The organism is Psychrobacter sp. 1U1, from assembly GCF_051847535.1.
Classification (GTDB): Bacteria; Pseudomonadota; Gammaproteobacteria; order Pseudomonadales; family Moraxellaceae; genus Psychrobacter; species Psychrobacter saeujeotis.
Genome location: NZ_JBPYDD010000002.1, coordinates 230,686 through 288,356, shown reverse-complemented (window position 1 = coordinate 288,356; position 57,671 = coordinate 230,686). Strand labels below are relative to the sequence as shown.

42 protein-coding genes (2 of these 42 only partly in view) are annotated in these 57,671 nt (G+C 43.0%); 20 read left to right on the top strand and 22 right to left on the bottom strand.

Annotated features, from left to right (window positions below; genetic code table 11):
* Both ACS8FB_RS03500 and ACS8FB_RS03495 read left to right on the top strand, forming a co-directional pair.
* On the top strand, window positions 1-1,156 hold the 3' portion of the coding sequence (locus ACS8FB_RS03500; RefSeq protein WP_439261025.1) for an acyl-CoA dehydrogenase. The gene continues 47 nt to the left of window position 1, outside the view; 1,156 of the gene's 1,203 nt are visible here — the last part of the coding sequence; its start codon lies beyond the left edge, outside the window; its stop codon occupies window positions 1,154-1,156.
* A 209-nt stretch (window positions 1,157-1,365) separates the two neighbouring features.
* A complete protein-coding gene (locus ACS8FB_RS03495; protein WP_439261024.1) occupies window positions 1,366-2,601 on the top strand; it encodes a CaiB/BaiF CoA transferase family protein in 1,236 nt (411 codons plus the stop codon).
* A gap of 18 nt (window positions 2,602-2,619) precedes the next feature.
* Here the strand turns inward: ACS8FB_RS03495 and ACS8FB_RS03490 are convergent, their stop codons facing one another.
* A complete protein-coding gene (locus tag ACS8FB_RS03490) occupies window positions 2,620-3,390 on the bottom strand; it encodes an IclR family transcriptional regulator (protein WP_439261023.1) in 771 nt (256 codons plus the stop codon).
* 273 nt (window positions 3,391-3,663) lie between these two features.
* Between ACS8FB_RS03490 and ACS8FB_RS03485 the strand changes: the two genes are divergently transcribed.
* The 3 genes from ACS8FB_RS03485 (at window position 3,664) to ACS8FB_RS03475 (ending at window position 8,415) form a co-directional block, all read left to right on the top strand.
* Complete coding sequence (locus ACS8FB_RS03485) at window positions 3,664-5,139, top strand: NAD-dependent succinate-semialdehyde dehydrogenase (protein WP_439261022.1); 1,476 nt, start codon at window positions 3,664-3,666, stop codon at window positions 5,137-5,139.
* Between the two features lie 222 nt (window positions 5,140-5,361).
* Window positions 5,362-6,624 (top strand): 4-aminobutyrate--2-oxoglutarate transaminase, encoded by a 1,263-nt coding sequence (gene gabT / locus ACS8FB_RS03480; protein WP_439261021.1) that lies wholly within the window; start codon window positions 5,362-5,364, stop codon window positions 6,622-6,624.
* Window positions 6,625-6,972: 348 nt separating this feature from the next.
* Window positions 6,973-8,415 carry an APC family permease gene (locus ACS8FB_RS03475; RefSeq protein WP_439261020.1) on the top strand — a complete coding sequence of 481 codons (1,443 nt, stop codon included), beginning with the start codon at window positions 6,973-6,975 and terminating at the stop codon, window positions 8,413-8,415.
* 79 nt (window positions 8,416-8,494) lie between these two features.
* Here the strand turns inward: ACS8FB_RS03475 and ACS8FB_RS03470 are convergent, their stop codons facing one another.
* The 6 genes from ACS8FB_RS03470 to ACS8FB_RS03445 form a co-directional block, all read right to left on the bottom strand.
* Window positions 8,495-9,868 (bottom strand): NAD-dependent succinate-semialdehyde dehydrogenase, encoded by a 1,374-nt coding sequence (locus tag ACS8FB_RS03470; RefSeq protein WP_439261019.1) that lies wholly within the window; start codon window positions 9,866-9,868, stop codon window positions 8,495-8,497.
* Between the two features lie 171 nt (window positions 9,869-10,039).
* Window positions 10,040-11,143 carry an agmatine deiminase gene (gene aguA / locus ACS8FB_RS03465; RefSeq protein WP_439261018.1) on the bottom strand — a complete coding sequence of 368 codons (1,104 nt, stop codon included), beginning with the start codon at window positions 11,141-11,143 and terminating at the stop codon, window positions 10,040-10,042.
* An 82-nt stretch (window positions 11,144-11,225) separates the two neighbouring features.
* Window positions 11,226-12,095 carry an N-carbamoylputrescine amidase gene (gene aguB, locus ACS8FB_RS03460; protein ID WP_439261017.1) on the bottom strand — a complete coding sequence of 290 codons (870 nt, stop codon included), beginning with the start codon at window positions 12,093-12,095 and terminating at the stop codon, window positions 11,226-11,228.
* Window positions 12,096-12,228: 133 nt separating this feature from the next.
* Window positions 12,229-13,722 (bottom strand): Na+/H+ antiporter NhaC family protein, encoded by a 1,494-nt coding sequence (locus tag ACS8FB_RS03455; RefSeq protein WP_439261016.1) that lies wholly within the window; start codon window positions 13,720-13,722, stop codon window positions 12,229-12,231.
* 189 nt (window positions 13,723-13,911) lie between these two features.
* Window positions 13,912-15,282 carry an NAD(P)/FAD-dependent oxidoreductase gene (locus ACS8FB_RS03450; protein ID WP_439261015.1) on the bottom strand — a complete coding sequence of 457 codons (1,371 nt, stop codon included), beginning with the start codon at window positions 15,280-15,282 and terminating at the stop codon, window positions 13,912-13,914.
* Between the two features lies 1 nt (window position 15,283).
* Window positions 15,284-16,627, bottom strand: a complete 1,344-nt coding sequence (locus tag ACS8FB_RS03445; protein WP_439261014.1) for a glutamine synthetase family protein — start codon at window positions 16,625-16,627, stop codon at window positions 15,284-15,286.
* Window positions 16,628-17,110: 483 nt separating this feature from the next.
* On the opposite strand from ACS8FB_RS03445, the gene ACS8FB_RS03440 reads away from it, so the two are divergent.
* The gene (locus tag ACS8FB_RS03440) at window positions 17,111-17,851 is read left to right on the top strand and encodes a gamma-glutamyl-gamma-aminobutyrate hydrolase family protein (protein WP_439261013.1); all 741 of its coding nucleotides are present in this window, start codon (window positions 17,111-17,113) and stop codon (window positions 17,849-17,851) included.
* Window positions 17,826-18,482, top strand: a complete 657-nt coding sequence (locus tag ACS8FB_RS03435; RefSeq protein WP_439261012.1) for a cupin domain-containing protein — start codon at window positions 17,826-17,828, stop codon at window positions 18,480-18,482. Before ACS8FB_RS03440 ends, ACS8FB_RS03435 begins: the two co-directional genes overlap by 26 nt.
* A 60-nt stretch (window positions 18,483-18,542) precedes the next feature.
* Here ACS8FB_RS03435 and ACS8FB_RS03430 read toward each other — a convergent pair whose 3' ends face one another.
* From ACS8FB_RS03430 to carA, 7 genes are all read right to left on the bottom strand, one after another.
* Window positions 18,543-19,919, bottom strand: a complete 1,377-nt coding sequence (locus ACS8FB_RS03430) for a glycosyltransferase (protein WP_439261011.1) — start codon at window positions 19,917-19,919, stop codon at window positions 18,543-18,545.
* Between the two features lie 139 nt (window positions 19,920-20,058).
* Complete coding sequence (locus tag ACS8FB_RS03425) at window positions 20,059-20,931, bottom strand: TIGR03915 family putative DNA repair protein (RefSeq protein WP_439261010.1); 873 nt, start codon at window positions 20,929-20,931, stop codon at window positions 20,059-20,061.
* A 12-nt stretch (window positions 20,932-20,943) separates the two neighbouring features.
* Entirely contained in the window at window positions 20,944-22,212 is a 1,269-nt protein-coding gene (locus ACS8FB_RS03420; RefSeq protein ID WP_439261009.1) for a putative DNA modification/repair radical SAM protein, read from the bottom strand.
* A gap of 192 nt (window positions 22,213-22,404) precedes the next feature.
* Window positions 22,405-23,358, bottom strand: coding sequence for a hypothetical protein (locus tag ACS8FB_RS03415; protein ID WP_439261008.1), 954 nt, complete (start codon window positions 23,356-23,358; stop codon window positions 22,405-22,407).
* A gap of 293 nt (window positions 23,359-23,651) precedes the next feature.
* Window positions 23,652-24,128: a transcription elongation factor GreA gene (greA, locus tag ACS8FB_RS03410; RefSeq protein ID WP_299219453.1), complete on the bottom strand. Its 477-nt coding sequence runs from the start codon at window positions 24,126-24,128 to the stop codon at window positions 23,652-23,654.
* Between the two features lie 252 nt (window positions 24,129-24,380).
* The gene (carB, locus tag ACS8FB_RS03405) at window positions 24,381-27,644 is read right to left on the bottom strand and encodes a carbamoyl-phosphate synthase large subunit (RefSeq protein WP_439261007.1); all 3,264 of its coding nucleotides are present in this window, start codon (window positions 27,642-27,644) and stop codon (window positions 24,381-24,383) included.
* 166 nt (window positions 27,645-27,810) lie between these two features.
* Window positions 27,811-29,052: a glutamine-hydrolyzing carbamoyl-phosphate synthase small subunit gene (gene carA / locus ACS8FB_RS03400; protein WP_439261006.1), complete on the bottom strand. Its 1,242-nt coding sequence runs from the start codon at window positions 29,050-29,052 to the stop codon at window positions 27,811-27,813.
* 497 nt (window positions 29,053-29,549) lie between these two features.
* Here carA and ACS8FB_RS03395 point away from each other — a divergent pair, with 497 nt between their 5' ends.
* The 13 genes from ACS8FB_RS03395 (at window position 29,550) to ACS8FB_RS03335 (ending at window position 49,458) form a co-directional block, all read left to right on the top strand.
* Complete coding sequence (locus ACS8FB_RS03395; protein WP_439261005.1) at window positions 29,550-30,086, top strand: gamma carbonic anhydrase family protein; 537 nt, start codon at window positions 29,550-29,552, stop codon at window positions 30,084-30,086.
* Between the two features lie 246 nt (window positions 30,087-30,332).
* Window positions 30,333-31,040 carry an HAD family hydrolase gene (locus ACS8FB_RS03390; protein WP_439261004.1) on the top strand — a complete coding sequence of 236 codons (708 nt, stop codon included), beginning with the start codon at window positions 30,333-30,335 and terminating at the stop codon, window positions 31,038-31,040.
* A 277-nt stretch (window positions 31,041-31,317) separates the two neighbouring features.
* A protein-coding gene (prfB, locus tag ACS8FB_RS03385; protein ID WP_299219459.1) for a peptide chain release factor 2 occupies window positions 31,318-32,413 on the top strand; the annotation gives its coding sequence in 2 pieces (ribosomal slippage) (window positions 31,318-31,389 and window positions 31,391-32,413; 1,095 coding nt in all).
* A 122-nt stretch (window positions 32,414-32,535) separates the two neighbouring features.
* Window positions 32,536-32,820 carry a pyrimidine/purine nucleoside phosphorylase gene (gene ppnP / locus ACS8FB_RS03380; protein ID WP_439261003.1) on the top strand — a complete coding sequence of 95 codons (285 nt, stop codon included), beginning with the start codon at window positions 32,536-32,538 and terminating at the stop codon, window positions 32,818-32,820.
* Window positions 32,821-32,999: 179 nt separating this feature from the next.
* A complete protein-coding gene (locus tag ACS8FB_RS03375; RefSeq protein WP_439261002.1) occupies window positions 33,000-34,118 on the top strand; it encodes a DNA topoisomerase IB in 1,119 nt (372 codons plus the stop codon).
* Between the two features lie 205 nt (window positions 34,119-34,323).
* Window positions 34,324-36,027, top strand: coding sequence for an AMP-binding protein (locus ACS8FB_RS03370; RefSeq protein WP_439261001.1), 1,704 nt, complete (start codon window positions 34,324-34,326; stop codon window positions 36,025-36,027).
* 106 nt (window positions 36,028-36,133) lie between these two features.
* Entirely contained in the window at window positions 36,134-36,925 is a 792-nt protein-coding gene (locus ACS8FB_RS03365) for an SDR family NAD(P)-dependent oxidoreductase (RefSeq protein ID WP_439261000.1), read from the top strand.
* Between the two features lie 629 nt (window positions 36,926-37,554).
* Window positions 37,555-39,528 carry an acyltransferase family protein gene (locus ACS8FB_RS03360; RefSeq protein WP_439260999.1) on the top strand — a complete coding sequence of 658 codons (1,974 nt, stop codon included), beginning with the start codon at window positions 37,555-37,557 and terminating at the stop codon, window positions 39,526-39,528.
* Window positions 39,529-39,913: 385 nt separating this feature from the next.
* Window positions 39,914-42,511 carry an ATP-dependent chaperone ClpB gene (clpB, locus tag ACS8FB_RS03355; RefSeq protein WP_439260998.1) on the top strand — a complete coding sequence of 866 codons (2,598 nt, stop codon included), beginning with the start codon at window positions 39,914-39,916 and terminating at the stop codon, window positions 42,509-42,511.
* Window positions 42,512-42,648: 137 nt separating this feature from the next.
* Window positions 42,649-43,890 (top strand): PQQ-dependent sugar dehydrogenase, encoded by a 1,242-nt coding sequence (locus ACS8FB_RS03350; RefSeq protein WP_439260997.1) that lies wholly within the window; start codon window positions 42,649-42,651, stop codon window positions 43,888-43,890.
* A gap of 282 nt (window positions 43,891-44,172) precedes the next feature.
* Complete coding sequence (locus ACS8FB_RS03345) at window positions 44,173-45,825, top strand: BCCT family transporter (RefSeq protein WP_439260996.1); 1,653 nt, start codon at window positions 44,173-44,175, stop codon at window positions 45,823-45,825.
* Between the two features lie 152 nt (window positions 45,826-45,977).
* Window positions 45,978-47,606 carry a BCCT family transporter gene (locus ACS8FB_RS03340; RefSeq protein WP_439260995.1) on the top strand — a complete coding sequence of 543 codons (1,629 nt, stop codon included), beginning with the start codon at window positions 45,978-45,980 and terminating at the stop codon, window positions 47,604-47,606.
* 199 nt (window positions 47,607-47,805) lie between these two features.
* Complete coding sequence (locus ACS8FB_RS03335) at window positions 47,806-49,458, top strand: BCCT family transporter (protein ID WP_439260994.1); 1,653 nt, start codon at window positions 47,806-47,808, stop codon at window positions 49,456-49,458.
* Between the two features lie 102 nt (window positions 49,459-49,560).
* Here ACS8FB_RS03335 and ACS8FB_RS03330 read toward each other — a convergent pair whose 3' ends face one another.
* From ACS8FB_RS03330 to dnaQ, 8 genes are all read right to left on the bottom strand, one after another.
* Entirely contained in the window at window positions 49,561-49,902 is a 342-nt protein-coding gene (locus ACS8FB_RS03330) for a hypothetical protein (protein ID WP_439260993.1), read from the bottom strand.
* Window positions 49,903-50,178: 276 nt separating this feature from the next.
* Window positions 50,179-50,547, bottom strand: coding sequence for a DUF3144 domain-containing protein (locus ACS8FB_RS03325; protein WP_439260992.1), 369 nt, complete (start codon window positions 50,545-50,547; stop codon window positions 50,179-50,181).
* A gap of 34 nt (window positions 50,548-50,581) precedes the next feature.
* Window positions 50,582-51,748: a methionine adenosyltransferase gene (gene metK / locus ACS8FB_RS03320; protein WP_439260991.1), complete on the bottom strand. Its 1,167-nt coding sequence runs from the start codon at window positions 51,746-51,748 to the stop codon at window positions 50,582-50,584.
* A 252-nt stretch (window positions 51,749-52,000) separates the two neighbouring features.
* Window positions 52,001-52,696: an endonuclease III gene (nth, locus tag ACS8FB_RS03315; protein ID WP_439260990.1), complete on the bottom strand. Its 696-nt coding sequence runs from the start codon at window positions 52,694-52,696 to the stop codon at window positions 52,001-52,003.
* 111 nt (window positions 52,697-52,807) lie between these two features.
* On the bottom strand, window positions 52,808-53,686 hold the full coding sequence (locus ACS8FB_RS03310) for an RnfABCDGE type electron transport complex subunit B (protein ID WP_439260989.1): 879 nt from the start codon (window positions 53,684-53,686) through the stop codon (window positions 52,808-52,810).
* 137 nt (window positions 53,687-53,823) lie between these two features.
* On the bottom strand, window positions 53,824-54,819 hold the full coding sequence (gene nudC, locus ACS8FB_RS03305) for an NAD(+) diphosphatase (RefSeq protein WP_439260988.1): 996 nt from the start codon (window positions 54,817-54,819) through the stop codon (window positions 53,824-53,826).
* Window positions 54,820-54,880: 61 nt separating this feature from the next.
* Window positions 54,881-56,560, bottom strand: coding sequence for a hypothetical protein (locus ACS8FB_RS03300; protein WP_439260987.1), 1,680 nt, complete (start codon window positions 56,558-56,560; stop codon window positions 54,881-54,883).
* A gap of 129 nt (window positions 56,561-56,689) precedes the next feature.
* Window positions 56,690-57,671: the 3' portion of a DNA polymerase III subunit epsilon gene (gene dnaQ / locus ACS8FB_RS03295; RefSeq protein ID WP_439260986.1), read on the bottom strand. The gene runs 623 nt beyond the window's last position; the window shows 982 of its 1,605 coding nt (coding positions 624-1,605); the start codon falls outside the window, past its right edge; its stop codon occupies window positions 56,690-56,692.

The following is a 57,671-nucleotide window of genomic DNA, read 5'->3' as shown; positions in this document are numbered from 1 at the left end:
TTGGGAAGACCCTTTTTTATTGCGTGATCAGCTTACTGATGAAGAACGCATGGTCAATGAAAGCTCGCATCAGTTTTTTCAAAAAGAATTAATGCCTGGTATTTTGGAGGCCAATCGCAACGAAAATTTTGATCGCAATATTATGCGTCAAATGGGCGAGATGGGTCTGCTTGGGGTGACTATCGAAGGTTATGGCTGTGCTGGTTTGTCAAGTGTAGCTTATGGTCTTATTGCCAAAGAAGTTGAAGCAGTAGACTCGGGTTACCGCTCTGCAATGAGTGTTCAATCAAGTTTGGTGATGCATCCTATCCACGAATATGGTACTGAAGAGCAAAGAGAGAAGTATCTACCTAAGCTTGCAACTGGTGAGTATATCGGCTGCTTTGGTTTGACTGAGCCTGATTCAGGATCAGACCCTGCGTCTATGTCAACTCGTGCACGCGCTGTTGATGGTGGTTATGAGCTAACTGGTAATAAGATGTGGATTACCAATAGTCCTATCGCTGATGTGTTTGTCGTTTGGGCAAAGGATGATGAAGACAAGATTCGTGGTTTTATCTTAGATAAAGGTATGAAAGGTCTATCTGCACCGAAAATTGAAGGTAAGTTCTCACTACGCGCTTCAGTGACTGGTGAGATTGTCATGGACAAAGTATTTGTTCCTGAAGCCAATGCTTTTCCAGATATTCGTGGCCTTAAAGGTCCGTTTGGTTGCTTGAATAAAGCCCGTTACGGTATCGCATGGGGTTCAATGGGTGCGGCTGAATTTTGCTGGAAAGCCTCGCGTCAGTATACGCTAGACCGCAAACAGTTTGGACGTCCATTAGCTGCAACGCAATTGGTGCAATTGAAACTTGCTAATATGCAAACTGAGATTGCCCTTGGCTTGCAAGCAGCGCTACGTGTTGGTCGTTTGATGGATGAGCATAATGCAGCGCCTGAGATAATATCGCTCATTAAGCGCAACAACTGCGGCAAGGCGTTAGATATCGCTCGTGTTGCTCGTGATATGCATGGCGGTAACGGTATCTCTGATGAGTTCCATATCATTCGCCATGTCATGAACCTAGAAGCAGTGAATACTTATGAAGGTACGCATGACATTCATGCGCTTATCCTAGGTCGTTCGCAGACTGGTATTCAAGCGTTTTATTAATTTAAAGCGCTAGCAAGGTAATAAGTAGCTTTTGATTAAGTCATAGCTAAGTATCAATTTTCAACGACTAACGTACGTTACTGTTTAGCCTTTAACACAGCGCTTAACATTAGCGTGCGTTTTTTTATAAGCTGAAATAACAAAGTAGCAAGATATAAGCACTTAGAATAATAAACGTCTCAATACTTCTAAAAAGGTAAGGGAATATCATGAATACAACATCGCAACCTTCTATATCACAAACTGATGACCATGCAGCGAAAGGCGCACTGCATGGTATCAAGGTGCTCGACTTATCAAGAGTATTAGCCGGACCATCTTCTACACAAGTGCTCGCTGATCTTGGAGCAGAAGTCATCAAAGTTGAGCGACCCGGTATCGGTGATGAAACGCGTCATTGGGCACCGCCCAAGTTTAGCGATGATACTTCTGCTTATTACGCAACTATTAACCGTAATAAAAAATCGCTTACGGTCGACATCACCACGCCAGCCGGACAGACTATCATTAAGCAGCTTATCGCTGATAGTGACGTTGTGGTAGAGAACTTCAAGGTTGGTGGTCTCAAAAAATATGGCCTGGACTATGAGAGTCTCAAACAAGACAATCCGCGTTTAATTTATGCGTCATTGACAGGGTTTGGTCAAACAGGGCCAGATGCCAAGCGCCCGGGTTATGATTATATTATTCAAGGCTTATCGGGGCTAATGAGTATTACCGGTCCTAGCGATGGTGAACCCCATAAGGTCGGCGTCGCAGTCGTCGATTTGTTTGCAGGCTTGCAGCTGACCATTGGTATTCAGGCGGCACTGTTAGCGCGTCAACGTACAGGTCTTGGACAACACGTCGATGTGGCATTGCTAGACAGTGCGCTGGCTATGCTGGCGAACGTCGGTATGAATCACTTGGCATCAGATAAAGTGCCACCAAGACTGGGTAATCAGCATCCAAACATTGTGCCTTATCAGGTATTTGCAGCTCAAGGTGAAGAGCATTTCATATTAGCCTGTGGTAATGATAGCCAGTTTGCCAGACTTTGTGACGTGCTAGGCGTAGATTGGCATACGGACAGTCGCTTTATGACCAATCCTGCCCGAGTTGCAGAGCGTGAGCTGTTATGCGATGCGCTGGTCAAGAAGTTTGCCGAGCAGCCGCGTGCGTATTGGTTAGAGGCATTAGAGCAGGCAGGTATTCCTTGCGGTGCCATTCATAACATTGCTGAAGCTCTAGCGATGCCGCAAGCGCAAGCACGTGAGATGATTGTTGATTTTGCCGCACAAGGCAGTCCGGTAAGAGCGCTTGGTAGCCCTATTAAGTTATCAGCTTCTCCAGTAACTTATCGTACACCGCCGCCGCGACTAAGCGAGCATACCGATAGCACGCTTGCAGATCTTGGCTATGATAGCGAGATGATAGCCAAACTCAAAGCAGACGGTATTGTTTAGTTAAAATGGACAACAAAGCTAGGCTGAGCGTGAAGGTATAAAGCCTAAGCGCTGCTCTATTTGTTTGGCCAACTCAATCAGAACAGCACTCACCTCAGCGCGTTTGGCTTCATATTCAACTTGCAAAAAGCTGACTGCCATGCCAGCGACTGCGTGACCAGAGGCATTACGAATATAAGTACCTAAGCAATACATACCCTCGCGTAGCTGTCCATCATCTAATGAAATACGGCTGTCATGAATAGCTGCCATCTCATCGGCAAAGCTGACAAAGTTGTCGACGCCATTTGGGGTTAGCGGTTTAGGAAATTGCCCCTCATATATCGTCTCTATAGTATCTATAGGTAAGGTTGAGAGCATGGCTTTGCCCGTCGCCGAAAATACGGCGGGCACACGTACCCCAGCACGGAAGGTAAAGCCGAGCGGCGCAGGGGCTTCATGACAGGCCAAAAATACCACTTCTCCTAAGTCCAGTTTAGATAGCGTGACGGTATGCTGTAGTAGGGCAGGATACTGTACGATTAAGTCTTTAAATAGCTGGATCACACCTTGCTGCTGCTCATATTTGCCCGCCCAGTACATTAAATAAGAACCTAAATGAAAACGATTTTCAGCGTCTTTATAGATTACATGTTTGGTGAGCAGACTTTGTAAAATATTATGGGTTGAGCTGCGAGGAAGATCTAATTCTTTGGCAATATGAGCGGCTGTCAAGGGCTGGGTACTTGCCGTAATCAAATCTAAAATCTGAAAAGTTTTGTCTAATGCAGGAACAGCGGTTGAGCTCATAAGTGACCTATAAAGGTGAGTAAAATTAAAAACAATAAAAATAAAGCATTAAATAGTCATGAAAATGAGAATAAAGGTTGCAAAATGGATCCCATCATTCTTATAATGATGTCTCATATATAGAATCTATGTTCAGTATATTGAACAATATAACAGTTATCAATAATTATTTATGTAGAGTCGTATCAAAACGATTTCATTATTAAAGCTACTAATAACCGTTTTATCTACCTTTATAATATGCCATTAGTCCAATCGACAAGGAGCGTCAAAATGTCACAACGGTCACAATCTACTCTACAGTTGTCAAACCCAGACCTGCTTAAGCAACACTGCTTGATTAAGGATGGATGGCATGCTGCTAGTGATGAAGCCACTCTTGAAGTAAGTAACCCTTTTGGTGGGGACGTTATTGGCACTATTCCAAGTCTTACCACCGAAGACGTCAATGACGCTGTCGCTTATGCGCACGACGTACAAACAGCATGGGCTGCAAAAACACCAAAAGAACGTGCAGAATTATTGCAAAAATGGGCAGATCTCATTGATGCAAATAAAGAAGATCTTGCAATCATTATGACCGCGGAACAAGGCAAGCCTTTGACCGAGTCGCGCGGTGAGATTGGTTATGCCAATAGCTTTATTCGCTGGTTTGCAGAGGAAGGCAAGCGCGTTTACGGTGATGTGATTCCTGCCAATCAATCTCAACTGCGCCACGTCGTTCTTAAGCAGCCAGTTGGTGTTTGCGCGGCTATTACGCCTTGGAACTTTCCAGCTGCGATGATTACCCGAAAAGCTGCACCTGCATTAGCGGCAGGCTGTACGATGATTATCAAACCGGCCACTGAAACTCCATTTTCTGCGCTAGCCTTAGGTGCGTTAGCAGAGCAGGCTGGTATTCCAGCTGGTGTCATTCAAGTCGTTACTGGTAAATCATCAACGATCGGTGACATCCTCACAGGCGATACTCGTATTCATAAGTTATCATTCACAGGTTCTACGGAAGTAGGCCGTACTTTGATGGCTCAGTGTGCCCCAACTATCAAAAAGCTGTCATTAGAGCTGGGTGGCAATGCTCCATTTATCGTTTTTGATGACGCAGATCTTGAAAAAGCAGCCGAAGGCTTGATTGCTTCTAAATATCGTAACGCTGGTCAAACCTGTGTGTGCGCCAACCGTGTGTATGTCCAAGACAGCATCAAAGATGAATTTTTGGATGTGTTTGTCAAAAAAGTAGCTGAACTGAACGTTGGTAACGGCTTAGAGGAAGGCGTGGATATCGGTCCTTTGATCAACAAAAAAGCACTAGATAAGGTACAAGCACTACTCAAAGATGCATTGGATAAAGGCGCAACACTAATCGCTGGTGGTAGTATCAATAGCGCATCAGAGTTGACCTATAACCCGACTGTCATTACTGATCTTAGTAGTGATATGGATATTGCTCATGAAGAGATTTTTGGTCCTATCGCTACCATATTTACCTTTAACGACGAAGAAGAAGTGATTCGTAGAGCTAACGATACGATTTACGGATTGGCCGCTTACTTCTACAGCGGAGATTATGCTCGCTCATGGCGCGTCTCGGAAGGTCTTGAGTACGGTATCATCGGTCATAATACGGGACTTATCTCTACAGAAGTAGCTCCATTTGGCGGTGTGAAGCAGTCAGGATTTGGTCGTGAAGGCTCTAAATATGGTATCGAAGAATACGTTGTGACCAAGTACTGGTGCTCTGACGTCAGTTAATGATTTGACTGATGCATATGGTTTTTAACAGTCAGTTTTTTGATCCTCAGCTTCTTACATAGTTTTTGATGAATGTTAAGTTGAGGATCAATGCGTTAAAGAATTTTAGTGTTAAATAAAATTAATAAAATTTGGTATCTAGTATTTATTAGATAAATCGTTACTCAATAACCGCCACTCAATAACTGGCACTTATGTAAAAATAAAGAAAAGGACATTCCTATGACTACGAACAATCAATCATTGCTTGAGCGCCGTAAAGCTGTGTTACCAACAGGACTTGGTGTGGCGTTTCCTATTTTCGCAGAAAAAGCAAAAAATTCTGAAGTTTGGGACGTTGAAGGTAATCGTTATATCGACTTTGTAGGCGGTATCTCAGTACTCAATACTGGTCACAGCCATCCAAAAATCACCCAGCGTGTCCATGAGCAACTAGACAAGTTTACGCATACAGCCGCGCAAATGATTAACTACGAATGCTACGTAGATCTTGCCGAAAAACTTTGCAAAAAAGCCCCCATCAGTGGCGATACCAAGGCTTTCTTTTTAACGACTGGTGCTGAAGCGGTTGAAAACTGCATTAAGATTGCTCGCGCTAAAACAGGTCGTCCAGGTGTTATCTCTTTCGTTGGCGGTTGGCATGGCCGTACGCTAATGTGCATGAGCCTAACAGGTAAAGTGCTTCCATACAAAAAGAACTTTGGCCCTATGCCAGGACCTGTTTTTCATGCGCTATTCCCAGCTGAAGAGTTGAACGTCACAGAAGCACAAGCGCTACATAGTCTTGAGATGATTTTTCAAGCGGATATCGATCCAAGCGAAGTGGCCGCGATGATCATTGAGCCAGTACAGGGTGAAGGCGGTTTTCATCAGGTAACGCCATCATTTGCTAAATCGTTGCGTAAAATTTGTGATGAGCATGGCATTGTACTGATTTTTGATGAAGTCCAGTGTGGTTTTGCACGTACGGGTACTTTGTTCGCCAGTGAGCAGCTAGGCGTCGAGCCTGATCTAATGACGAGCGCTAAAAGCTTAGCAGGTGGTTACCCTATCTCTGCAGTCATTGGTCGTGCTGATATTATGGATGCACCGCAAGTCGGCGGTTTGGGTGGGACTTATTCTGGTAACCCGCTTGCATGTGTGGCAGCACTGGCCGTCATGGAAGTCATTGAAGAAGAGAACCTACTTGAGCGTAGTGTTGAGATTGGCGATAAAATCGAAGCATTCTTAAAAGATCTAAACCTTAGCAGTATCGGTCATATCCGTCACAAAGGTGCAATGTTAGCTTTTGAGCTAATCGATAGTGAGGGCAAACCTGATACGGATGCAACAGCTAACCTAAAAGCTAAAGCTTTTGAACAAGGTTTATTGTTAGCGTCTTGTGGTATGCATGGCAACGCGATTCGTGTCATGGTTCCTCTAACAGTTGAAGATGAAGTATTGCAAGAAGGTCTTGATATTATAAAAGGTATTTTAACCGCTTAATTGCTACGCAGTTTTAGGGGCTTTGTGCTAAAACATATCGTAACGATTGTATCGGTTTTAACTAAATTTTTAGTTTGGTTAAAAGGTAGGGTATAGATATAAAAGCAAGGACGCTTTTGGAGTATTAATTCTGAATATAAGCTCTATAACGGCGTCTTGTAAATCAAGACGCCGTTGTTGTTTTTGTCAGTTCATATTTTAAGTTACAGTAATGAGAAGCCATTGCTTGCGCTAATACCAAACAAGTAATATGAGTATTAGAGTCTAGGCGGTAGGTTTTAGATATCAAATCAAGCCAGCTTAACCGTAAAAGGTTGACACGGATGATACACGGACAAGGAGCAAGTTATGTCTGCAATGAAAAAATCGTTAGGGGTAGTCGATATTATCGCTCTAGCATTCGGTGCTATGGTAGGTTGGGGCTGGGTCGTTTTGGCTAGTGGTTGGGTAGTCTCAGCTGGGACGTGGGGCGCTATCACCGCGTTCTTAGTCGGTGGACTTGCGGTCGTTATGATCGGTGTGACCTATGCTGAGCTGACCTCATCCATGCCGATTACAGGGGGTGAGCACACTTATACCCACCGTGCTTTAGGGGTTAATGTCTCCTTTATATGCTCTTGGAGTATGCTCTTTGGTTATTTGTCGGTCGTGGCTTTTGAAGCCGTTGCTCTACCTACCGTGGTAGAGTATTTGATACCGAATTATAATCAAGGGTATTTATGGAATGTAGCAGGGTGGGATGTCTATGCGACATGGGCAGGCGTCGGTATGGCAGGCTCTGTTTTAGTGACTTGGCTGAACACACGTGGTATGGAAGTCAGTGCTTGGTTTCAAAAAACAGCAGTGGCTGGTATTTTGATTGTTGGTGTTCTATTGTTTATAGGGGCACTGCTCTTCAATCCTGAAACGACAAACACTGAGTTGTCGCCTGCGTTCATTGGTGGTATTGGCGGTATTATGGCCGTTATCGTAATGGTTCCCTTTATGTTTGTAGGTTTTGATGTTATCCCGCAGGCAGCAGAAGAGATGAACTTAACCCGTCCAAATATCGGTAAATTCTTAATTGTCTCGTTAATTGTCGCGGTGATTTGGTATGTTGCGGTCATTTGGAGTGTAGGCGTGACGCTACCGTTGGCGCTAGCTGAAACATCCTCTTTAGGCACTGCTGATGCAATGGAGACCGCATGGCAAGGCAAATGGGCAGGTGTCTTACTGGTCATCGGTGGTGTACTTGGTATTATGTCGAGCTGGAATGCCTTCTTGATTGGTGGTAGCCGTTTACTTTATGCGATGTCTAAAGCTCATATGCTGCCAGCCTTCTTGGGTAAACTGCATCCTAAGCATAAGACACCAATCAATGCAATCTTACTTATCGGTGGACTTGCTACGCTTGCACCATTATTTGGTCGTAAGATGCTAGTATGGATCGTTACAGCGGGTGGTTTCGGTGTCGTCATTGCTTATACCTTAGTAGCAGTATCGTTTTTGGTATTGCGTTATCGCGAGCCTAATATGGTACGTCCGTTTAAGATTCCAGCAGGCAAAGTTGTCGGTATGATTACCATTATTCTCAGTTTGGGCTTGTTTGTATTATATCTACCCGGAATGCCATCGGCACTCTCTGGAATTGAATGGTCAATATTCGTCGGCTGGACCATATTAGGTATCATTTTCTTCACTTATGAGTCGATCAAAAATCCAGGCAAGAGCAAAGTGGTCATGGCAGCTGAGTTAGAAGAGTTAAAGATTGTCAATCAGCAGTGGTTACAAGAGAATCCTTACAAGAAATAAGTTTGTTACGGTTCTAATTGCAAGAAAGCCTAACATCAAATGTTAGGCTTTTTGTTTGTATAAACAATGACTCTATTAATTACGATTTATCACGAATCAACTTATAGTTTAAAAACTCAGTGATACCAAGGGTACCAAGCTCGCGACCGAATCCTGAGCGTTTGACACCGCCAAATGGGGTGTTGGCTTCAGAGCCAGACGGTGAATTAATCGTTACCATACCCACTTCTAGTTGTTCAGCGATCTGTGCTGCTAGAGCCGAATCTTGGGTCTGAATGGACGCGCCAAGACCAAACGGAACATCATTGGCAATTTTGATAGCATGAGCGATATCACGGGCTTTATAGATGACCGCGACAGGACCAAATAGCTCCTCGCGATAAACATCCATCGAATCATCAACGTCTGTCAGTACAGCAGGGGCAAACCAAGCGCCAGGCTTATCTTTAACCATGCCGCCTTCAACAAGCACAGTTGCACCTGCTTTAATAGCGCCATCTAACTGCTCTTGCAAATTCTGCGCTGCACTTTTTGATGACATCGGTCCAATGAAAGTTTTTTCATTATGCGGATCCGCTAGGCTCATTCCACGTACCGCGTCGGTAAAGCCTTTAACAAACTGATCATATACGCTATCAACGACAATTAAGCGTTTGGCTGCATTACAAGCTTGGCCGGTGTTACCAAAACGACCCTCAATAGCTCCTTCAACAGCTTGCTCAATATCAGCATCTGCTGCCACAATAAAGGCATCAGAACCACCAAGCTCTAAAACGACCTTTTTAAGCGCGCCGCCCGCTATTTTTGCAACTGCTTGTCCTGCGCGCTCAGAGCCTGTTAATGAGACGCCTTGGACTTTACTGTCTTCAATAATGGTCGCCGCTTGCTCATTGGTAGCAAAGACATTGTTATACACACCATCAGGCAGGCCTGCGTCTTTTAGGATATCAACGATGACTTCTGCGGTATTCGGGCACTGGGGCGCATGCTTTAGAATAATGGTATTGCCTGCCATGACGTTCGGCGCGACAAAACGTGCGACCTGATAATGAGGGTAATTCCACGGCATAATGCCAAATAATGTACCAACTGGCAACTTTTCTACAGACGCTGAACCTTGATCAACATCGATCGTATTCGGTGCCAATAGTTGCTCAGCATTGTCTGCATAGTAGCGATAAATTTCAGCGACCAAGCCGATCTCACCTTTTGCTTGCCCAACAGGTTTACCCATCTCATTGGCAACGATACGTGCAAGCTCATCTTGACGATCAATATAGATGTCAGCGACTTTATTCATTATCGCACTACGTTCGCTAAGAGAGGTTTTTTGCCACTCTTGATAAGCATTGTCTGCTTGTTCAATAGCATGCTGAATATCTTGCTCAGTCGCTGTTGGGTAGGTGGCTTCGATTTCACCAGTCGCGGGGTTGCTAACTTGATAGTCGCTCATAAATATTCCTTTGGTTAAAATCCATATTGATTATTATTCAAACAATTAACGTTTAAAATTTAATTTTACACCACTTATAAGTGTTCTGATAAATGGTAAAGCCCATTACAGTAACATATTAAACTGTATGAATAGCATAATGTCTTTAGTAAAATTACTATTGTTTAAGCGTTAGCGTTTAAGGGCTGGTTGCTGCTGGGTAATACAATGAATATTACCGCCTCCAAAAACAATCTCTTTTGTCTGTACTCCCACTACCTGATGACGAGGAAAGATTTTTTCAAGCTGTTCAATGGCCAAACTGTCGTTAATATCATCATATTGCGGGACAATGATGGCCTCATTACAGATTAAGAAGTTGGCATACGAGGCAATACATACATCACCTGTATGGCGCGCTTTGGCATCATCAGACTGTACTATATCGTAGTTTTCAGGCAACGTAACTGGCTTTTGGGTACAGCAAAGCTTATGAACTGTTAGACGTCGGCCTTTAGCATCTTTCATGTTTGAGAGTTGTTTATAGGCTTTTTGAGTGGCCTCAAAAAACGGATGGTTGGGGTCATCGGTAAACAAGCAAACCACCTCACCCGGACGAGAAAAGCAGGCGATATCATCAATGTGTCCTGTGGTTTCTTCAGGATCGATACCATCATCAATCCAGAGCACCTTTTGGGTATTAAGATAAGTGTTCAGCTTGTCCTCGATTTGAGTTTCGTTAAGATGGGGATTACGGCCAGGACTGAGCAAGCACATACGTGTGGTCAATACTGTGCCTTCACCATCGACATGAAACGCGCCACCTTCCAGCACAAAATCTTCGGTACGGTAGCGTTCGATATTCAAATAATCGCATAGACGTGCAGCTAACTTATCATCGTCATCCCAAGGCGCATAAAGGCCATCGTAGTCTCCGCCCCACGCATTAAACGTCCAATCACAGCCGCGTAGCTCACCTGCATCATTGATTAAAAATGTCGGTACGATGTCCCGCGCCCACGCATCATTGCTCGGCATGGAGATGACGTCAATATCAGCTGGCAAACTATCACGACAAGCTTGGTAGTCATCAGGGTTGACTAAAACTGCAACCTTACAATAGGGCTTAATAGCCATTGCCACCGCTTTGTAAGCTGCTTTGGCAGGGACCGCCTTTTGACGCCAGTTGTCTTCTCGATAAGGCCAGATCATCCACACTTGCTGTAAGGGCTCAAACTCGGCTGGCATATAAAAACCGTCGTCTATCGGAGTTGAGTCTTGAATGAGTTCAGACATATAAGTCACCTTGTTAGCAGTAATCTTTTAAGAAACAATTTTGTATAACCTATCTCAGTCACAGTTTGACATTACGTGCAGCTTAGCCATGAGTCAGTAACGTGCCATACATAGAAGGACGGCGATCACGAAAAACGCCCCATTCTTGGCGTTCACGAGCAAGTTTGTCTAAATCAAAGGTGGCGCTGATGACTTCATTATTATCTGCTGATGCTTCTTGAGCTATCTCGCCTCGGCCATCAGTGATGAATGAGCCACCATAAAACGACATCACGCTATCAGCACCATTTTGTGTGACGGTCTCAGAGCCAATACGATTAGATGCAACCACTGGCATTAGGTTGGCTGCTGCATGTCCTTGCATACAGCGCTGCCAATGCCCCTTTGATTCGATATCTAGTGTTGGCTCATCACCAATAGCAGTTGGGTAAAATAATATTTCAGCACCCATCAATGCCATGCTACGCGCGCATTCAGGGAACCACTGATCCCAGCAAATTCCGACCCCAATTTTGGCGTACTTGGTTTGCCACACCTTAAAGCCAGTATCGCCTGGGGTAAAGTAGAACTTTTCAGCATAGGGAATGCCATCTGGTATATGCGTCTTACGATAGGTGCCAAGTATCTCGCCATCGGCATCAATTATGGTGATACTATTAAAAAACGTATTGCCCGACTTTTCATAGAAGCTAATCGGTAAGACCACTTCTAGCTCTTTGGCCAATTTTTTGAAATGAGTGATGGCAGCATTATCTGCGACAGAGGTAGCAAGTTTAAAATAATCAAAATCATGAACTTGGCAAAAGTAGGGCGTCTCGAACAACTCTTGGAGTAAGATAATATTGGCACCGTCCTTAGCTGCTTTGGTAACCAAGTCAGTTGCCGTATCTATGTTTTGTTGAATATCCCAACCACAAGCCATCTGTGTGGCAGCAACAGTTACAGTACGCATAATCTAATTCCTTTTATATATTAGCTAAGAAGTAAGGTCGGACAAAAAAACCATATTAAATAGTTGATAATGGACAATGACCAAACGGTAATTGCCCATAGTATAACGGTCTGATAACAACACTATGCTATATCTAGGCCATCATAAACCCTAAGCCTAAGAAGGTTGCGACAGACAGTACCGCACCTAGCATAGCGTAAGGGAACTGTGTAAAGGCATGCTGCATCGGTGAACACCCAGCGCCTTGTGCTGCTAGTAATGATGAATCACTAAAGAAACAAGCATGACTACCAAATGAAGAGGCAGATAACAAGGCACCAATCATAAGTGGCGTACTAACCCCCAGCGCCATAGAGATTGGGAAGACAATTGGCATCGCTAAGACATATAGACCCCAGCTTGACGACGTTGCAAATGTTAAAAAAGCCATGACTGCAAAAATGACAGCAGGGAAGATGATAATGGTCATATATGGTGTGATGGATTCAATGACATACATAGTCATGCCAAGCTCATCGTTGATGGCTTTTAGAAAAAAGCCTCCAATTACAGTTGAGAGTGGGTATAACATGACCTTAAAGCCTTTAAAAATAGCTTCAACTTGGGTCTCAAAGCTCAAAATTCCTTGTACCCAATATACAAGAACCGTCACAAAGCACGTCAATAACGCGCCTCTTAATAAATCAATTTCAAAGTAGATGGTTGAGACGATCAATAAGATCATAGGAAAAGCAAAATTTAAGATATTGGCTTTGAATGATAGCTTACGTTTGGCTTTTACGTTTGAGATTAATTGCTCTTCTACAAAGGCTTCAGGTACAGGGTTACCAGCTTGTGCACGTTTTTCAGCCTTTTTCATTGGTCCCCAGTTGCCAAATATACCAGTTGCAACTAAGAATACGATAATAAGGGCAAACCAAGCATACGCCATATAAGGAATAGCACTGATATAAAGCCCTAAACCAGCGCCGTCTCCTGCGACGTTATTTTCTTCCAACAAGCCTGCAAAATAGACTGCCCAAGTAGAGATAGGAACAATCACACACATGGGCGCTGCTGTAGAGTCAACGATATAAGCCAGTTTTTCACGCGATACGCCATACGCATCTGTTAATTTTTTGACAGAAGTCGATACGGCCAGACAGTTGAGATAGTCATCAATAAAGACCACAATACCCAAAGCAAAGGTAGCCAAAAGTGACTGTCTACGTGATTTGATGATCTTTTGTAGCCATTCACTAAAGCCATCTAGACAACCGCTGATCTCAAGCAGTTGAATAAGCCCGCCCATAAGACCACACACCAAAACGATCCAGATAATCGTCTCATTACCTAGAACCATGGAGATATTGTCAGCGAAGGGGGAGACCAGATCAAAAGGATTGAGCATGACCAGGCCGGCGACGCAGCCTGCTATCATTGATTCAAACGGGCGTCTTGAGACAATAGCAGTGATTAAGACTAGTAGCGTTGGTAATAATGATAATGCACCCCAAGATTCTGATGCATCTCGAGTACTTGAAAGCCAGACGAAAGCAAGGTAGATAGCTATACCTACTACCACCGTTAAGAACACTCGTTTGTTATGAAACAGTCCTTCAACAGCGTCGTTGAGCTTCATATTCATGGTTACACTCCTTGTAAAACCTCATTTTTTATAGAACAAAATATGCTCTTTAATTTATGCTTGATAACAGTTATGAATTTACTGGTATCAAGCTCATCACAACACTCCTTTGCTGTGATGGTGTAATGTAACAACGATCCTCAAAAAATTTAAAAAATGAACTATTATCTATTAATTTATCTTATTGGTCTACATGCCAGTACGATCTTTTAAGGCATACCACCATGATCCCATCATCGAATAAGGTACTCTTAATGCACGGCCCCCTGGGAAAGGTATCCATGGTATCTTGGTAAACGTATCAAACTCTGCAGTCTTGCCATTGATAGCGTCTGCCAATATCTGTCCAAATAGATGCGATCCTGTCACGCCATGACCACTATAGCCATGCGCGAAAAATACGCGATCATGTAATTTACCCAGCTGGGGCACACGAGAAAAAGACAAGGCAAAGTTACCACTCCACGCGTAGTCTATTTTGACATCGCGCAATTCTGGAAATATCTTATTCATATTGGGTCTGATTTTAGCTGTAATGTCAGATGGGTCTTGACCACCGTAGACGGTACCACCACCGAATAACATACGCTTATCAGCAGAAAGACGGTAATAATCCAGAATATAGCGCACATCTTCAACACAAACATCGGTTGGAAGCAGTTGGTCTGCCAAATCACCCAAAGGTTCGGTCGCGATGATTTGCGTTGATACTGGCATGACGCGATCCGTCAGTTTTGGAATGACTTTATTTAGATAAGCATTGCCGCAAATTACAGCCTGCTTACAAGTCACTGTACCAAATTCAGTGATGATTTTGATAGAGTCATCGAAGTATTCAATATCAACGACCAACGTATTTTCATAGATGGTACCGCCGCCTTGTTCGACAGCAGCGGCTTCACCGAGTGCTAGATTGAGTGGGTGAAAGTGCCCGCCTGAATGATCAATGACACCGCCCACATAAGCATCTGTTTTTATGTGTTCTTGAATGCCAGACTTGTCCAACATTTCTCGATCATGCATGCCATGGCTTTCCCACAATGCATGCGTTTCTTGTAAGTCCCTTAGTTGTCCATTGTTTAGAGCTGCAAAGATGTTTTTTTCTTTTAGATCGCAGTCAATATTGTAATCAGCGATAAAACGACGAATAATTTTGCCACCGCGAGTCACTAGTTGACCGACGAAGTCTGCGTTTTGTTGACCATAAGATTTTTGAATCTTTTGTAGGCTGGCGTTAAGGCCATTGACGATTTGTCCACCATTACGTCCTGATGCGCCCCAGCCGATCTGCGCGCCTTCAAGAATGACGACTTCATGATCGGTCTCGATCAGATGTAGGGCGGTTGATAAGCCACTATAGCCACCACCAACCACACAAACCTCCGTTTGAATGTCATTTTTTAGCGTCGGTCTGTCAGGCTTAGGATTACGACTGGCGGCATAATAGCTATCAGGATATTTCCCTTTGTCTGAATAATGCGGAATATTGCGCTTATTATTAGACGGCTTGTTCGGCTGAGCATTTTGCTCCATAGGCGGTGTAACATTGCTATTTGACATATTAGACATCCTGTAAATAGGTGAGGTATTCAAGGTTAGTAACTTGCTGAGCAAAGCGCTTGGCTTCTTGTTTTTTGACAGCGATTAACAGCTCAATCATCTCACTTGGGAACAATGAGTCGATTAAATCACTATTTTCAAACTTACGAATGGCTGATAACCAGTCTAAAGGTAACGTTTTAAGCTCACTATCGTCATAAGTGATACTGTTGATGGGTTCTGGGACTTCAAGCTTGTTTTCAATACCATATAGCATGCCTGCCAAGACTGCGCTACAGACTAAATAGGGGTTGGCATCTGCACCAGACACGCGATGCTCAATCCGGCGTGCTTTAGAGTCGCCGCCTGGGATACGTACGGCTGCCGTACGGTTTTCGTAGCCCCATGAGATATTATTTGGTGCCAGTGTCCCTGGAGTAAAGCGGCGATACGAGTTGACGTGCGGTGCAAATAATATGGTGCAATCTGACATGGTTTTTAGAAGGCCAGCTACCGCATGACGTAGCATATCTGACCCAGCTTCTGAGCCATCATCAAAAACATTGTTGCCATCTTTATCAAGCAGACTACAGTGAACGTGAAAGCCATTACCTGACTGCAAACCAAAAGGCTTTGCCATAAAAGTTGCGGTTAGTTTACGACGTGCAGCGACAGCTTTGACAACCTGTTTAAACAAAATGGCATCGTCTGCAGCTTTTAATGGATCGTCGACATGTAATAAATTGATTTCAAACTGGCCACAACCATTTTCAGCCAAGGCAGCATCAACAGGAATATCAAGCTTTTTACACTGAGCATAGATTTCATCTAAAAATTCATCGAATTGTAGTAAGTCGTTGATACTTAAAATCGATGTTTTATTCAGGCGTAGCCCACTTTTTGGACGAATAGGGGGTTTTGGGGTTTCGCCTTCAGTGTAATCAAGCAGATAAAACTCAAGTTCCGTTGCCATAACTGGCGTGAGTCCAAGCTCTTTGAATTTTTTACTGATGTAATCTAAAACGTGTCTAGCATCACCATAATAAGGCTCGTTGTCTTCGGTATAAAGCCAAACGGGTAGCAAAGATGATGGTGCACTAGTGTTAAGAAGGGGATATGCTGCACGGCCTGTAGGACGAGCAATGGCATCTATATCACCATTGCATTGAGAAGACTCAATGACATCAGCACCCCATATGTCGACGCCTAAGATTGACAAGGGCAAACGGATGCTACCGTTCTGAGCTTTTTCCATTTGACTAAAAGGGATGCGCTTACCACGAAGTAAGCCATTAATATCACCTGCAGCCACATAGACATATTCAGTGTTGTTTGCAGATTCGACCATTCCATTGGTTGTCGTCATGTCTCTAATTCCTATTGATTTTCAAGATTTTTTGAGTTGTTGCTACTAAGCCTTTAGTAGCTGTTGTGTATCACTTTTTTATAAAGGTTATCGAAGATTTCAAATAAAACAGTGACTATAAGTGATGTCATAAATAAAGTTTATTGCCTCGTTACCAGTTACTGCTAAGCACGTTTTATTTATCTTCATCAATAATATTAATGCCTTAGTGTCTTTTTACATCACTATTTATCAATACGCTTAATGGATGAAATGTATCTTTTGTCTTACTGATGTCATTCAATATATGATTGAAATTTATATATGTCAATTACTATTTAAAACTATTAATAAGTAACTTATTATAACCATTATGGATACCGTAGCATTAATAATGAAGTTTATAGTTTACATTTTATGAGCGAGTATGTTAAATTTTAAGCCATTATAAGCTCATCCAATCTGAAGTTTTAGGTTCGGATGTTACATTCAAGGAAGATTGACATGCATACTTTTAGACCTGTAATCGCTATTGTTTCTTGTTATAAGATGGTTGATGGTCAGCCATCACAGTCGGTTTATCAAAAATATATCGATGCTGTGAACTTTTATGGCGGTAATCCTATATTGCTACCAAACACAGCTGCCGATAGTGCAAACTTCGACGCATTATTAGAAATTTTTGATGGTATTTTATTGACGGGTAGCTATAGTAACGTTGCGCCAACCCGTTATGGCGCAACGCATCTTGAAGAAAAACAAGATTTGGGTCGTGATGATCTGAGCTTTAAGTTACTGGCTCATGCAGATAAGACAGGCACACCTTTATTAGCGGTTTGCCGCGGTCTACAAGAGATGAATGTACATTTTGAGGGAACGCTACATCCAGACTGGCGCGAAGTCGAAGGGTTTTATGAGCCGCATCTAGAAGACAGTACCGCGCCTCTTGAGGTACAGTATCAACCTGTACACGATGTCTTAATCCAGCCAGAAGGACGGTTGGCGGAGTTTGGCAAAGAATGGCATGTCAACTCCTTGCATAAGCAAGCCATCAATAAAGTCGGAGAGCGCTTATCTGTGGAAGCTGTAGCACGTGATGGGCTAGTAGAAGCAATCAGCTTAGTACAACATCCTTTTATGATTGGTGTACAATGGCACCCTGAGTTAAATTATGCGCAAGATAACTTGTCCAAATTTTTGTTCACGGAATTCATTCAACATGCCAGCAAAAAACTCTCTAGATAATGTTTCAGATACAACCACTTTAGACGATACAGTCGCCGCCGAAAAGGCTCAGACAGCCATGGAGGCGGATGAACGACCAGAAGAAGATATTGGTAAAAAGATTAATCAGCTGCGACTTGCTAAAGGTTATTCACAGCGTAAGCTTGCAAGGCTTGCAGGACTGACTAATACCTCAATCAGTGCTATTGAGCGTAATAAAGTGAGTCCGGCTGTCAATACATTAAAAGCGATTTTAGCGGTGCTAGGCTCTGATTTGACGACTTTTTTTAGTGATGAATGGAAAGAGCCTAAAGCAAGGGTGGTGGTAACTCCCAAAGATTTGATTGAGCTTAGTGAACCAAATAGCAGGGTATCACTCAAACAGGTATACAACTGCAGCACAACCAAAAACTTGGGATTTTTGATTGAAACCTATCAGCCCAACAGCTCAACGGAAGAAAAAATCGCTCACGAAGGAGAAGAGATCGGTACGGTCATTGAGGGCAAGATTTTGATTCGTATCGAGGAGACCACATACTTGCTAAATAAAGGGGACAGTTATGTGATTGATACCATGAAGCCGCATACCTTTATCAATCCTAGCGATACGGTGACTCATATAGTGAGTGCGCATACACCAACGACTTATTAGATAAAATGATTATATAGGGTTGCTGCTATACTAAAAAGTAATGCAATTCGTTCTTAACTGTTATTGCTTATAATCGTGTTCCGTTTTACTTTTATCCATTTTACTTTTATTAGTGACGACAGCTTTATCATTAGCAGTCTGTTCTATATTTGCCACTGAGTCGCCAGTTATTTTTGGCGGCTTTTTTAATAGATTAATCTTTGTATTTATTGTCCTTTTATCATGAGTATCGATAAAAGGAGAATTGGCCACTTTTAGATGCTTTTTGGATCTTTGTAAAGAGTGAGCATCTAACAACGCTTTTTGTTCTTTTTGCAGTGCTTCATACAGACCTTGATAGACTTCAATGGTCTCTTTAATCATTTGGCGCATGGTAAATTTATCTGTCATCTCAGGTCGAGTGACACTTTCTAACTGACTTTTGACAACTTTGCATAGAGCCTGAGCATTATATTTTTTAACCAAGCCCTGCGGGTATAACGGCTGCAAAATCTCACTAAAAGCCGCCTGATCCCAACCAATCACGGGCGTACCTAGATGAATGGCCTGCAGGGCATTAATACCGATAGACTCAGGCTGGTTGGCAAGTGCCATAACGATATTGGCCGCTGATAGCCACTCGCGCATGTCGTTACGTTTACGACCGACATAGGTAATACGTTCGGCCAGACCCAACGTATTGGTGCGTTGACGAAAGTCTTCATGCGCCACATCACCATCTCTATGGTCTTCGTCCATAATGATAGCGTGAATGTTGGGAAATTGTTCTTGCAGATTACCTAAAATATCAATCAGCCATTCTTGTCCATACTCATTACCAATGATAGTCGGAAAAACCAACCATTTCTTGTGTTCAAGCTCTGGATATTCTGCAAAGGTACGGCGCAACCAATATACAGAAGGGTTGTGCCGATACGGATAACGACGCGTATCAACGCCGCGGTAGATACGCTTGATGGACTTTGGATCGATCTCTTCGCGATGTAGACCTTTTCTCAAATAATTCGTCACACTATCTGATACCGTAATAATAGTATCGACATCCAGTAGTGCTTGTGAATATTTATTAATTGAATAAAAACCATACATGGTTGAGACTAGCTTTGGTCGATGTTTTACGCGTGCTCGGCGCAGGGCTAAATGCAATATCCAAGCAGGTGTGCGTGAATGCACATGGATAATATCAGGATTGTATTGTTCGATAAGATGACGTAAAGGGGCAACTTGTAAGATTGATAACCATGATTTTTTATACATATGCAGCTGATGGTATATATTGCCATCTCGCTCTAAACGTTTGACCAAATCGTTATCATCATCGGCACTAGAGACAATAATAGAAGTATGCCCGTTTTTGGCCAAAGCACGTCCAAGATGAAAAATCCCACGTTCGGATTCATCATGCTTTAAGGACGACAGTAAGCGCATAACTTTCATAATAGCGTGGGCCACCAGTTAGGATATCAAGCTGCTATTGTCAGTTAAAAATGCTGAAAACTCAACCATGAAGACCGATTAGAGGTGACAAATCGCCATGCTGGCTCAAGTTTTTACAGTTTAAAGAATTGATGAGTGGCTAACGACGCTTTTGCAAGTGTTCAGCATTGGGCAATATTTGCTTTTCGCTTAAGTATTTCCAATAGCGCTGCGGTAAATACTGTCTGTGCAAACGAGGGTTTTTGCGCTCTTTAATGTTGACGTTGGTAAAGTAACCTTGCCAAAATTTTTGATAGCGCTGTTCGTCCTCACTATGAATACTGGCAGGATGACGAAGGACTGCCTCATCAAGCTCAGTGATGGTTTGTAGGGCAGCGGGGCGCGTGGGCGTGCTTTGACTCTTATTATAGTAAATGCCATAGTCACGAGCCAGATCATAGATGGCCCAATGCTGATCTTGATAGCGCTGCCGAAAATGCTCCCCAATCAGCGGTAAGACGTTAAAATCAGGCTCAACACGGGCAAAATAGATGTCACTGGTTGTATGCTCAAAACGCACAAAGGCTTCCATACGGTGCTTTTCACGTCCGACAGACTTTACAGTTTGTACCAGCTCAAGTATGTTCAAGTTACCCAAGTCCTGCATAACATGGCGACTAGGGTAGCCAATAGCATATTTGACTACTTGAAATAAAGTGGTACCAATGTCGTCCTTTTCAGACAAAAATCCCCAAAGTAAATTGCGCATACCTGAGCGACCTAATAGCTGGTTTAATTTTACCAATACACGTTCAGCATTTTCTTCATTAGGCACAACGCTGGTTGCTTGAGCAATCAAAGAAGGTACATAACAGTCTTGGGCAATCAATCGTAGTGCTGCATCGTCTTGTAATTTATTAGCATAAACATAGAAGACAGCACTTAGCCAACCTTCAAAACTTGGCTCGTAAAGCACAATACTGGGTATCAATTGACCAACAGAGTACGCGATGTTTGGGGCCAGCTCTAGCATATATGCTCCTTTTTAAAACAGTGCTAATTGCCCACTGCGTTGATCCTTGTACTTAGTCTGCGTCTGCGCCAGTACGTATTGACGAAAGTTGTCACGTGTTAGATGCGCGAGATGCTCGTTTTTACCAGTGGTTGCGATAAAGTATTTGGCACGATTGACCGCAGCGCCCATTTTTTTGAGATGGTAAAGCGTCAACTGATTAAACTTACGTGCTTTGACTATTTTTTTGGCGGTTTTGGTGCCGATACCTGGAATGCGTACAATCATCTCGTAGCTTGCTGTTTGAATATTGACAGGAAAATGCTCGCGTTGACGGATAGCCCAAGCGAGTTTTGGATCACAGTCTAAATCCAAAAATGGCGACTCAGGCTCAACGATTTCATGCGCGCCAAAACCATAGAAACGCATTAACCAATCCGCTTGGTATAGGCGGTTTTCGCGCACCATAGGCACCGGCGTACCGATCGCTGGCAAGCGGTTGTCAGAAAGCATCGGCACGTAACCTGAGTAGTAAACCCGCTTTAAATCATACTGCTTATAAAAATGACTCGATAACTGAATCACTTGTAAGTCGGTCTCATTGCTCGCGCCAACAATCATTTGACTGGTTTGACCCGCTGGAGTGAACTTTGGTGCTTTTTTGTGCGTTTTACGGCTTTCACGGATGGTAATGATCTCTTCTTTTACCGTTTCCATCGGTGCTTTTAGCTCGTCGTGCGACTTTTCTGGCGCAAGCAAAGCCAGCCCTGATTTGGTTGGAATTTCAATATTGACGCTGAGACGATCAGCATAAAGCCCTGCTTCTAGTAGCAGCTCTTTTGACGCGCCAGGAATGGTTTTTAGATGAATATAACCGTTAAAGCGCTCACGAGTACGCAGGATTTTAGCGACCTCGACCAGTCGTTCCATCGTATAGTCGCCACTTTTAAAGATACCAGAGCTGAGAAACAGCCCTTCAATATAGTTACGGCGATAAAACTGCATGGTCAGATCAACCACTTCCTCAACACTAAAAGCGGCGCGCGGTGTGTCATTGCTTTTGCGTGAGGTGCAGTACGCGCAGTCATAGATACAATGATTGGTCAGCAAAATTTTAAGCAAACTGACGCAGCGACCGTCTTCGGTATAGCTGTGACAGATTCCTGTCGCAGAAGCGTCACCGAGTCCGCCACCTTGATTTTTACGCGTGCCAGCTGAGGATGAGCAAGAAACATCATACTTAGCAGCGTCCGCTAAGATGTTAAGTTTGCCTTGTAATCGATCGTAATTGATGGTTGCCATAAGTTATAGTGCCCATTCATTAGTAGAGTACTATTTTATCAAAATTAACGCTAAGTCATTGGATTTATAGAAGAATTAGGGGTATAACACGACAGATAGTGTCGTATAAAGAAACAAGAAAAGGTCTTGAACATTCAAGACCTTTTATAAAGTGATGTGTCAAAACAGCATACGCCATAGTAGGATAGATGATTATTGAACTTTAGCGCGTATAATCACAGTCTGCGGCGTATTGGCATCGAGGTTGACTAAGTTCCATTTGAGACCAGAATAATTCTCTTGAACAACGACAGTATTACCAACTTGTTTGATGGTCTGATAGTTGTCACCACCAGTGGTCGCAAACGTCGGTAGCGAGCTGTTTAAAGACACCAGTTTGACGCCGCTTGGTAATGACACCTTTGCATTGATATCACTCACTGGCTGCGCAGTCGTATTGATATAAGTGGTGTGGTATTCAATAACATCACCGGGCGCGACGTGATTGGCCGGTACGGCCATGTCGCGGCCCTCGCTATTTTTTAGAATTTTCATGATTTTAGTTTGCGCGCCAACGATATCGGGTGTGCTAAAAGTTGGTTGTAGTTGTAAGGTATCTAAAGATGTTGCTATAGAGACGACTTGGTTGGTCACTGCTTGGCTAGTAACAGTTTGATTAATGGTTGGCTGGGCGCTAGTTGTTTGATTCAACACTGGCATCTCATTACTAGTAGCAACAGGCAGTACTTGGGCTACTGTATTTACAGGAGTGGTTAGGACACCTGCTTGAGTAACTTGTTTGGTCACTGGTATGGTATTAAGAGGTAGCGTATCAACTGGAACTGTCGTGATCGTTGTACTGCCCTGAGTGGTGCCTTGATGAATAGTATAGCGTGGCACATTGGAGATTTGAGCGACTGAAAACGGTAGACCGTCTTGCATCGTAATACCATTAGGCATCGCAGTAATGGTCGCGTTTTTGCCATTAGAGTGCTGCTCGACCACAGTAGTATTGCCAGTAGTAGGCTGACCAATAGCAATTTTAGAAGCAGCATTTGCCATAGAAGTAGCAAGAACACAACCAATCAATATGCTAAAAAGAGTTACTCTCATGTATACGAACTGATTTTTGTTAAGTGTTTTTGGCGCACTAATATTCATGGTCATGACAGAGTCCTTTCAGATGATAGTAAATAAAGCTAAGATAAGTATTATATAAATAGAAAAAACCCTTGTAAGCTAACACTGTAGACCGTGTCAACCCACAAGGGTGGAAATCTTAATGGCAACCGCCAGCTTGACAGATACCAATCACAAGATAGGTATTAATTTGAATCCAAACAATTATGCACTAAAAAAATATCAGTAGAAAAGCACAATTGTGTAATTTACAAAAGCTAAATAGCTGTCAAAGGACTCTATAGTCAGTAGCTAATAAACAATAATTCCAAGTCTCTATACTAACCATAAATGACTTTCATTACTTCATATTCAACCACACCTTTTGGCGTTTCAATACGAGCTTCATCGCCTTCAAACTTACCGATTAAGCCACGGGCAATAGGGGAGTTGACAGAGATTTTACCCACTTTAAAATCAGCTTCGTCATCGCCGACGATTTTATAATGTTTTTCTTCTTCAGTATCCATATTTTCGATGACGACAGTGACACCAAACACCACACGACCTTCTTGTTTTAAGGTTGTAGGGTCAATGACTTGAGCTCCGCCAAGCTTGGCTTCGATATCACGGATACGTGCTTCACAAAATCCTTGCTGCTCACGGGCAGCATGATATTCAGCGTTTTCTTTTAAGTCACCATGTTCACGAGCTTCAGCGATAGAAGCAGTAATACGTGGACGGTCGACGCTTTTTAGTTGTTTTAATTCGGCTTCTAAGGCGGCATGCCCTTGTGGAGTCATAGGGTAACGTTGCATGGTTTTTTTCCTTAAACCAATAACATCACACCACCTCATAATGAGATGGTGTCGATGTTATTACAATAAATGTGAAATATAAAAAAGATGGTTTTTGTGTTGTTCAATCTTTAAAACGTTAAGGATTCAACAATTGATTTGGTATCTTACAATAAACTTACGTGATAAAAAGCATAGTCGCAATTAAGCCACTATGCTTTTTAAAAATTATACTATTAAGGTAAGGTTACGATTATGGTTAATTTACTGAATTTATTCAGTCGCGTCAACTACCTTTGCTTGCTCATGCAAATCTTGTAACTTATAGACATCAAACGGTAAGTCAATCGCGTAAGATTTGCAGACGGCATCAGCGGCACCTAAGGTTGTGACATAAAATACTTTGCCCTGTAGCGCACTACGGCGGATGGAGAACGAATCCTCCTGTGCCTGTTTGCCTTCGGTTGTGTTGATAATAAGGTCAATCTTACCGTTTTTCAAGGCATCAACGATATGCGGACGACCTTCAGTAACTTTATTGATCTGCTGACATTCAATACCTGCATCGCTCAGTACTTTTTGGGTGCCAGTAGTAGCAACGATATCAAATCCAAAGTCTGCCAACTGACGTGCGATAGGAGCGATTTGTGCTTTGTCACTATCACGAACTGAGATAAAGGCAGTCTTGGTTTCGCCTGCCGTTGGCAAGCCTGGCAGACGCTCATTACTACCAATAACGGCTTTATAAAATGCTTCGCCAAAGGTCTTACCAACGCCCATAACTTCACCGGTTGATTTCATCTCAGGACTTAAGATTGGATCGACACCAGGGAATTTGGCGAATGGGAATACAGCTTCTTTTACTGCATAAAATGCAGGGACAATCTCTTTGGTAAAGCCTTGATCTTTAAGCGAGGTACCAGCCATACAGCGCGCTGCGACTTGTGCCAATGACGTACCGATACATTTAGAGACAAACGGTACCGTACGGGCAGCACGTGGGTTAACTTCTAAAATATAGACCGTTTTGCCTTTTACGGCAAACTGTACGTTCATCAGACCGATAACGCCAAGCTCTTTTGCCATAGCAACGGTTTGCGCGCGCATCACGTCGCATAATTCATCAGAGAGCGAGTAAGGCGGCAGTGAACAGGCAGAGTCACCAGAGTGTACGCCCGCCTGTTCGATATGCTGCATGATACCGCCGATTACGACATCATTACCGTCACAAACACAGTCCACATCGACTTCGATGGCATCGTCCAAGAAGCGATCTAATAGGACTGGTGCTTCGTTGGATGCTTGTACGGCAGTGCGCAAGTAATGTCTCAGCTCATCTTCGTTATAGACAATTTCCATAGCGCGACCACCTAGGACGTAAGAGGGGCGTACCACTAACGGATAGCCAACGTCTTTTGCTTTAACCAAACCGTCTTCTAAACTGGTCGCCAACGCATTTGATGGTTGTACTAAGTCTAGTTGTTGGATCATGTGCTGGAAGCGCTCACGGTCTTCAGCACGGTCAATTGCATCAGGACTGGTACCGATGATTTTAACGCCGGCTGACTCTAGTGCACGAGCAAGTTTCAATGGGGTTTGACCACCGAATTGTACGATGACGCCGTCTGGGTTTTCGATACGCACAATCTCTAACACATCTTCTAAGGTGATTGGCTCAAAGTAAAGACGATCTGAGGTGTCATAATCGGTCGAAACCGTCTCAGGGTTACAGTTGACCATGATAGTTTCAAAGCCATCTTCGCGCATGGCAAGCGCTGCATGTACACAGCAATAGTCAAACTCAATACCTTGGCCAATACGGTTAGGACCACCACCGATGACCATGATTTTTTTCTTGTCGGTTGGGTTAGCTTCGCATTCGCTGTCATAGGTTGAGTACATATAAGCGGTGCTGGTAGCAAACTCTGCGGCACAGGTATCGACGCGCTTATAGACTGGATAGACGTTTAGATCCCAACGCTTTTTGCGTAGCTGCTTTTGCGATACACCAAGTAATTTCGCCAGACGCAGGTCTGATAAGCCTTTACGTTTAAAGCTACGCATATTTTGTTCAGTTAAGCCGCCAAAGCCTAAGGTTTTCACTTGTGCTTCGGTTTTGACAATGTCTTCGATTTGTACCAAAAACCACGGGTCAATTTTGGTAAAGTTGAATACTTCATCGACAGTCATACCGACGCGAAAAGCATCAGCGAGATAGTAAATACGCTCAGGCGTTGGAATAGTCAGGCGGTTAATAATCTCAGAACGCGCTTTGTCAGCAGGTACTTTTGCCAGATCGATTTGCTCATCAAAACCATCAGCGCCTGTCTCCATGCCGCGCAGGGCTTTTTGCATAGACTCTTGGAAGTTACGACCGATTGCCATGACTTCACCGACTGATTTCATTTGCGTCGATAGGATATTATCCGCTTGTGGGAACTTTTCAAAGTTAAAACGCGGTATCTTAGTGACCACATAATCAAGCGCAGGCTCAAAGCTGGCAGGAGTCTCGCCACCAGTGATGTCGTTTTGTAACTCATCTAGGGTATAACCAATCGCCAGTTTTGCTGCGATTTTGGCAATCGGGAAACCTGTGGCTTTTGATGCTAATGCTGATGAGCGTGAGACGCGTGGGTTCATCTCGATGACAACCATACGACCCGTGTCAGGGTTGATACCGAACTGTACGTTTGAGCCGCCAGTTTCTACACCAATCTCACGCAGTACTGCTAATGATGCATTGCGCATGATTTGGTATTCTTTATCGGTCAAAGTTTGTGCTGGTGCAACCGTGATAGAGTCGCCAGTATGGACGCCCATTGGGTCAAAGTTTTCAATGGCGCAGATGATGATGCAGTTGTCGTTTTTGTCACGAACCACTTCCATCTCGTACTCTTTCCAACCGATTAATGACTCATCGATAAGCAATTGATGGTTCGGTGATAAATCAAACCCGCGCTCACAAATCTCGATAAACTCATCGCGGTTATAAGCGATACCGCCACCTGAGCCGCCCATAGTAAATGAGGGGCGAATGATACATGGATAGCCCATTTTTTCTTGAGTAGCAAAGGCTTCTTCCATGGTTTCAGCAGTCTCAGCGCGCGGACATTCAAGGCCAATACGCTTCATGGCTTGGTCAAACAGCTCGCGGTCTTCTGCCATCTCGATTGAATCTTTGGTGGCACCAATCAACTCGCAGTTATATTTGGTCAGTACGCCATGCTTGTCTAAATCTAGCGCACAGTTAAGCGCGGTCTGTCCGCCCATCGTTGGCAAAATAGCGTCAGGGCGCTCAGTGGCGATGATTTGCTCGACCGTCTGCCAAGTGATTGGCTCGATGTAGGTCGCGTCAGCCATGACAGGGTCGGTCATGATGGTGGCAGGGTTTGAGTTGACCAAGATGACGCGGTAGCCTTCTTCTTTTAGCGCTTTACACGCCTGCGCGCCTGAATAGTCAAACTCACATGCTTGACCGATGACGATAGGGCCTGCGCCAATGATAAGAATGCTTTTTATGTCGGTACGTTTTGGCATAGTTAGGGCTACCTTCGTTTAAATAATATTTTAGTGAATCTATACTTTTATAGGGCTTATCATGTTTTGTATGATAACGCTTAAACCGCTATTAATGATTCAAGCGTTATATTTATTGTTCGACAGTTGACTATCTACTTATGGTTAATGACTGGTTGTCAAGACTTTAAGCCTTCGCCGTCTTAGCAGCTGCCATCATCTCTGCAAATTTATCAAACAGTGGCGCAGCATCATGCGGGCCAGGGCTGGCTTCTGGGTGACCTTGGAAGCTAAAGACTGGTTTATTGGTCAGCTCAATCCCTTGGTTAGTACCGTCGAATAATGAGCGATGGGTAGACTTCACATTGTCAGGTAGCGTATCTTCATCAACCGCAAAACCATGGTTTTGACTGGTAATCATAACTGTACCAGTCGCCAAATCTTGTACAGGATGGTTGGCACCATGATGGCCAGTTTTCATTTTGATGGTGTTGGCACCACTGGCAAGACCAATCAACTGATGACCTAAGCAGATACCAAAAGTTGGAACATCGGTTTCTTCAATGATGTGACGTACCGCATCGATAGCGTAATCACAGGCAGCAGGGTCGCCAGGACCATTTGATAAGAAAATACCGTCTGGATTCATCGCGAGCACGTCTTTGATCGGCGTTTGTGCTGGCACGACAGTCACATGACAGCCACGATCTACTAGCATACGTAGAATGTTGGTTTTACTACCGAAGTCATAGGCAACAACGTTATATTTTGCTTCAACATGCGTACCCAAATGCTTAAAGAAGCCGCCTGTACCGCTATCATGGCTACCGGGCACGTCACGGTTGAGTAGAGTATCTGATAAATCCCAGCTGCCTGCTGTCCACTCAAACGTTGTTGGCGTACAGCATTCTTTTGCTAAGTCCATGCCTTCTAAGCCAGCAAATTCTTGTGCTAGTTTAATGGCTCGCTGCTCGTCATCGCTGCTGATGGTTTCACCATTAGAAGCCGTCAGGATACAGCCGTTTTGCGCACCTTTATCACGTAATAGACGCGTTAATTGACGGGTATCAATATCGGCAATAGCGACTGTATCATGATTTTGCAGATAATCGCTCAATGATTCTGAATTACGAAAGTTTGAAGTAACCATCGTCGCATCGCGGATAATCAGACCGTCTGCCCAGACTTGATGACCGTTACCAGACTCAACATCTTCAGCGTTAGTACCAGTATTGCCAATATGTGGATAGGTGAGAGTGACTAGCTGGCGTGCGTAGCTTGGGTCGGTCAGGATTTCTTGGTACCCTGTCATGGCTGTGTTAAAAACCACTTCGCCGACACGATGACCAAGACTACCGATACTGACACCGCGAAAAATCGTACCGTCTGCTAGTGCCAAAATTGCTTGTATTTCTGTCGATGAACTCAAGGGGTGCCTCCACTATTATTGGTGAGTGCCATGATAATGTGTTGATTCAAATATTGGCTTACAAGTGCTTTTTAGACTGTTATAACTGCTGTCAAAACCAGAATAAAAAAGGGCTAAAGTCAAAAATTTTCCACAAAAAAGCGAGAAGACATTATTGATGAAAACTACAAAACTCACTGGGTAGTGAATAGGTAACTTGCATCATGTCCGCTCGCTTAGGCACAGATTTTGCGCATTATATACAATATATGCCAATATAGCTAGCCGATTAACAAGCTTAATAATCACTTATCAAAGGATAGTTGCAAACAGGCCTTTCAAAATTATAAAAATAGCCTAAGTAAAAGGAATCTAACTCTCTACTCAACATCAATATAGCCACACGTCTGCTATCAAAATGGCTGGATTTTACGACATAGCTTTGCCACAATGGACGGCAATTAATTATGTCCAATAAACAATAAAGCCAACACGTACAACTAAAACAAGGATTCGTTATGATTTATCGGTATTTAGACAAAACCCCTGAGTTTGCTAGTCCATTCAATGGTTGGGTCGCAGATTCAGCACGCGTCATCGGTGACGTTTATCTGGGTCATCAAGCCAGTATTTGGTTCGGAGCGGTCATTCGCGGTGATAACGAGCGCATTCATATTGGTGATTATAGTAATGTGCAGGAGAATAGCGTTATCCATACCGATGAAGGTATTGAAGTCAAAATTGGTAACTATGTTACTATCGGTCATTTAGCCATGTTGCACGGCTGCGAGGTAGACGATAATAGTCTGATTGGCATCGGCGCTGTAGTATTAAACAACGTCAAAATTGGCAAAAATTGCATTATTGGTGCAAAGGCTTTGGTCACTGAGGGCAAACAAATTCCAGATAATTCTCTCGTGATGGGTGCCCCTGCAAAAGTTGTCAAAACTCTGACTGATGAGCAAGCGGCTATGATAAAAGAGTCTGCTATGCATTATGCGGCGCGTTGTCAGAAGTTTAAAACTGGTCTAAAAGAGATTGAGCAACCAGAATAAAACAACTTTAATAACGATAAGTTAATAGCGATAAAAAGCATAATGAGTTCAATATAAAAAAGATACAGCGGGACTGGTATCAGTTTTTCTGGCTTGCTGTGCCTACGCCGACAGAGGCTGCAAAAAACTGATACCAGTCGCGCGTCATAACCTAACGTATCCATTTTATTTAGCATTAACTATATCAATCAATTGAACGATATCAAAACGTCCTAACCAACATTTATTTCTAATGAGCATTTTCATATGAGCACCAAAAACATCGACCCCGCTTTCGTAGCACGCACCTTAGCGTTATTTGACTTAGACCACACTTTACTCGATGTCGATAGCGATTACCTATGGGGCGAATATATCGTCAAACATGACCTCGTCGATGAAGCCGAATATCGCACTGCTAACCAAAAGTTTTATCAGGACTATATCGAAGGCACCCTTGATGCGACGGAGTATAATGAATTTGTCGCGCAGTTTTTGAGCAGTTTGCCGATGGATAGACTGCATGAGTTGCGAGAAGATTATATTAAAAGTGAAATCGAGCCTCATATTCGTCCAAAAGCGATGGAAGTACTGTGTCAGCACATTGAGCAAGGTCATGATGTTGTGATTATTTCTGCGACCAATGACTTTGTGGTGTCTGCCATTGCTGAACGGTTTGGCATTACGGATGCCAATGTGCTTGCTACACCGCTTGAAATCAAAGATGAGCGCTATACTGGCAAATTGACTGATAAGCCAAACTTCCAAGCGGGCAAGATTTATCATCTTGATAAATGGCTTGATAAGCAGCAAATAGCAGGGGTTAAGTTTGAGAAAACTTACGCGTATTCAGACTCCAAAAATGACATACCGTTATTAAATTGGGCGGATATTGCCATTTGTGTCTCACCTGATGATGCCCTGCATGCGCATGCGCTTGCCCATCGCTGGGCAGTAGAGGATTGGTCGATTTAGGCTGTGTAAAGCTTCTTAATATAAACGCTGTTTAATACAAAGACAGTAATAATTAGCCAGACATTGTATGTCAATCTCATTTAATATAACGCCATATCAGTAAGATATTATCAATCCATTATAAAATAAATACAGTGTTACTGGGATAAATTTTGCGCAGCCTCTGTCAGCGTAGACACAGCAAGCAAGTAAAATTTATACCAGTGACACGTTATAATGTTTGTACTCTTTTTATTTAAGATTAACTATATTTAATATTAACGAAACAGGAAAACCTATGGAAATCAATCCGTATCAGGAACAAATCAAGGATCTATCTGAGCGTGGGCAGGACTTGCGGAGGTATCTTTGACTTCGATGGTAAGCAAGAACGCTTAGAAGAAGTCAATTTAGAATTGGAAAACCCTGAGCTATGGAATGACCCCGAGCGTGCCACTAAGATTAACAAAGAAAAAAGCCAACTTGATGGGGTCATCGATGTCGTGGTTTCGCTTGAGACCACCTTAGAAGATGCATCTGCCATGCTGGAGCTGGCAGTAGAAGCAGAAGATGAATCGTTGCTTGCTGATGTACAAGCCGAGCTCGACGATGCGGAGAAGCGCGTTGCGGACTTAGAGTTTCGTCGCATGTTTAGCGGTGAGATGGATCCAAATAACTGCTACTTAGATATACAGTCGGGCAGCGGCGGCACCGAAGCGCAAGATTGGGCCGAAATGCTACTGCGCATGTATACGCGCTGGGCAGAGGCGCATGGCTTTAAAGTCGATGTCATTGAGGTGTCGTCAGGTAGCGTCGCTGGTATCAAGTCAGCCACGATTGAAATCAAGGGCGATTATGCGTTTGGTTGGTTACGTACCGAAATTGGCGTGCATCGCTTAGTCCGTAAATCACCATTTGATAGTAATAATGGCCGTCATACCTCATTTGCTGCTGTTTTTGTTTCGCCTGAAATCGATGATAATGTCGAGATTGATATTAATCCAGCGGATTTGCGTATTGATACTTATCGTTCATCGGGCGCGGGTGGTCAGCACGTGAACACCACGGATTCTGCGGTACGTATTACTCACGAGCCAAGTGGCGTAGTCGTGACTTGTCAAAATGAGCGTAGCCAACATGGTAACAAGGCCACTGCGATGAAAATGCTACGTGCTAAGCTTTATGAGCTTGAGATGCAAAAACGTATGGAGTCGCAACAAGCGGTTGAAGATAACAAATCTGATGTCGGTTGGGGCAGTCAAATTCGCTCATACGTGCTGGATGACTCACGTATCAAAGACTTGCGTACCGGTGTTGAAACCTTTAATACCGGTGCGGTACTAGATGGTGACCTCGATCAGTTTATCGAAGCGAGCCTAAAAGCTGGACTGTAGGGGTGTTTTTAAGAATAAATCCCTACTCTTAATTCTCTACTCTTTTTGACGTAGCCACCGCCTACAGCAATTCATAAGGTTGATAGTTGGGTAACAAAACAAAAATTACTTAAGGAAAAATTATGCTAAGCGTAAATAATTATTTTGATGATAAAGTCACTTCTATTGCCTTCCAAACGGCGACTAAGCCAGCTACTGTCGGTGTCATGAGCATTGGTGAGTACGAATTTGGCACTAGCGAATTTGAAACCATGACAGTCGTTAGTGGAGCGTTGACGGTAAAGCTGCCAGAGAACGATGAATGGCAAACGTTTAATGCTGGCGAGCAATTTACTATTGAAGCCAATAAGAAGTTTAATGTCAAAGTTGAAGTAGAAACGGCTTATTTATGCACTTATGGTAAATAGTGGCTTTTAGATTCGTATTAGAATAATTAACGCCAAGTGTTTAACGCTTGGCGTTTTTTTATGGGTGTTCAATAAGCTAGATTTTACACAGCATTACACTTTATCTGTGGCAAGTAAACAGCAAAAATAATCACAGTTAATTATGCTAAAACAATAACTTTCAATAGGCGTACTGTTTTATGGCAAAGGAAAACCAGCAAGCAATTATGGAAAACACACGTCATGATTACGAACATTTAGCGCGCCGTGCTAATCTGCGCTATGTGAGCGACGATGAACCTGGATTTACACGTAGACGTTGGGGGCGCGGGTTTACCTATCGTGATGCGACTGGCAAGACTGTGAAGGACAAAGCTTTGCGCAAGCGTTTTGATGCTTTGGTTATTCCACCGATGTGGTCAGAGGTTTGGATATGCCAAGATGACAAAGGCCATCTGCAATCAACGGGTCGCGATGACAAAGCACGTAAGCAGTATTTGTATCATCCATCATGGAATAATATCCGTGATCAGGCTAAGTTTGATGCCATGATAGGTTTTGCAGAAGCACTACCAAACCTACGTGCACAAGTCGAAAAAGATTTAGAAGCTGAACCATTGTCACGAGAAAATGTATTGGCTGCAGTTGTCAAATTGCTTGAGACGACCTTGATTCGTATTGGCAATAGTCGCTATGCTAAACTCAATAAAAGCTATGGTCTCAGTACGTTACGCAGTAAGCACGTGAGCGAAACAGACAACGGGCTGGCATTTGATTTTGTCGGTAAAAGTGCCAAAGAGCACCATATTGAGTTGCAGGACGAGCGTTTAATTGACATTGTACAGGCATGTAGTGAGCTGCCCGGTTATCAGATTTTCAAATATTTGGATGACAATGGCGATAAGCAAGTCGTTGATAGTGCAGATATTAATGACTATTTACGGATGCACACTTGCGACAATGATTGTGAAAGCAAGATGTATAGCGCAAAGGACTTTCGCACATGGATGGCAAGTGTGCTGGCGGCCAGCTACCTTTACGATGAGCTGCAAACGTCAGTAGGCAAGGAGATACTGACAAGTGCGCCTGAAAGCGACGAGCGCCAACAGCTCATTACAGAGATGGTCAAAGATGTGGCGGATGAGCTAGGCAATACACCCGCTGTATGCCGAGCCTCCTATATTCATCCTGTCATTCTTGAGAAGTTTTTAGCGGGAGAGTTTTTTGAGACTTATAAACAAGCACGTCGTGGACGTACTAAAGAATATCAACGCTGTGAAGAGAAAGCGTTACTTGGGTTTTTAAGTACATTAGAATGAATTTATAGCTATTAGAAAGCTTGCATTTAATCGTAAAAATGATACGTTATGTATTGAAATAAACATAGAAATGCGTTACTAATAGATTATATTAAATGTAAGAATAAGAGACGGTCTATAGGATAGGACCGTTTTGCTATTAAAATTAACACAGATCCGACTTGAGCCGTTGCTCTTTATTTATAAATCGCTAAAGGATTAGCTCATGACTACCTCATCTTCAAATACCAATTCATCTCAAAACATTACTTCAAACACTTTAACAAGCTATGCTGATTATTATAATAATTTTGACATGGAGGCGTTGTTAACAGAAATCTTTGGTGAGCATCTGGACGATCGGCTTAATGCTTATATGGCCTGCTGTGGCCGTCATGTGCGTGACGGCCGTGCTGATAATATCGCGCTGGTACACGAAGATACTGCGGGCAATGTAACGCGCATGAGTTTTGGTGAGTTAGATAAAGCCAGCGCACAGGTAGCCAGCTTATTACAGTCTTATGGCGTGCAAGTCGGTGACCAAGTAGCCACCATGCTACCGCGTACGCCTGAGTTATTAATCATTGTACTGGCAACTTGGCGTTTAGGTGCGATATATCAGCCTCTATTTACCGCTTTTGGCTATGATTCAATTAAGTACCGGATGGACAAAGCTAACACCAAAGTAGTTTTCACTAACGCTGATAATCGTAGCAAGTTTGAAGATTTGGCTGAGCAGACCAAAATGGTCTTTATCGGTAGTGCAGCTGATAGTAAGGCTTGGGGTGACGACAATTATAACGAGATGATAGCAACACAGTCGCAAGAGATAGAACCAATCTTGTTAGATACAGATGCGTCATTTTTGCAGATGTTTACCTCAGGGACCGTTGGCAAGTCAAAAGGCGTCAGTGTTCCATTAGCCGCGTTGCCAGCTTTTTATCTATATATGCGCTATGCGATTGATCTACGCGAGAGTGATAACTACTGGAATATGGCAGATCCAGGCTGGGCGTACGGTTTGTATTATGCGATTACCGGACCTCTACTATTAGGTGTCACGACTTATTTTAATGAAGCGGGTTTTGATGCGACCAATACGCGCGACTTTATGGTGCGTCATAAGATTACCAACTTAGCTTCTTCACCAACGGCATTTCGCATGATGAAATCAAGCGGTGTCTTTGAAGAAATCACTGATAATAATCCTTCGACATTATCATTACGCTGTGCCAACTCAGCAGGTGAGACTTTAAATACTGAAGTAGTAAGCTGGGTGCAAAACCATTTAGGCTGCCAAGTCTGCGATCAATATGGGCAGACAGAGACCGGAATGACCTGCTGTGAACACCATGCGTTAGAACATGAATGCCCAGTCGGATCGATGGGTATGGCTCTGCCAGGACATACCCTCGTCGTGTTGGATGATGATATGCAAGTATTGCCTGATGGCGAGCAAGGCCAGCTAGCAGTTGTAGTCAGTCAATCGCCAGCGTTTTATTTCCGTGGTTATAGCTGGAACGAAAAACAGGCATTCTTTGAAGACTATTATCTGACAGGAGATGTGGTCGAGCGCCATAGTGATGGCAGCTATTGGTTCTCAGGGCGTGACGATGACATCATTACGACGGCAGGTTACCGTGTCGGTCCAACTGATGTTGAAAACACTGTATTAGAACATGAAGCTGTTGCTGAGTCGGCCGCCGTCGGTGTCCCTGATGAGGTGCGCGGACACAATATTAAGTCCTATGTGGTGCTAAAAGACGGCATCGAAGGCAGTGACGAGATTGCCCAGCAAATTAAAGACTTGGTACGTAAGCGTTTATCAACCCATGCTTATCCACGTGAGATTGAGTTTGTTACAGCATTACCAAAAACGCCAAGTGGCAAGATTCAGCGCTTTTTATTACGTAGTTTGACTGCTGAATAAGCTACTAAATGAACAGGCTTAATTGTCAAGATTTTTAATACTTTCAACTAAAATTTTCCAACATTTTAACTAAAAATACTAAATCTTAAATGGTTAAGGAATAACAATGCAAATTCAACAACACAGCTTTTTAGTCACCGGTGGTGCATCAGGACTGGGTGAGGCAGTCGTTCGTGCCATCGTTAATGAAGGCGGCAAAGTCGTTATCGCTGATTTGAATGAGTCGACCGGACAAGCATTGGTCGAGGAGCTGGGTGATAATGCTCGTTTTGTACGCTGTGATATCACCAGTGGCGAAGAGGTACAGGCGGCTGTCAATAAAGCCGAAGAAGCATTCGGCGGGTTGCAAGGATCTATCAACTGCGCAGGTATCGCTGTCGTACAAAAACTGCTCGATCGCGGAAATAATCCAGCGGAGCTTGATGCCTTTAGTCGCGGGGTTAATATCAACCTTGTTGGCTCTTTTAACGTGGCACGTTTGGTCGCAGCTTCCATTGCTAAGCGCATAGCGAACAACAGTGATACAGAGAGCGTGGCAGAAAAGAACGCTGACAATGGTGTCATTATCAATACGGCATCTATCGCTGCTTTTGATGGGCAAGTAGGGCAAGCAAGCTATGCATCATCTAAAGCGGGCGTGGTCGGTTTGACCTTGCCACTCGCGCGTGAGCTGGCCCGTCACGGTATTCGCGTCATGACGATCGCGCCTGGGGTCTTTGCAACACCTATGATGGATACCATTCCTGAAAAAGCGCGTGAGCAGTTAGAGGCGGGCGTTCCTTATCCTAAACGTTTGGGCGCTCCTAATGAGTTTGCCAAACTGGTCACTCACATTATTGATAATGCTTACTTAAATGGAGAAGTCATTCGCCTGGATGGTGCCATTCGTATGGTTTAATCTGTATTAATTGGCTGTAAAATCCGATAACTCCTTGATATAAATTTCTTATTTATAAAAAAGACACAACATTTAGCATAGCGCTTTGCTATTTATAATAGATGCAAGATTGGTCGATATAGTAATATGGTTGCCCAATAAATATCGATTAAGAGTAAAGCGCTTGTCATCTCTCTGTATTTTTCTCCAAATTACTCGTTATAAGTTCATCTTTTATCTAAATTGGATGAATTCTGATTGTTGATGTAAATGCAGTTTCAACAGTCCAGGTCAATAGCATTAACTGCCAAAAGATACTCTTCTATCTTTCTAAAGCTACTCTTATAACACAATTGTGGATAAAGTCCTTATAAATCAAAGGTTTGTTCTTAATTCTGTGCACGCCTTGTGGCTATTGACTCTTATTGATAATTACTATCTATAATTTATCATTTCAACTCATCAATAAAGCGACTTTAAAGTCACTTCTTCAACGATAAAACCAGCTATGGAGATTATTATTACCCTATTACAGAACCATATATCAACGTTATAGTACCGTATATCTAGACTATTTTATGTTACCTCTTCCCTTTTAGTATTTCTGTGCTATTGTCTATAATCGCTTATCTGAATATAGAGAGGAACCCGTGTTTGAAAAGTATACCCACCATGAGTATCGAAACGACATTCAAGGACTGAGGGCCATAGGGGCTATTATCATCATGGTGTTCCATATCTGGTTTAATAAGGTATCAGGTGGGGTTGATGTATTTTTCGTCGTTTCCGGATTCTTAATGGCTTCAATAGTATTAAAAGGCTATTTTTTAAATGGTACGGTAAGTCCGTTTCCTTTTTGGGGCGGCGTTATAAAAAGAGTCGCGCCATCAGCATATATTGTACTTGCAGCGACACTTATTGCCAGCTACTTTATCTCATCGCCAGTTCTTATATATACCGTGTTACATGAGATCATCGCCAGTGCCTTGCATCTTGAAAATATCCAGTTAATTAGGCTTTCTGTCGATTATCTATCTACTGGTAGACCGCCAAGCCCGGTTCAGCAGTTTTGGGCGCTGTCTATTCAAATGCAGTTTTATGTGGTCTTTCCACTGGTTTTGATTCCTCTTGCTTATTTTGCGAAGAAAAGACAAACATCTACGCCTCTTTTTTTGGGAATAATTGTTATTATACTGGCATCCTTTGCCTACGCTACTATGCTGGTCAAAGACGATCCAGCAATGAGTTACTTCAATCCATTGTCTAGAATTTGGGAGTTTTTCTTCGGTTCACTCTCGTTTCTTTTAATATCCAATGCCAAAAAAATAAAATATAGACAGATTTTAGGCATCTTAGGTATTGCTTTGATTATTGGCGGTGCAATCTTTATACCTAGAGGCGCAAATTTTTCAGGTCCTATATCTTTAATTCCTGTACTTGGTGCAGTTTTTATTATTATGTCAGGTGTCGGTGGTCAGGGCGTTGTAAACAAGCTATTGTCCAATAAATTCCTAGTATTCTTAGGGGGGATATCTTTCACTATCTATCTATGGCATTGGCCTATCCTAATATTTTATAAAGAATATTTTGGTTATGAGTCTATTAGTCTGATACAAGGGCTAATGATCATGAGCGTATCTACGATTTTGGCTTACTTTACCAGCAAAAAAATAGAATCTCCTTTTAGAAGAATACCAAGAGAAAAAGTACTGGTGAATTTTTCAATCGGAATTCTATTTTTCTTACCTGTGATGGTAGCGGCTTTCGCTTTTAGACACGAAGTCGTCTCTACTACTGAAAGCGCTAAAATAGAATTGGAACAAAAATCTATTGAACCATTTACAGGTGATAAAATTTACTTAGAAAATGAAAGCTTCAAACCAGATCGTGAACGTCTGCTTACGATAAAGCAAAGGGTCCCTGCTGCCTATGCTGCTGGTTGCAATCAATCTATGGATGGAGAGGAGGTGACTACTTGCGATTTTGGAGACTTGTCATCTGATCGTGAGATAGTACTGGCAGGAGGCTCTCATGCAGTACAATGGATCACCGCACTAGACAGCATCGGTAAAGAGAATAACTTTAAAGTGATCAATATGACAAAAGCGGGTTGTCCTTTAGGAGTGGTAGAAGAGTCTAACGAATCTTGTCACATATGGAATGAGGAGGCGGTTGAAAAAATCATAGAGATAGCGCCTCATGCTGTCATCACCAATTCTACTAGAACCGTAGTAGACCAAAAAGAGTTTATCCCTCAATCTTATATTGATACTTGGAAAGTAATCTCTGACAACGAAATAGATGTGATTGGGATAAGAGACAATCCACGCTTTGGTTTTGATGTACCAGACTGCTTACATAGAAGTAGGAACGCAGCAGATACAGATGCGTGTGTCATAGACCGGACTGAGGCTCTATTGCCAACTGATCCTACTATAGAGTATCAAGACATTATTACAGGTATTGATATGTCAGATATGTTCTGTACCGCCGAAAAATGCCCGACTACTTTTTCTGGAAAAATAATGTATCGTGATGCAGAACACATCAGTATAGAGTATGCACACTTTATAAAAGATACCTTTGAAGATAAATTAAAAGAAGCGTTATCTACGGTCAGCTAAAAATATTCAAAATGTTAAGTTAATACAGAAAGAGCCCAGCGCATTGGTTAAATCAACGCTTTGGGCTTTTTTGTGTTAACAGCCTCTAGAGCCGTAGATTTTATAATTTCTTCTTACCATATTCTTCTCTTGAAATAGCTATACAACACACCAATTGATAGCCTATAAGTAATATCATTACTACTGGCAAGGTTTAAAACAAAGCCATTGTAGTTGGTATATGTGAGCACTATTACCAATAAGTCATTATCTGGTGTTGACACTAAATATATTTAGTTGAAATACAATCCGATATCCCGCATATACATAGCAGACAAACAGAAGGGCCATATTATAAGCCCATTATAAAAACTGTTAAAAATATGAATTATAAAAGGATAATACTATGAGATTTGAGAAGTTTACGCAAAAGCTGCAAGCCGCCATTCAAGAGGCGCAAAGCCTAGCGTTAGGACGTGATAATACTGGTATCGATCCAGTGCATTTGCTTGCCGTACTGCTGCAGGATGAGTCCAATTTGTCTATCTGTCAGCAGGCAGGTGCCTCTATTCCTGCACTAAAAAATGGTGTAGCAAAAGCGTTAGACAATCAAGCCAAAATTAGCGAGCCGACAGGAGATGTCAATCTAAATCCAAACTCGGTCAAAATTCTAAATCTTGCAGATCGTCAAGCGCAAAAAGCGGGTGATGATTTTATTGCTACTGAATGGGTCATATTGGCACTGGCTGAACAGGGCGAGACCAAAAAGATATTTGAGAGTGCAGGGGTGACTGCTGATAAGTTAAAAGTAGTTATCGAGCAGTTACGTGGCAACGACAAAGTAGATAATCAAAACGCTGAAGATCAGCGTGATGCCCTTAATAAGTATACGATTAATCTAACCGAGCAGGCAGAGCTTGGCAAGCTCGACCCAGTCATCGGCCGCGATGAGGAGATTCGCCGTACCATTCAGGTGCTATCACGCCGTACCAAAAACAACCCAGTGCTCATTGGTGAGCCAGGTGTCGGTAAGACGGCTATCGTTGAAGGCCTAGCGCAAAAGATCATCAATGGTGACGTGCCGGAGGGTCTGCGTCGTAAAGAAGTACTGTCGCTTGACTTGGGTGCACTGATTGCTGGAGCAAAATTCCGCGGTGAGTTTGAAGAACGTCTCAAAGGTGTACTGAGCGATTTAGCTAAACAAGAAGGTAACGTTATCTTGTTTATCGATGAGCTGCATACCATGGTTGGTGCCGGTAAGACGGATGGCGCGATGGATGCTGGGAACATGTTAAAACCTGCATTGGCGCGCGGTGAGCTACATTGCGTTGGGGCGACGACCTTGGACGAATATCGTCAGTATATCGAAAAAGATGCTGCACTTGAGCGTCGTTTCCAAAAGGTATTGGTTGATGAGCCGACGGTTGAAGATACCATTGCTATTCTTCGTGGTCTCAAAGAGCGTTATGAGTTGCATCATGGTGTTGATATTCAAGACAGCGCCATTATCGCGGCGGCGCGTATGAGTCATCGCTATATTACTGATCGTAAGCTGCCGGATAAGGCCATCGATTTAATAGACGAAGCAGCCAGTCGTTTGCGTATGGAGATGGACAGTAAACCTGAAGCGCTAGGTAAGCTTGATAGTCGTCTTATTCAGCTAAAAATGCAGCGCGAAGTGCTCAAAAATGAAGAAGATGCTGGCGCACGAGCTGAGCGTAAAGTGCTTGATACGCAAATTGATGAGCTTGAAAAAGAATACGCTGATCTTAACGAAGTCTGGCAAGCAGAAAAAGCGCTGGTCAAAGGCAGTCAACAGCTCAAAGATGAGCTTGACAAAACGCGCATCGCTTATGATAAGGCAAGCCGAGAAGGCGATTACGAGACCATGAGTAAACTGCAGTATGAAACCATACCGCAGCTTGAGCGCCGTATCAATGAGTCTGACTTGGCTGAGCAAAAGGAGCAAACAGGTGAGCCTGCTGGCGTAAAATTACTACGTAATAAAGTCACTGATAATGAGATTGCTGAAGTGGTGGCCGCGGCGACAGGTATCCCGGTCAGTAAAATGATGCAAGGTGAGCGCGATAAGATGCTAGCAATGGAGGACAAACTCCACGAACGCGTTATTGGTCAGGACGAAGCAGTTGAGTCGGTTGCTAATGCAGTGCGTCGTAGTCGGGCAGGTTTGTCTGATCCGAATCGTCCTTCTGGCTCGTTCTTGTTCCTAGGGCCAACAGGGGTAGGTAAGACTGAGCTGACGAAATCTCTAGCAAACTTCTTATTTGATAGTGAAGAGGCGATGGTGCGCATCGATATGAGTGAGTTCATGGAAAAGCACAGTGTCAGTCGCTTGGTAGGTGCTCCTCCTGGTTATGTCGGCTACGAAGAGGGCGGTACATTAACCGAAGCTGTACGCCGCAAGCCTTATAGTGTTGTGCTATTTGATGAAGTAGAAAAAGCGCATCCAGATGTGTTTAATATCTTATTACAGGTATTGGATGACGGGCGCTTGACTGATTCGCAAGGTCGGGTGGTAGACTTTAAGAACACGGTTATCATCATGACCAGTAATTTGGGTTCACATAAAATCCAAGAGATGGTTGGTGAAGACTACCAAGACATCAAAGCGGCAGTAATGGATTCAGTTGGTGAGCATTTCCGTCCTGAGTTTGTCAACCGTATTGATGAGATCGTAGTGTTCCATGCGCTCGGTCAAGAACAGATGGCCGGCATTGCTGATATCCAACTAGAGCGTTTGCGTCGCCGCTTACAAGATCGTGAGTTAGATATTACCTTATCTGATGAAGCAATGAGTCAGTTGGTCGCTGTGGGTTATGATCCAGTATATGGTGCACGTCCACTAAAACGTGCTATCCAGCAAGAGATTGAAAACCCATTGTCATTAAAACTGCTGGCAGGTGACTTTGTCGCAGGTGACATTATCAAAGTCGACGTAGATGTAGATGATAAGCTCACCTTTGATAAGCTTAGAATGAGTTAATAACGCTAAAGTGTAGTACAAAACTGACCCCTTACTTGCAATAGCAGGTAAGGGGTTTTTTTATTTAAAAACATAATTTGTACCTTGACGGTGTTTTCACTTGCTATATTAGATAAAAGCAGATCAATAGGGAGAATATGATGACAACCATTACCAAACGTATCAATGTACCTTTGAGCATAGTAGCATTACTATTTAGTGCCTCTGCTTGCTCTAACTCAACCACCTTAAATACTGATACAACGCCCCCACCAATAAAAGCGTCTGATGATGCTGCTAATAGTGCGCAAAAAAGCACCAACAAACCTGAATTTACGACTAAAGAGTTTGCGACCTTCAATGAGCCATGGGCAATGGCAGCGCTACCAAAAACAGCTAATGACCCTCTCAAACTACTTGTGACCCAAAAAACAGGTGAGCTCTTTATCGTTGATACTCAAACGAGCAATAAGACACAAGTCGATGGTGTGCCAAGTGTGGCATATGGCGGACAAGGCGGTCTTGGAGATATTGTGTTAGCGCCTGATTTTGCAACGAGTAAGATGGTATATATCAGTTATGTTGAAGCAGGTGACGGTCCCGGCAATAACACATTTGGCGCTAAGGTCGTTAAAGCCAAACTTGTAGGGCTAGACACTGATTCGCCAAGTTTGCAAGCTATCACACCTATTTGGCAGCAAACCCCAAAAGTAAAGGGACAAGGTCATTATAGTCATCGATTACTATTTTCTCCTGATGGACAGTATTTATACATCAGTTCAGGGGAGCGTCAGAAAAAGGACCCTTCACAGGATATGACCGTTAATTTGGGTAAAATAATTCGGCTAAATGCTGATGGGTCTGTCCCTAAAGACAATCCATTTGCTGGCAATACTCGCAACATTGCTTCACAGTTTTGGACAATAGGCCATCGTAATGTGCTTGGTATGGCATTTGATGAGTCAGGCAGATTGTGGGTCAATGAGATGGGACCTCGTGGCGGTGACGAGTTTAATCTCATTAAAAAAGGCAATAACTATGGCTGGCCTGTGGTTTCTAATGGCCGTAACTATTCGGGTACTGATATTCCTGATCACGACACCCGTCCTGAGTTCGAGCCGCCTAAAATTACATGGACACCGGTTATTTCACCCTCATCTATGAGTATTTATAGCGCTGGTAATCAAAACAATTTTCCAGAATGGCAGGGTGATGCGCTTATGAGTGGTTTATCATCCAAGGCTTTAATCGTAGTCGATATGAAAGAGACAGGCGATGCGTCTGAGCGTTATCGTTATGATATGGGTGCTCGTATTCGTAATGTTCTGACAGTCGATGGTGAAGTGTGGGTATTAGAAGATGGCGATAGCGGTAGATTGTTACAACTCTTACCAAAATAAGAATATGCCTCTTTATTTGATTTATATACTTTTGCCATATAAATGCTGCGATGATTCCTAATTGTTAGTATATAAAGAAGTAGAATGTTTTAAGACACATCTGTAATAATAAGAGGTATTGATGCTTAATTCTTACTATTATTACTGTTTTTAAACTGGTTATAAGCCATTAATCCGCAGTATTGCAGTCAGTTGCAAACTTGTAAGTAGTTGAATTAGATTTGATAGTTAAGAAATATCTTGTTATTGTGTGCCTCACAGGAAATTAAGGTAAATTTACAGATGGACCATGTAAAAGTTGAGAGATTGGGACCGTTTCCGCGAGTGAGTAAGCCCGTTTTTATTACGTCAGGTATTTTAATCGTCGGTTTTATTATCTTTGGAGTGCTATTTACTGAAACTGCTGGTACTCTTTTTGGTTTTTTGCAGGGTTTTATTACTGATAAGTTTGGCTGGCTTTTTATTCTATTAATGAACTTGGCTTTAGCGTTATGTATTTATTTAGCCATGAGCCGTTATGGTGACATTCGTTTGGGTCTTCAAACAGAGGCACCACAATACAGTCTATTCTCATGGATTGGCATGTTGTTTTCTGCGGGTGTCGGTATTGGTTTGATCTATTGGGGCACCGCTGAGCCTTTATACCACTTTATGGCGCCCCCATTAGGTGAGCCAAATAGCGTAGAGACGGCTAAACAAGCTATCAACTTTACCTTTTTGCATTGGGGATTACACGCTTGGGCACTGTATGCGTTTGTTGCATTGTCTCTCGCCTATTTTCATTATCGCCGCGGCTTACCTCTATCAATTCGATCAACGCTCTATCCGTTATTAGGCAAAAAGATCTTCGGTCGATGGGGGCACGCTGTCGATATCCTAGCAGTATTTGGGACAATGTTTGGTGTTGTAACATCTTTGGGTCTGGGGGTTTTGCAAATAAACTCAGGACTTGAGAAATTATTTGGTACGCCTAATAGTTTAACAGTACAAATTGCTTTAATCGCTTTTATAACGGTTTTAGCCGTTATTTCTGTGTTGATGGGTTTGGATAAAGGTATCAAACGCCTAAGTGATATCAATATCGGACTGACAGCCATCTTACTTGGCTTTATGGTTATTCTAGGACCAACGTTATTTATCTTCGATAGTTTCCTTGAAAACGTCGGTAACTATTTATCAGTGTTTGTTCCATTAGGACTGTGGGGCGAAGCTTATGAAGGTCAAGAAAACTGGCAGTCTTCATGGACGATATTTTACTGGGCGTGGTGGGTGAGTTGGGCGCCATTCGTCGGTATATTTATTGCCCGTATTAGTCGCGGCCGGACCATTCGTGAGTTTGTGTTAGGGGTCATGTTAATACCAATAACAATCTTGTTTTTTTGGTTTACGACTTTTGGCGGCGTTGCTATTCATATGGAGTTGCTTGCTGCTATTGATCCTGCATTGGCTAGTCCAGGACTCGTTGAAGCGGTACAAGCAGATTTTGGTAGTGCCATCTTTAAGCTGATCGAGTACTACCCATTAACCAAACCGATTACTTTTATAATTGTCATTATGATTGTACTTTGGTTTGTAACATCATCAGATTCGGCAAGCTTTGTCATTGATATGCTAACAGCCGGTGGCGATACCAATCCGCCAAAAATTCAGCGCTTATTTTGGGCAAGTACAGAAGGCGTCATAGCTGCAGTTTTACTTGCAGCTGGTGGACTAAGTGCTTTACAGGCAGCAGCTATCGTAGCAGGTCTACCATTTGCTTTAGTCGTATTTGTGATGATGTACGCGCTACTACGTGGTTTAAGTAGAGATCAATTGATACTGTATAGAGCTCAGCAGTATTACATTACTGCAGAATCAGCAGATCATAATACGGCGAACGAGTTCGTTGATGAAAATCTATTGGAAGGTCCGCCTAAGATTGCTAAAGGTGACTAATCTATATTACCTGTTATCGTTATTATTAGAATTTTCATACACAGATAGCCCTCACATTTAGGGCTATTTTTATGCGGTTATATATATTTTTTAGGTTTGATAGGTTGTTTATATCCAAACATAGTGGCACAACTCTATTTTAGGAAGGTATTATGAGTGAACTCAAAATTGGTCGTCTAGGACCTTTTCCACGAGTTAATAAGCCTGTTTTTATTGCCTCGGCAGTTTTGATCGTGGGTTTTATTATATTTGGCGCTCTGTTTCATGAGCTGGCTGATTCAGTATTTGCTGCAGCACAGGGTTTCATTACTCGGCGATTTGGCTGGCTATTCGTTATCTTAATGAACGTGGCAGTGGTGTTAAGTTTGTATTTGATTTTTAGTAAGTATGGTGACATTCGCTTGGGTCATCAGACCGAAAGGCCACAGTATAGTCTGCCATCTTGGATCGGCATGTTGTTCTCAGCAGGTATTGGTATCGGTATCATGTACTGGGGCACCGCAGAACCTGTTTATCACTTTATGGCACCACCTCTTGGCGAAGCTGAGACAGTAGAGGCCGCCAAACAAGCGATGAACATCTCGTTCTTGCACTATGGTATCCATGCTTGGGCTATTTATGCCATCGTGGCGTTGTCCCTGGCATACTTCCACTTTCGCCGTGGTCTGCCACTCTCTATTCGCTCAAGTCTGTATCCATTGTTGGGTAAAAGGATTTATGGCGGGTGGGGCCATGCTGTTGATACGTTGGCTGTATTCGGTACGATGTTTGGTGTAGTAACTACCTTAGGTTTTGGTGTATTACAAATCAACTCAGGGCTTGAAGGATTGTTTGGTTTACCAAATTCGGTAACGGTACAAGTTATCTTGATTGCTTTGATTACTATGCTTGCCTGTGGTTCTTTATTAATGGGATTGGATAAAGGCATCAAGCGTCTTAGTGATACCAATATTGTTTTGACCTTTGTGCTGCTAGGGTTTGCTTTTATTATGGGCCCAACCCAATACATTATGGACAGCTTGGTTGAAAACGTCGGTAACTATGTACAAAATATCGTTCAATTAGGCTTTTGGAGTGAAGCTTATAGTAAGGGCGATTGGCAGTCATCATGGACTATTTTCTATTGGGCTTGGTGGATTAGCTGGTCACCATTTGTTGGCGTGTTTATCGCTCGTATTAGCCGTGGTCGTACCATTCGTGAATTCTTATTAGGCGTATTATTTATTCCTATGGTTATCCTGTTTTTCTGGTTCACAACCTTTGGCGGTGTGGCTGTAAATATGGAGCTGATTGGCAATCCTGGGTTCATTGAAGTGGTACAAAATGACTATGGAAATGCAATTTTCAAATTAATGGAATTTTATCCATTTACGCAAGCCACAACGATGTTGATCATCATCATGATTGTTTTATGGTTTGTGACCTCTTCAGATTCAGCAAGTTTTGTGATCGATATGCTAACCGCAGGTGGTGAGACCAATCCGCCCAAGATCCAACGTCTGTTTTGGGCGATAACTCAAGGTTTTGTTGCTGCTATTCTACTGGCAGCGGGCGGTTTAGGCGCCCTACAAGCGGCTGCTATCGTGGCAGGATTCCCGTTTGCCGTTGTCGTTTTTGTCATGCTGTACGCTATGATACGAGGATTCAATCGTGATGAGCTTATATTGTACCGTGCAGAGCAGCGCTTTATCACTGAAGAGTCGGTCGAGCACAATACGGCTAACGAGTTCGTTGATGAAGAACTATTAGAAGGACCACCTGAGATTGCTAAGGGTGATTAAAGTATAGTATAAAATTGCACGTCGCTACACAAAACCTCAATCTATTCGTAGATTGGGGTTTTATTAGTTAATAAAGTAGTGAATAGAGTCAGGCTACTTTCAAACTTTTCTTGATGAAAACTCAACCGTAACGACACTGCGTTTGATAAGTAGGCAATATCTTGATAGGGTATCGTTTTTTTTAATTTTGGAAAAATCTATGGATCACGTTAAAGTTGGTCGATTGGGCCCTTTTCCAAGGGTAAGTAAACCAGTATTTTTGTCTTCAGCGATTTTAATTATCGCGTTTATTATCTTCGGTGCCTTTTTTAATGAGCTGGCAAGCGTAGTGTTTGGGCAAGCAAAAGCGTTTATCTCAATGCGTTTTGGCTGGTTCTTTATTATGGTAGTCAACTTAGCCGTGGTCATGAGTATCTATCTAATATTTAGCCGATATGGTGATATTAGGCTCGGACATCAGATGGAAAAGCCAGAATACAAACTCATCTCTTGGATTGGTATGTTGTTTTCAGCGGGTATCGGTATTGGTTTGCTTTACTGGGGTACGGCTGAGCCGTTGTACCACTTTATGGCACCGCCGCTTGGTGAAGGAGAGACGGTCGCATCTGCCAAGCTTGCGATGAATATCTCGTTTTTACACTACGGTATCCATGTGTGGGCAATTTATGGCATGGTGGCTTTAGCATTGGCTTATTTTCACTATCGCCGTGGTTTACCACTCTCCATTCGCTCAACGCTTTATCCATTATTAGGTCAAAGAATTTATGGACGTTGGGGTCATACTGTTGATACGTTGGCTGTGTTTGGCACGATGTTTGGGGTGGTCACAACCTTAGGCTTAGGTGTGTTACAGATCAACTCTGGTCTTGAGAGTCTATTCGGCATTCCTAATAACATCACAGTACAGATTGTCTTGATTGCGGTTATTACCGCGCTTGCTGGACTGTCGCTATTGATGGGACTGGATAAAGGTATTAAGCGTTTAAGTGACATCAATATTTTTCTGACTATTGTGCTATTGAGCTTTGTGATTATCTTAGGTCCAACGCAGTTTATATTTAATAGTTTTGTAGAGAATATCGGTAATTATCTGCACCAAGTTGTTCCGCTAGCCTTATGGACAGAGTCTTATGAAGGTCAAGAAAACTGGCAATCTTCATGGACAATCTTTTATTGGGCATGGTGGATCAGCTGGTCACCGTTTGTTGGCGTATTCGTCGCCCGTATTTCTCGTGGTCGCACGATTCGTGAATTCATATTAGGGGTGTTACTGATTCCGGTTACCATATTGTTCTTATGGTTTACAGCCTTCGGCGGGTCGGCAGTGCACATGGAGCTAATGGCTGCAGTCAGTCCTGACATAGCCAGTCCTGGACTGGTTGAGGCAGTACAAGCAGATACTGGTAGTGCTATCTTTAAATTGATGGAAACCTATCCCTTTACTCAAGCAGCAACTGCCTTAATTATTGTCATGATCGTACTATGGTTCGTGACCTCATCTGATTCTGCCAGCTTCGTCATCGATATGTTGACATCGGGCGGTGATACCAATCCACCTAAGGTTCAGCGCCTGTTTTGGGCAGGGACTGAAGGTGTGATTGCAGCGATATTGTTAGCAGCGGGAGGACTTGGGGCATTACAGGCCGCAGCTATTGTGTCAGGGTTTCCCTTTGCTATTGTCATGCTGGTCATGATGTATGCGCTACTTCGCGGCTTGAGCCGAGATCGTCTGGTGTTATATCGCAATCAGCAGTGGTTTGTCACTGAAGAATCAGCAGAACATAACTCAGCAAACGAGTTCCGTGATGAACATTTGCTAAAAGGTCCTCCTAAAGTTACCAAGTCTGATTAGTAAGATTGTAAAAATGACGCGAATAATAGAAAACCCCAGTTTATAAATAGGCTGGGGTTTTTTTATAAGTATAACGCTAGATTTTTTAAGGCTATTAAAAGTTTAGATACATTTCCCTGGTACATAACCTATCGCTGCAGTTGTGCCACAGGCTGAGCAGGCATTACCTGCCGTACGATAACTGACTACCGAGCCAACTTTAGTAGTAACGCAAACAGGGTCGTATTGCATGGTACACATGTTTTGCTCTGGGTTGTGAGGCGGGCACTTAGTAAATAGATTATCACTGGGTGCTGGTTGATTAGTGGCTGGTGTATGAATTGGAGTAGTGTCGGGCTCGGCGACACTCGGAATATTACTACAGCCTGCTATTGTCATCGCTACAGATATTCCAAGTAACGACAAGCATGAACGCCAAGATGTCCAAAAATTATTATTAAACATAAGATGTCCTTATTTACGAAAAGCATAATGTATGAAAGTCGCAATTTATGAAAACTACAACGTCCTGTTGTAGTGGATGAACTAATAATCGGTTATAAAGCAGACTCTTCTGCTATATCTGCTTTTATAAGTTAAAGACGGCCTAAGCTTAAATAGCTTAAGTTTCCTAAGTACTAGTCTAATTGTAGTCAGTCATCTGTTAAAAAGATAGCCAATAAAAAACCCCAGTCTATAAATAGGCTGGGATTTTCATTTTCGGATTAGATAATAGGGTGTTTATTTAGACGACTTATCATCTTGATTGAGCTGAACATATTTATCAAAGTTTTGTGCATAATCAGTCAAATTGTCACTTAGCATCTGACGGTACTGCTTAACGTAAAACTCTACGATATCGTCTTTTTCTTTTGCAAAGTCATCACCCTTTACAAAACCAATAGAGGCGACCGAAGCGCTATAACGCGCAGCTGCATAAAGCAATGAAGCGCCGACTTGCCCTGAATGAGCATCAGGACCCAATTGGCTATTCGCAACACCAATGATGGCGTCAGCACGCTGATAAAATGCCTGCATTTCAGGGGTGATTTCAGCCAATGCTTCAGCATTGTGATTTTGAGCATTGTTATCAATATTATCTTGAGACATAAGCGACTCCTATTGAGTGTATTTGAATATAGATTTATAGACCTGCATCTGCTTTTAGCAATTCAGCTTTGTCTGTTTTTTCCCAAGTAAAGGCAGTCTCAGAGCCAACGCGTCCAAAATGTCCAAAGGTTGCTGTGCGTTGATACATAGGCTGGAGTAGGTTTAGCATTTGGGTAATGCCATAAGGGCGCAGGTCAAAATGCGTACGAATCAGACGAATGATTTCATCAGAACTGATTTTACTCGTACCAAAAGTATTAACTGATATAGAAGTAGGTTCAGCAACTCCAATCGCGTAGCTGACTTGTACTTCACAGCGCTTGGCCAAACCTGCTGCGACGATATTTTTGGCGACATAACGTACTGCATAAGCGGCACTGCGATCGACTTTTGAAGGGTCTTTACCACTGAAGGCACCGCCACCGTGGCGAGCCATACCGCCGTAGGTATCGACGATGATTTTACGTCCGGTTAAGCCTGCATCACCGACAGGTCCGCCAATAACGAACTTGCCAGTTGGGTTGATGTGGTAGCGAGTACCAGCATGCAACAGGTCGGCTGGCAGTACTTGTTTGATGATAGATTCCATGACTGCTTCTTGCAGATCTTTTTGCGAAATACTTGGATCATGCTGAGTAGACAATACCACAGCATCAATTGCAGTCGGACGATTGCCATCATATTTTAAGGTAACTTGTGCTTTTGCATCTGGACGTAACCAAGGCAGGTCACCAGCACGGCGTAGCTCAGACTGACGCTCCATAAGACGATGTGCAAACTCGATAGGAGCAGGCATTAACACATCGGTTTCATTACTAGCATAACCAAACATTAAGCCTTGATCACCAGCGCCTTGCTCTTCTGGGCTGTTACGATCGACACCTTGAGCGATTTCAGGTGATTGCTTGCCAAGCATATTGATCACTGCGCAAGTCTCACCATCAAAACCAAGATCTGAGTGATGATAACCAATACCATTGACCGTATCACGTACAATACGCTCCAAATCAATGTTGGCGGTAGTGGTCACTTCGCCTGCTAGTATCACTGCACCAGTTTTGACCAGCGTCTCGCATGCTACGCGAGCTTGGATGTCTTCACGTAAGATGGCGTCAAGGATAGCGTCTGAGATTTGGTCGGCCATTTTATCAGGATGGCCTTCGCTTACAGATTCAGATGTAAATAAGTTGTATTCACGCATAGTTAGATCGCTTAATTGCAAGGACTGTCATTACTAAATCAGTCATAATTGAATGTTAACGGAAAATAAGAGGCAAAAGTGAATCAAAAAATTAGCACATTTTACCGTGAATCGAGTGAAAACTCTAGTGTAGCTATTGTTGCTATCAATCGTAAAAATCATCGAGCTGGCTAAATTTCTGCTAATAGTTATCTGTATTGTTTTTCTTTGAGTTGGGTTATCTCTATTAGACAATACTAGCTATAAAGAATTTCAAATCTCTACAAACGTAGCTTTGTCCTTAAACATACATTCTTCATAAACCGGACAGGCTCCGCATTTAGGGGTACGCGCTTGACAGGTATAGCGCCCATGCAAAATGAGGTAATGATGAGCGTCAACCAATAGGTCTTCTGGAATACGCTCGACCAGCTTTTTCTCTACTATTAAGACGTTCTTACCAGTAGCCAGCCCCGTGCGATTGCTAACACGGAAAATATGCGTATCGACTGCCATAGTTGGTTGTCCAAAGGCAGTATTCAAGACCACGTTAGCGGTTTTGCGCCCCACACCAGCGAGCGACTCTAAGTCTTTACGGTTATCAGGTATGGTGCTGTCAAACTTCTCTATTAAATCGCGACAGGTTTTGATCACATTTTTGGCTTTGGCATTATATAAGCCAATATTTTTGATATAAGATTTCAGACCTTCTTCACCCAATGCCAATATAGCCTCAGGAGTATTGGCGACAGGGTATAGCTGCTGGGTTGCAATATTGACACTCACATCAGTCGCTTGTGCAGAGAGTATGACTGCGATAAGTAGCTCAAAATTATTACTATAGTTTAATTCGGTAATGGGATCGTCAATAGTAGCAGCCAACTTCTCAAAGAACGGTCGTACGTTACGATTGGGCAATCGTCTCGATGGCGGTGTGTCTGCAGTTTTGTGTTTGACAGTTTTACTCATAGGATATAGACAATATTTTTATAGCTGTTGATGTTAATAGTGGTTAAGGTCGATACTAAATTAGATCAAATAAGATAACAGGATACGGACAAATTATCCCTAATACTAACACTATAACTGAGACAGTTGATCTTGCAACATAGCCAACTCAGCGCTTTTTTTCGGATTAGGACGGACGCTTAGCTGTTTTTCTAGTTTTTTGATTTTGGTACGTAGTTTGGCGGCAGCAATAGTATTCTTTGCTTGCTGCTCGTCAATGTCAATCGCTTGTGCGCTGGCGTTATTTAGCTTGGCTTCTACCATACTGACGACAGGTCTACTATTATTACTGTCGGCCAGTTGCTCGGTGACGCGCCTAAGATGCGTGTGATAACGTTGTCGCAGCTCGTTTTGTTCTTGCGTGCGCTCTGCTGCTGACAATTCACGCTCAATAGGCACAAGATCGATGCAGTCAACAGGGCATGGTGCAATACACAGCTCACAACCAGTGCATAAGTCTGTAAAAATCGTATGCATATGTTTGCCAGTACCGACGATGGCATCGACCGGACAGGCTGGGATACACTTCGTACAACCAATACAATCATCTTCACGAATGATGGCGCGTACTTCGTGCGGACGCTCAGTCGTGGGGTCTATTGGCCACTTTGATGGTACAGCACTCAAGCGTTCTTGCTCGTTACTTGAGTCTTGGCTTTGTAAAAAGACCGTATCTAAAGTAGCATGATCTGCGTCTAAAATATGGCCAATGGCATCACTGACAGGTTGTCCACCAGGTACACATTTATTATGCGGTTCACCATTTACGACGATAGCGGTAGCATAAGGTAGACACCCGTCGGGATGATCACAAAGACCACATTGTGTCTGGGGCAGGCACGAGTCAACATACGCAATTTGTTGTTGTGTGTCGGCTGGCAGCGTCTCTAAAGTTAATGTATCAAACAGTATCGGCAGGTTTGTTAGACGGGTATGAATATTACTGGGCATTTAATCAAAGGCCTTAAAACTGGCGTAAAGAATTGGCGAGAGTTACTATTGGTCGTGACTAGTATAGATAATCTATCATAAAAGAGGATTGTTCATAATGGCATACTATTGGTTACACACGAATATATTCTATAAAGCTAGAGTATTATGCCTTGTTCGTGAGCAATTTGTGCAATTAAATCATAAGCAATACTGCCCTTAAAAGGTATCTTTGGTAAGTTTGAGATATCAAAAAAGTCGGCGTGCGAGAGCTCATCTTCTTGTATGACTATCTGACCGCTAGTGTAAGACGCTCGAAACCCTAGCATTAAGTTTGAGGGAAACGGCCATGGTTGACTGCTGACGTAGCGAATGTCAGTCAAGCAGATACCTACTTCTTCAGCGACTTCACGTACTACCGCATGCTCTAAGCTTTCACCCACTTCTACAAAACCTGCAATCAGTCCATACTGAAGATGCGTACTTGGTTGACCATAGCGGTGATGGTGTGCCAAGAGTATTTGCATCTCGCCGGTTTGTGGGTTTGGACGAGTGATGGCTGTGATGACACAAGGTTGTACTCGTGGATACTGGCGTAAGCGGCAGACTGGACAGACCATCGCACGCTCACCAAATTTGGCTACCGTAACCGACGCGCTGCAGCGACTACAAAACTGAGTATCTGCTTGCCAGCGCAGCAATTGAATCGCTTGACTCAGCTGCGTAGAGAGCGCTGCTGGCAGTTGGGTGATAAGCTGCCTATAAGTAATAAAGTCTATCTTTTCAGCACCAGCCAATGGCGTCTGCAATACGGTTGACTTATGAGAGTCTTCAGTTAAGTGAGGAATAGCAATGCCGTGAGTTTGCGCATAATCGTAAGTAATGGCAATGGTAGCGGGTACATCATTGCCATCAATCGACTCGGGATCAGTATTCAACTCTTGTAATTCACCTGTTTCCCAGTGACTTGCTGCTAAGCTTGCCAGTAACTCAACACGGCCAACCTGATAAAGCTTACTTGATGACTCTGCTGCTTGGTCTTTTGTGACAGTATCGTTTTCAATAGCCAAAACAGGAACTTGCACAGGCCACCAGCCTTTTGCAGTATAGCGGCACAGTACAGTCTCGTTATCAATTACAAAAGCGGTGGTCATAAATAGCTATCCAAAGCAGCAAAAGGGTTGATAAAAAGTTGCTTATATTTATCTGCAACGATTAAGCGGCAAGTAGTTGGCTCAAACTATCCTGAGCAACATCAAGCGATTTTTTGCTCACAGGATGGTTGTTCTCAAAACCATCCAAGCGATAGTCTACTGCCATAAGTACATCAGCTATATGAGCAAGTGTACGATCATCTATACTTTGACCATTTTCAAGGCGTTTTTGCATATTGATGGTCAACTGATTAAGCATATTTGCAGGTGTAGGCAATTGTAAGAAGCGTATTGCACCCGCGACTTGATGTATCAGATCAGGTATATTTTCAAGGTTAAGCAGGTCGCGATTGTCATCCAATAAATAGTCGTTAATTGCTTGCTCTGCACTTGATATGGCTGTACGACTCTCTTGTACCAACGTATCATAGGCCGTATCGATTTGGTGTAATGAGATATGCTGACTGTGCGTTGCCAAATGAATAGCGCCTGGCGTGTGTATTTTCGCCATCGCGTTCGAAGCATTCTCGGCATGCATTAGCGCCAATAGCAGAGAGTCAAACTCATCAGGGGCTGGCGTTTGCCATTTTGCTACAGCTGAGGCGACATTTTTAAGAGAGGTTGCTGCATCAGCCAAACATAATAACTGCAGTACTGAGCTCAGCTCTGTAAGATCGGTAGCTATTGAGTTTACTTGTGCCGCCGCAGGGCTAAGCGTGTCACCGCGGGCATAACTATCAACTTTTTCTTTGATAGTGCTGATTTGGTTTTGAATAATATCATTTAGCGTATCAGTAATGGCACGGTTTGGTCCAAACAAGAAGCGCTGCATTTGCTCAAGCTGTGATGACTCAAGCCGATTATTTGCATACTGAATGCGTAGCTTTTGCGCTTGTTTATTGTCACGCTGACAGGCAAAACTTACTAGGTCTGCAAAACGGGCATCCATGATTGGCAAATAGCTATGAAACTGCTGCTCTAAGTAGATTAGTGTATGTTTTTGACTAGCATTTAACGGTAAGATGTCTTTGATATCTGTGACAACAGCCGTTGCCGCTTGCCAAAACAGGCTATCAGTATGGGCGGCAATCACTGCACAAGCGGCACTCATAGCATCTAGTTTTTGCTGGGTATCTGCCGTTAGTGGTGCATGTTTGGCAAGAACGACATTTAGACCGCTGCGATAAGCATTGGTGAGTAAGTCGCTATCCAAGCTTAACTCGCTTAATGGTTTAAAGTTCTGTTCAGGATTGGCAATGATGACGCTGCTGCTACCAAAGTCAGAAAAACAATCGGCATCGATCGTATCTTGCTGACTATGAGCATAGAGTTTGTTAATAATTGGTAAGAGTAGAGTTGGCTCAACTGTCTCGGTCAATAGTACAAATTCAACATAACGATCAAGTGTCATGATCGCCTCTGATAGATCCATAATCAAAGCGGTGTCGCCGTTATTATTATTGTCATAAAGCTGTTGTAGACCTTGTGCGATGGCCGTACTCAACAGCTGTCCGCCAGTTAATGCAACCAATTCAAAAATACAAGACAGTTGTGTTAACACACTAATAGAATCTAATAATAAAGAGACTTGTTCTTGATCATCGTTAAATTCGCTAAGATGATTCTCAGTATCCTTTAAAATGACTGTAATCTCATTATGAAGCAGATGTAGAGAAGGTAGGTTAAAGTTAGTAATACTAAGGGCAGGGGTGGTCAATATTGTTTGCTCAGACTGGCTCATAGTTTTTTTCCATAAAATATTGATAGAGTCGACTTTATCAGCAGATAATTATTGATAAAAACAGGCTTTTTAGTATGTTATTAGATATTTAACGGGCGCAAGCCAATTAATCATGCGCAGTAACGCGCTCTACCACTGCGATAGCCTAGCGTTTAAATCAGGATAATCTTCTGCTAACCCTGCAAACCAGTTTTGATTGGCATGGTTGTCTACGGTTGACTCTAGCAATAAAGATGCCAAATTCGCAAAATTAGCATGAGCGGTGTTGCCACCCTCTGTTTGAGTATCTTCTTCGATCGCTAACGTTACCTGTCCTCCTGTCATGGCCAGATAAACTTCAGCTAAAATCTCCGAATCCAACAAGGCGCCGTGAAAAGTACGATCTTGCTTACCGACATCTAATCGGCGAACCAAAGCATCTAGCGTGTTTTTTTGTCCAGGGTATTGCTGCTTTGCCATTAATAAAGAGTCAGTCACTTGTACACGCTCGGCGAAGTCTGACAGACCCACTTTACTAAACTCCATGTTTAAAAAGTTCATATCAAACGTGGCGTTGTGAGCGATGATTTCTGCGCCATCCATAAAATCATATAACGACTTAGCAACCTGATCGAAGGTTGGCTTATCTGCCAAAAAAGCTTCAGAGATACCGTGAATACGAATGACTTCTTCATCCATACCGCGCTGCGGGTTGATATAAACATGGAGTTTTTCGCCCGTAAACTTACGACCGACCATCTCGACAATACCGACCTCAATCACGCGGTCACCTTTGAGAGGGTCAAGCCCTGTCGTCTCTGTATCCATGATCAGCTGACGATTGGGCTCGCGTCGATGAATAGGCTGTGGTAGTAGCGGACGAAAGTTGGGGTTAGCACGACCAGTATCACCATCGAATTTTGGCAAGTCTACTGACACGTTGGTTGTATCGCTGTTTGTATTCGTCTCATCTGATATCATGGTGTTGATACTCACTGGCTGCGTAGTATTATTTAATTGTTTGACTTGAATAGACTTTGAGTCACTGTTGTCTGACATCTCATTTAAAGAATCTTCGTATAACAATTCTTCGTCTGAATCCTCATCCATCATATTAAAGCCTAACGGGTCA

Coding starts and splice junctions, on each gene's coding strand:
- ACS8FB_RS03495 (WP_439261024.1), top strand. CDS start 1,366: ATGAATACAACATCGCAACCTTCTATATCACAAACTGATGACCATGCA.
- ACS8FB_RS03490 (WP_439261023.1), bottom strand. CDS start 3,390: ATGAGCTCAACCGCTGTTCCTGCATTAGACAAAACTTTTCAGATTTTA.
- ACS8FB_RS03485 (WP_439261022.1), top strand. CDS start 3,664: ATGTCACAACGGTCACAATCTACTCTACAGTTGTCAAACCCAGACCTG.
- gabT (WP_439261021.1), top strand. CDS start 5,362: ATGACTACGAACAATCAATCATTGCTTGAGCGCCGTAAAGCTGTGTTA.
- ACS8FB_RS03475 (WP_439261020.1), top strand. CDS start 6,973: ATGTCTGCAATGAAAAAATCGTTAGGGGTAGTCGATATTATCGCTCTA.
- ACS8FB_RS03470 (WP_439261019.1), bottom strand. CDS start 9,868: ATGAGCGACTATCAAGTTAGCAACCCCGCGACTGGTGAAATCGAAGCC.
- aguA (WP_439261018.1), bottom strand. CDS start 11,143: ATGTCTGAACTCATTCAAGACTCAACTCCGATAGACGACGGTTTTTAT.
- aguB (WP_439261017.1), bottom strand. CDS start 12,095: ATGCGTACTGTAACTGTTGCTGCCACACAGATGGCTTGTGGTTGGGAT.
- ACS8FB_RS03455 (WP_439261016.1), bottom strand. CDS start 13,722: ATGAATATGAAGCTCAACGACGCTGTTGAAGGACTGTTTCATAACAAA.
- ACS8FB_RS03450 (WP_439261015.1), bottom strand. CDS start 15,282: ATGTCAAATAGCAATGTTACACCGCCTATGGAGCAAAATGCTCAGCCG.
- ACS8FB_RS03445 (WP_439261014.1), bottom strand. CDS start 16,627: ATGACGACAACCAATGGAATGGTCGAATCTGCAAACAACACTGAATAT.
- ACS8FB_RS03440 (WP_439261013.1), top strand. CDS start 17,111: ATGCATACTTTTAGACCTGTAATCGCTATTGTTTCTTGTTATAAGATG.
- ACS8FB_RS03435 (WP_439261012.1), top strand. CDS start 17,826: ATGCCAGCAAAAAACTCTCTAGATAATGTTTCAGATACAACCACTTTA.
- ACS8FB_RS03430 (WP_439261011.1), bottom strand. CDS start 19,919: ATGAAAGTTATGCGCTTACTGTCGTCCTTAAAGCATGATGAATCCGAA.
- ACS8FB_RS03425 (WP_439261010.1), bottom strand. CDS start 20,931: ATGCTAGAGCTGGCCCCAAACATCGCGTACTCTGTTGGTCAATTGATA.
- ACS8FB_RS03420 (WP_439261009.1), bottom strand. CDS start 22,212: ATGGCAACCATCAATTACGATCGATTACAAGGCAAACTTAACATCTTA.
- ACS8FB_RS03415 (WP_439261008.1), bottom strand. CDS start 23,358: ATGACCATGAATATTAGTGCGCCAAAAACACTTAACAAAAATCAGTTC.
- greA (WP_299219453.1), bottom strand. CDS start 24,128: ATGCAACGTTACCCTATGACTCCACAAGGGCATGCCGCCTTAGAAGCC.
- carB (WP_439261007.1), bottom strand. CDS start 27,644: ATGCCAAAACGTACCGACATAAAAAGCATTCTTATCATTGGCGCAGGC.
- ACS8FB_RS03395 (WP_439261005.1), top strand. CDS start 29,550: ATGATTTATCGGTATTTAGACAAAACCCCTGAGTTTGCTAGTCCATTC.
- ACS8FB_RS03390 (WP_439261004.1), top strand. CDS start 30,333: ATGAGCACCAAAAACATCGACCCCGCTTTCGTAGCACGCACCTTAGCG.
- ppnP (WP_439261003.1), top strand. CDS start 32,536: ATGCTAAGCGTAAATAATTATTTTGATGATAAAGTCACTTCTATTGCC.
- ACS8FB_RS03375 (WP_439261002.1), top strand. CDS start 33,000: ATGGCAAAGGAAAACCAGCAAGCAATTATGGAAAACACACGTCATGAT.
- ACS8FB_RS03370 (WP_439261001.1), top strand. CDS start 34,324: ATGACTACCTCATCTTCAAATACCAATTCATCTCAAAACATTACTTCA.
- ACS8FB_RS03365 (WP_439261000.1), top strand. CDS start 36,134: ATGCAAATTCAACAACACAGCTTTTTAGTCACCGGTGGTGCATCAGGA.
- clpB (WP_439260998.1), top strand. CDS start 39,914: ATGAGATTTGAGAAGTTTACGCAAAAGCTGCAAGCCGCCATTCAAGAG.
- ACS8FB_RS03350 (WP_439260997.1), top strand. CDS start 42,649: ATGATGACAACCATTACCAAACGTATCAATGTACCTTTGAGCATAGTA.
- ACS8FB_RS03345 (WP_439260996.1), top strand. CDS start 44,173: ATGGACCATGTAAAAGTTGAGAGATTGGGACCGTTTCCGCGAGTGAGT.
- ACS8FB_RS03340 (WP_439260995.1), top strand. CDS start 45,978: ATGAGTGAACTCAAAATTGGTCGTCTAGGACCTTTTCCACGAGTTAAT.
- ACS8FB_RS03335 (WP_439260994.1), top strand. CDS start 47,806: ATGGATCACGTTAAAGTTGGTCGATTGGGCCCTTTTCCAAGGGTAAGT.
- ACS8FB_RS03330 (WP_439260993.1), bottom strand. CDS start 49,902: ATGTTTAATAATAATTTTTGGACATCTTGGCGTTCATGCTTGTCGTTA.
- ACS8FB_RS03325 (WP_439260992.1), bottom strand. CDS start 50,547: ATGTCTCAAGATAATATTGATAACAATGCTCAAAATCACAATGCTGAA.
- metK (WP_439260991.1), bottom strand. CDS start 51,748: ATGCGTGAATACAACTTATTTACATCTGAATCTGTAAGCGAAGGCCAT.
- nth (WP_439260990.1), bottom strand. CDS start 52,696: ATGAGTAAAACTGTCAAACACAAAACTGCAGACACACCGCCATCGAGA.
- ACS8FB_RS03310 (WP_439260989.1), bottom strand. CDS start 53,686: ATGCCCAGTAATATTCATACCCGTCTAACAAACCTGCCGATACTGTTT.
- nudC (WP_439260988.1), bottom strand. CDS start 54,819: ATGACCACCGCTTTTGTAATTGATAACGAGACTGTACTGTGCCGCTAT.
- ACS8FB_RS03300 (WP_439260987.1), bottom strand. CDS start 56,560: ATGAGCCAGTCTGAGCAAACAATATTGACCACCCCTGCCCTTAGTATT.